The sequence below is a fragment of the Sphaerospermopsis sp. LEGE 00249 genome (genome assembly GCF_014299995.1).
GTDB lineage: Bacteria > Cyanobacteriota > Cyanobacteriia > Cyanobacteriales > Nostocaceae > Sphaerospermopsis > Sphaerospermopsis kisseleviana.
The window spans coordinates 1-57,671 of the sequence record NZ_JACJUZ010000015.1; the positions used below are offsets into that span (position 1 = coordinate 1).

Below are 57,671 nucleotides of genomic sequence, written 5' to 3' on the forward strand. Positions count from 1 at the left end.
CCCAATGCCCAGTCCCCATTCACCAGTCCCCAGTCCCCAGTCCCCAGTCCCTATAGCGTGCCAAAACCTTTTTTCTTTTTCTCTTTCTTTTTCTTTTTCGCTGCTGGTGCGCCGCCGGGATAACCGCGCCAACCGGGTGCAGGACGGTTTCCTGCGGCTAGGGGGTTGCCCATACCACCGCCAAACATTCCTGGCATTCCGGGGAAATTTCCTTGTCCCATTTGCTGCATGAGCGATCGCATTTTTTGGAAATCTGCTACCAACTTACTCACGTCTGATTCTTTATAACCTGAACCAGAAGCAATGCGTCGCCGCCGACTGGGAGAACTGGCCAATAGTTCTGGATCTTTTCTTTCCTGCTTAGTCATGGAATTAATCATGGCTTCACAGCGTTTTAGCTGGGTTTCCCCTTGCTTCAACTGGTCATCAGAAAGTTTACCCATACCGGGAATCAACTTCATGATGCCACCTAATGAACCCATATTTTTCATTAGGCGTAGCTGTTTTAAGAAGTCTGTAAAATCAAACTTCGCTGACAGCATTTTCTCCTGCATTTTCTCAGCGTCGGCGATGTCGATTTCTTCCTGGGCTTTTTCAACCAAGGTAAGAACATCACCCATGCCCAAAATACGGGAGGCCATGCGGTCTGGATAAAAAGGTTGCAGCGCCTCGACTTTTTCACCCACACCGACAAACTTAATCGGCGCACCGGAAATTTGCCGCACTGACAAAGCCGCACCACCACGGCTATCACCATCCATTTTGGTGAGAATAGCCCCAGTTATACCGATTTGTTGATGGAAAGTACGGGTCAGATTTGCTGCTTCTTGCCCTGTCATTGCATCCACGACTAACAGAGTTTCATCTGGTTCAATATTTGACTTGATGCGGGCTAATTCCGCCATCATGTCTTGGTCAATTTGTAAGCGTCCAGCGGTATCAACAATTACTGTGTTAATACCTTCTGATCTGGCACGTTCTACCCCTTGACGGGCTATTTCTACAGGATCGGCATCACTGCCCATCTCAAATACGGGTACGTTAATTTGCTTACCCAGTGTAATTAACTGATCAATAGCTGCGGGACGATATACGTCTGTGGCGACTAACAAACAACTACGATCTAATTTTCTTAAATGTAGAGCTAATTTAGCAGTAGCGGTGGTTTTACCAGTACCTTGTAAACCTGCCATCAAGACAACGGTAGTTTTATCCTTAACTTCTGCTAGGGGAACATTTTCCTCCCCCATCACCTGTACCAGTTCATCATAAACAATTTTGATAAACTGCTGGTCAGGACGTACACCAGCTATGACCTCAGATCCCTGGGCTTTGGTTTCGACTTCAGCTATAAAATCTTTAACTACCTGGAGGTTAACATCTGCTTCCAACAAAGCCCGACGCACTTCGCGCAATGCGTCTTGAATGTTGGATTGAGAGATTTTATCTTGTCCCCGCAGTTTTTTCCAGGCGGCTTCTAAACGGTCAGATAGTGCATCAAACATAATGTAATTACAATGTACGTGAGTCAGTGAGAAAGTTTAAACCAAGTTTAAACCGCTGGTTTTGCGCTCCAGTCCAGGCAGAATTTTAGGTAAAGTTTTAACCTGTTATAATACCAGCTTAGTAGGTTTTATCCCAAGTGTGGCAACTGGATTATTGAACGTGCCTCTTTCCTTTGTGTCCTTTGCGTACTTTGCGGTTCGTTCTTCCAGGATGAATGTGTTGGTTTGAATCATCAACAAAGTAAAATAGGCGTTAAAATCGATCCAGCCTTTGTATTTTCGTGGTTTTGTTGGAAATAAATCAGAGTGCGGTTCACTGCATAAATCCTCACTGTCAACGTCCTTATCCCCAACCTTGGGGCAACAAATTTTGTAACAGCTGTGGCAGTCCGTTAAAGTTAGTAGACCGCTATTACCCACTGAAACCTTTAGGTTCAGGGGGTTTTGCCCAAATTTATACGGTTTGGGATGTCAAAACTCAAACCGAAAAGGTACTGAAAGTCTTGGTGGAAAATTCTCCCAAGGCTTTGGAGTTATTTATCCTAGAAGCGGAAGTTTTAAGTAATTTCCGCAATTCTGGTGTGCCTCAAGTTGACGCTGATGGGTATTTTCAAATCAGTGTGACTCATCCTAAACCACAGCAGTTAGCTTGTCTGGTGATGGAAAAGATTGATGGTTATACTTTGGAGGAAGTGCGTAAAAATTTTCCTCAAGGATGTCCAGAGGATTTGGTGTTAAATTTGCTTTCCCAAGCTGTAAAAATTTTACAGGAATTACATCACCGGAAAATTATTCATCGGGATATTAAACCTTCTAATTTAATGTTGCGTAGTCCTGCACCTAATGCACTTTTACAAGCAGAACAATTGGTGTTAATTGATTTTGGTGGGGCTAAACAATTTAGTGGGGGAATATTGCGATCACCTTCTCCTTCTACTCGTTTATTTTCTTCTGGTTACAGTCCACCAGAACAAATTACAGGAGGTAATGTTGGTCCTGCGGCTGATTTTTATGCTTTGGGACGAACAATGATTGAATTACTTACAGGTAAATATCCACAAGAATTGGAAGATCCGATTACTGGGGAATTAAACTGGCGTAAGTGGTGTAATGTTAATATTCAACTAGCAGATTTATTAGATGAAATGATACAGGCGGATGTGCGATCGCGTCCAGCCCATGCAGCTATTATTCAAAAACGTTTATTAGCAATTAATTCTGTAAAATCCAAAAAATTACAAAAATCACAACTAGGCTTTTTTACCCAAATTAAAAATACTATCGTCCAAACTATCACAGAAATTACCCAAGCTGTAGGTAATACAACTTTATTTACAGTGCAAGCAATTTTCAACTTTTTGAAAGCTTGTTTAGCGACAATTTGGGCAATAATTTTAAGTTTTATTGGTGCGAGTGTGGGAACTATTGGTGGTTTTTTACTGGCTTATCAAACTAAATCAGGTGCTTTTGTGGCAGAATTTATATCACGCCAATCATCCCAATTCATCCCCAATTTTACACCTACTAATCCCAAGGAAATTATCATTTATGCTGTTGCTGGTTTAGGTACTGCTTGGGGAATTACTTTATCTGGAAGTTTTGGACAAAAACGACGTTTTTTAGTATCAGCCATGATGGCTTTAATAGGCTATAGTTCAGGTTGGATAACTTGGCAATTTATTAAACCACAGAATAACCCTGAAGGATTAATTGCCTGGATGTTAATCTCAATTTCTTTACTCACTTTGGGTTTAGGTCTGCGTACCCATTACCTAGCTTACGCTTTTATAGCTGCTTTTGGTAGTGCTAATATTGTCGCAGGTTTAATTCATTTAGGGATAAAAACTTCATTGGTTGATTTTTCCGATCCACCAAATTGGGTAGAGTTATTACAGCATATAGCTTTTTTTGGTTTTATTGGTGTTTTAATTAGTCTTTGTTTAGGTTTAAGTTATTACATTATTGTTCCTTGTTTGCGTTGGTTAGGATGGAGATAATTGATAATTGATAATTGGTGATTGGTGATTGGTGATTGGTGATTGGTGATTGGTGATTGGTGATTGGTGATTGGTGATTGGTAAAATGTTTTATAAATTAATTAGGACTTACGCATTGACAGGAACAACCAAATATGAGGTATGGCTTTCGGGCATTTTAACATGATTTTTTGATTATTTTTGAGCGATAGCGAAGCGCTGCTGCAAGCAGTTCGCCGATAGCGTAGCGTGGCGTTAGCCATAAACTTTTCAAACATCCTCTTAGTTAGGGCTTGCTGAATAAACCCAAAATACTCGTAAATCAAAGGTTTGAGGCTGATCAGGAGGAAAGAAAGTGCAAGATTTTTGAAGGGTATACCTTAAAAACTGTGCATTTTGGGTCTGATAAATTAGAAAATCTGGGGATAACAGATAGCTAAAACTATTCCCTATTCCCTATTCCCTATTCCCTGCCTCAACGAAGGGACTTTTTCAGCAAACCCTAGTTAGGTACAAATGGAAATCATAAAACCCTTGTGGAACAGGCATCTTGCCTGTTAGCTTTGTAGATCATAACTTAGGAAAGGGCTGTAACTATACGTTTTTATATATTTAAATGTGATTAAGTAATATAAATATTAACTCAAGCCCCTTAAAACAAGATCCCCCTAGCGGCTTTTTTGTCCAAACTAGGGGGATCACATATTGCGTAGACTATAAATCTTTCGGTATAGGCAATTAAGTCAAATATATCCAATATATTTCATTTTGCCTACCCCTAGAACGATGATTTAACAAAATTTTATATTATTTTTACAATTACCTAAGCCTTGAGAAGTAGTTGCTAATTTTGTATATGCTGATACAAAAGGCTGGGACTTTATCAGGCATATCAGCACAAAAAGGACAAGCGATCGCAGTCAAATATTCACATCTGTGGTACAAAAATATTATCAATTTTTGTCTGCATCTGTGATGCAAAATGTGAAAGTGTGTGATATACTAGTTGTGAGTTCAAAAAGCGTAGATCCTTGAAAAGCGGTGAAAGTCCTGATCTGAGAGTGCGGAGAGTTAGAATTAACCTAACCATAGTTCCTGTGTGCCAGGAAATCCTATAAATTAGACGAAATAAAACATTTTCAAGAGTAGCTAATCAAATCAGAACTGAAAAAAGGTAAAAGTAGTTCGGAACTCTATCTGATGATAGAAACCGAATATTGTGGCTTGTAGTTAGCCATCTAAGGTGTAGAACCTTAGCAAGCTAGAAATATTTGACTATATTTTTAGTAACTATGTTATACTTACAAAAGTATATGTAAGGGCGCGTGGCTCAGTGGATAGAGCAACAGATTCCGGTTCTGTGGGTCGGGGGTTCAAATCCCTCCGCGCTCGTTTTGTAGTTTACCAGATTATTTGTCCGCGTTGACAAATTGCTTGTCGCCCCCTCAAGTCATTGCCATACTATAAGTATGGCAAAACTTTTCTTGCGTTGCACACAGTATGGACAATGCACCGTATCAACCCACAATTCATCCCTCTATTATGCAACGCCATTGTTTCTAGCGGGAGCATCATAAAAACCCTTACTTTTAGGGTTTTCAGCTATTTAATTCAAATGCCAGGAACCAGACTTGAACTGGTGACACGAGGATTTTCAGTCCTCTGCTCTACCGACTGAGCTATCCCGGCGCGGGTTTTTTTATGTTCGCCACGATTACTAAATGTAGCAGAGGAAAAAGGATTAGTCAAGGGGTTTCTCAAAAAAAATTTTATTTATTTTTGATAGCAACCGCCAAGATGAGAAAACCGATATATAAAAAGACTTTCACCCCCATCACTTGTCAGCTGTTCCCTATTACCTGCTTCCCGAACTTCACCCCAGCAAAAACAAAGACGAACACCAGGAACTGCACTAGAACGATACTCGGACCAGAGGCCAGGTTAAACACTCCAGAAACCATCATTCCAGCGATGCTACTACAAGAACCAACTATCACCGATAGAATGAGAAAGCGGCTAAAATGGTGACTGATAAGTTTGGCTGTAGCAGCGGGAATGACTAAAAAAGCATTTACTAATAAAACCCCAACAGCTTTAATTGCCACCGCCACGGCTAAAGATAGTAAAATAACAAACCCATAGCGATATAATTGAACAGGAACGCCCTGGACTTGGGCAACATCAGGGTTAAGGGTTAACAAAATTTGCGATCGCAAAGTTGACAATAAAAAAATGCTGCTACCCAACAGCACCAGCAACGTCAAAATTAAATCCGTCCTATCAATAGCCAGAATATCGCCAAATAATACCGCCATCAAATTACCACGATATCCCTCAATCATGCTGCTGAGGATCACACCAATAGCTAATGACCCGGATAGGACTATACTCAGAACACTATCACTAGCTAAATCTGTTTTGTCAATTAAATAGAGGACAACTACACCAAAAATTAAAGTAAATGGCAACAACATCCAATGAGGATTTGTATTTAGTAACACTCCTAATGCTATCCCTACTAAGGCTGCATGACCAACAGCATGACTAAAAAAAGATAACTGGCGCAAAGTCACAAAGCTACCCAGTAAACCGCCCAGTATCCCCATTAATACAGCACCGATAATGGCACGTTGCATGAAGGGGAATTGTAATAAGTTTACCAATTGAGAAAAGTTATTAACACCAAACAAAAACCAGTTGCTTTGAACATAAATCAATAAATTCATATCTTTGATTTTACAATGATTTTAATCTATCCTAGAGATAAGGTGATTGGTGACTGGTGATTGGTGACTGGTGATTGGTGATTGGTGATTGGTGACTGGGGAAAATAAAGTTCAATGTTAAAACTTCTATTCCCAATTCCCAATTCCCAATTCCCAATTCCCAATTCCCAATTCCCTATTATTTAATGATGGTGTTGATAACGACTAAAACCAGGACCATAAGTTGCTAAGAGATTTTGTGGTGAAAGGGCAATTTCTGGATGTCCAGAACACACTAAAGTTTGATTGAGACAGATGACGCGATCGCAATGACGATTTACCATATCAATATCATGGGAAACCTGCAAAACTGTCCAATTTTCCTCCTGTTTTAACTCATTTAGCAAGGCATAAAAATCAGCCGCACCTCGCATATCTACCCCAGCAAAAGCTTCATCCAATACTAGGAATTTTCGCGGAATTACCAAACAATAAGCTAACAATACCCTTTTTAGTTGACCACCACTAAGAGTACCAATAGCTTGATTTTTTAAATGATAAGCATCTGTACGTTGTAAAGCTGCTTTGACTGCGGCTGATTTTTCTTGTTTGTTTTGCCAAAACTTGGATAAAAATAGATGTTTATTTTGACCTTTTACCTTTTCCCTGTCACCTATTCCCAGTTCTACTAACTCACTTACAGAAATAGGAAAACTGCGATCAAAAATAAAGTTTTGAGGCATATATGCCAATTCTTTACGCAAATTTCCTAACCGAGAAATGGGGCGACCAAAAATTTCAATTGTTCCAGAACTACGAGGAATTAAATCTAAAATAGCTTTAACCAAGGTACTTTTACCAGCGCCATTTGGTCCTACTATTGCTGTATCTGTTCCGGGAAATAATGCAAAGGAAACATCCCGTATAGCTAAATAGCTTCCTTGATAGACGGTTAAACCTTCTACTTTTAATATTGGCAATAATGTTTTTGATTCTTGTTCGTCAGTCATTCGATTTTAGATTTTGGATTTTGAATTATCAATTATCAATTATCAATTATCAATTATCAATTATTGACATCCTGCTGCTAAACTCTGCAAATTATTTCTCATTGCTTGGAAATAATATTGTGGGTTGGTTTCCCCAGTTTCTAAAGAACTAAGAGGATACAAAGTTAATTTCAAATCTTGAGAAAGGCTATTCAGTAATTTATTGTCTACTCCTGGTTCACTAAATAAAGCTTTTACTTGGTACTTTTTCACTGCATTGACGGCTTTTTTTACGTCTGCTGGTGAAAGTTGATCTTCGGGAATTTTCACCACTGCAACTTGCTTGAGGTTGTATCTTTGGGCTAGATAAGGAAAGGCATCATGAAAGGTGATAAAAGTACAGTTGGGTGTTTTGCTTAAAGTCTGCTGAAATTCATTATTTAATTTTTCTAATTCTTGAATATAAGTGGCAGCATTAGTTTGATAAACTTCTTTATTGGCTGGATCAGCTTTAATTAAACCATCTCTAATATTGATCACTTGCTGTTTGGCAAAAACTGGATCTAACCAAACATGAGGGTTTCCCTCTGCGTGTTCATGTTTGTGATCATGATCGTGATTGTGACCTTTTACTTCCTCTATTGGTGATATATCATCTACTACTTTAATACCTTTACTGGCATCAATTTCTATTAATTTGGAATTTTCTGCATTTTTGATGGTATTGCTAAGAAATTCTTCCATACCTAAGCCATTTTTTACTAAAATTCTGGCTGTGGCGATCGCCTTCACATCATCCGGTGTAGCCTGATATTCATGCACATCTGTACCTGGTGGAATTAAAATCTCTACATCTGCTACATCTCCAACTACAGCTTTTGTAAACAAATACACGGGTAAAAACGTAGTTACTACTTTAGTTTTTTCTGAGTTTTGTACCTTTTCTACTGGTGACGGTGATGACTGAACCGCATTTTGCGCTGTGTTGTTTTGTGTTTGCTGACAACCAGAGGCAATTAAACAGCAAAATAAAGTAAATATTAGCCCAATAGGCTTTTTATAGACTTTTATCTCTTGTTTTGTAAGATTAACTGTCATTTGCTTTTCCTCTCTTTAGCAGAATTTTTGATTTTAGGTCAATTTTTCATTGAAAATTATACTCATTATACATTAATATAAGAACCATTATCATTTTCACATAATACTGACAACAAAATTATGCACTATTTACAAGATGCTTTGATTTAAGTAATGTAGATTACATTTTTTTCTGGGAGACCGCTTTAAGATTAGTTTTTTTAAGTGCTGAGGGATTTTTGGCTACATGGTTGTAAAAATGACCTTAATTAGCTTTGTCAAAAAACGTAGCAAATAAACTTCTCGGTACAGTTGTGAAATAACAATGGGTGTGTGGAAAAATGGCTAAAAAGTGGAATCATCTTACCAGTCCAGCTATTTGCAGCATTATACTATGTGCAAATACATCTGTTTTCGCAAATGAACCAGCAGGGAAAACAGAAACTAATTATTCTCAGCAAGAGTTAATATCACAAGTTACTTCAGTATCTCAGTTGTCAGATGTACAACCGGGAGACTGGGCATTTCAATCGTTACAGTCTTTAGTAGAACGTTATGGTTGTATTGCTGGGTATCCTAATGGTACTTATCGGGGAAATCGCGCATTAACCAGGTATGAATTTGCAGCAGGTTTGAATGCTTGTTTGGATCGGGTGAATGAATTAATTGCTACTGCAACTGCTGATGGAGTCACAAAACAGGACTTAGCAACTATCCAAAAACTGCAAGAAGAATTTTCTGCCGAACTAGCAACCTTACGGGGGCGTGTGGATGCTTTGGAAGCAAAGACTTCTGAGTTAGAAGCAAATCAGTTTTCGACCACTACTAAACTGCAAGGTCAAGTTGTAGCCGTTGTTAGTGATGTTTTATCAGGTGATCAAGTTAACGGAACACCTATTGCAGATAAAAATACTACCCTTGGGGCGCGGACAAGAATTGAATTTGTCAGCAGTTTTACGGGTAAAGATACACTGTTTACCAGAATTGAGAGTAATAATATTGCCACTGCTAACTTGCTAACAGGGGAAGGAAAGTTGGCTTTTGCAGGTAGTGGTACTACCACTTCTGTACTGGGAACACTATCGTATAGATTCCCTCTAAGTGAGAAAACCCAAGCAATAGCGATCGCCTCCGGTGGTGCAATAGATGACATTACCAGTACAGTGAACATTTTTGACGGTGATGGTGCTTTTGGTGCTTTATCTACCTTTGGTACACGCAACCCAATTTATGGACAAATGGGGGGCGCTGGTTTGGGAGTAACACACCAGTTTAGTAATAGAGTGGGAGTCAGTTTAGGGTATTTAGCAGGTTCAGCTAATAACCCTGCCAGTAGAAGTGGCTTGTTTGATGGTCCTTATGGTGCTTTGGCACAGTTGACAGTTAAACCCAGCGATCGCATTACCCTTGGTTTAACTTACATCAATTCCTATAACACACCACTAGCTACAGGTAGCAATAACGCCACATCTAACTTTTTTACAGGCAATTCATTTTCCAGTAATTCCTACGGTGTGCAAGCATCCATAGGCATTAGTGATAAATTCGTGTTAGGTGGTTGGGGTGGATATACAAACAGTAATGTGTTAACAGGTGCAAGAGGAGATGTTGACATTTGGAACTATGCTGTCACCCTTGGTTTCCGAGACTTGGGTAAAAAAGGTAACTTAGCTGGTATTATCGTCGGCATGGAGCCAAAAGTTACCAGTACAAGTACCAACTTAGCAGCATTCAAAGACCAAAATACCTCATATCACATTGAGGCATTTTATCAATATAAACTCAACGACAATATCACTATTACCCCTGGCGTTATTTGGTTAACCGCACCAGACCATAACACTAATAATAATGATGTAGTCATTGGGGCGTTGAGAACTACCTTTAGTTTCTAGGAACAGGAAATAGCGAATAGCGAATAGCGAATAGCGAATAGGGGCAACCACGGGGGGGTTGCCCCTACTTTGTTAAATAGGGTTTGCTGAATAAACCTAAAACCTTGATATATCAAAGGTTAGAGGCTGATAAACACAGAAATTAGTGCAAGGGTTTTGAAGGGTATACCGGAAAAAGTGTGCATTTTTTGGGATTTCAAGAGATGGCAAAGAAATTTTCAAATCTCCTCCTGACTCCTATGCCCTCACGGAAAGACTTTCTCAGCAACCCCTAAATAAAAAACCAGCCTTCCCACGGGCTGGTCAAAAAAATTTTAAAACGTTGTTCGTGTTGTCTTCTCAGTAGAGTCAAAACCAAATTGCGCGTTCCCAAAATGTAACGGGCAACTTTTCTTAACAAGATTGTAACAGGCAGTACAGATTTTTCTATGAAATTCTCAAAAAATATCTTCCCTCAGTTAAGGAAGTCTTTATATTTACAGGCAGATGAGGAAGATCCGTCAAGGTCTAAAAGTCAGGAAGTTATGACAGGAGTTCAGGAGTCAAAAGGTAAATAGGGGTTGCTGAGAAAGTCTTTCCGTGAGGGCATAGGAGTCAGGAGTCAGGAGTCAGGAGTCAGGAGTCAGGAGTCAGGAGGAGATTGGAAAATTTCTTTGCCATCTCTTGAAATCCGAAAAAATGCACACTTTTTCTGGTATACCCTTCAAAACCCTTGCACTAATTTCTGTGTTTATCAGCCTCTAACCTTTGATATATCAAGGTTTTAGGTTTATTCAGCAAACCCTAAATATTTCTCCCCAGTCACCAGTCCCCAGTCACCAGTCACCAGTCCCCAGTCACCAGTCACCAGTCACCAGTCCCCAGTCACCAGTCACCAGTCCCCAGTCACCAGTCACCAGTCACCAGTCACCAGTCACCAGTCACCAGTCACCAGTCACCAGTCCCCAGTTACCAGTCACCAATCACCAATTACCTGTGGCAATATTGTAATGAAGTAATATTACACTCAACTTAGCAACCGAGATGATAGGAAACACACTTGTAGGAAGATACCAGATTATCCGCCATCTGGGAGGAGGGGGATTTGGAGAAACTTATGTTGCTTCTGATACTCACTTACCTGGTTCTCCTCAGTGTGTTGTCAAAAAACTCAAGCCTCAATCTAGTAACGCTGCAACTTTAGAAATAGCCAGACGTTTATTTGATACTGAAGCGCAGGTTTTGTACAAGTTAGGTACTCATGATCACATTCCCCAACTTTTAGCATACTTTGAGGAAAATGCCGAATTTTACCTTGTTCAAGAATTTATTCCTAGTCATGATCTCTCCCAAGAGTTATTACCAGGAAAAACCCTCACTCAAGATCAGGTAATTTCTCTATTACAAGAAATTTTGGAAATTTTAGACTTTGTACATCAACAAAAGGTAATTCACCGTGATGTTAATCCCCGCAATATCCTCAGACGTGATCAAGATAGTAAACTAATTTTAATTGATTTTGGGGCAGTTAAAGAAATTACCACCCAAGTCATTATACCTTCTGGTCAAACTCCCGCTACTGTTGCTATTGGCACACCTGGTTATATGCCTGGAGAACAAGCCCAAGGTACACCAAAATTCAGCAGTGATATCTATGCTTTGGGAATTATTGCTATTCAAGCAATGACTGGTTTATTACCTCAGCAATTAGAAAGAGATGCAGATACTAATGAAATTATTTGGCGGAATCATACCACTGTCACCCCAGAATTTGCCGAATTTATAGATAAAATGATTTGTTATGATTTTCGTCAACGTTATGCTTCAGCCACAGTAGCATTACAAGCACTGCAAGAATTAGTTAAACCTCTCTCTGGAACAATAGTTTTTAGTCCTCCTGCACCAGTTAATCATATCAAACCTCAACCATCTAAAAAATTTCTATTGTTCAAATTAGTATCAGGAATATTTTTATTAAGTTTAGGGGGAATTGCATCAATATATATCTTTAATAAAATCAATACTCATAACGCAGTTGATTTATATAACCAAGGGAATACACTTTTACAACTCCAAAGATATGAAGATGCACTGGCAAATTATGAAAAAGCAGTAAATATCAAACCTGATTATTTTCCAGGATGGTATGGTCAAGGTAAAGCATTATTTGAATTGAAAAAATATCAACAAGCAATCACAGCTTATGATAAAGCAATTCAAATTCAACCTGATTATTTAGAAGCTTGGATTGGTAGAGGTTTTGCCTTATCAAGTTTACAGCGATATACAGAAGCAATTTCTGCTTTTGATAAAGCCTTACAAATGAAAGATGATTATCCAGCAGTGTGGAATGCTAAAGGTGATGCTTTCAGAAATTTAAAACAATATGATAATGCTATTAAGTCTTATGATCAAGCAATTGAATTGCAATCCGATAATTATGAATCTTGGTATAAAAAAGGTTTGTCTTTACAAAATATCAAACAATATAATGATGCAATTACAGCTTATACACAAGCAGTAGAACTAAAACCAGACTATACAGCAGCTTTATATAATTTGGGTAATTCCCTAGTAAATTTAAACCGCTATGAAGATGCTTTAAAAGCCTATAGTCAAGTCGTCCAATATCAACCCAGTCATTACCAATCTTGGTTTTCTAGAGGTAATATTTTAGTGACATTAAGAAGATATGCTGAAGCAATTGACTCATTTAAGGAAGTGATTAAATATCATCCTAGTAATTATCAAGCTTGGTATACTTTGGGATGGTCACTACATCAAAGTCAACGTTATACAGAAGCGATCGATGCTTATAAAAAAGCAATTTCTTTGAAAGCAAATGATTATCAAGCATGGTATAATTTAGGAAATTCACAATATAAGTTACAGAGATATGAAGATGCTTTTGCATCCTATAATAAAGCAGTTACTTACAAAAAAAACCACTATGAAAGTTGGTACAGCATGGGCAATGCGTTATTCAATTTACAACGATATCAAGAAGCGATAAAATCCTATGATCAAGCTATTAAATATAAGCCCGATTACCAACAAGCAATAGAAGCCCGCAAACAGGCAGAAAATCAAATCCAACCCGACAAATCTCTCCCAATTGTTGTACCTATTTTGCCCATGTCTAATTAATGAAAACCCCTCGACACCTGAAAATTAAATAGTGTAGATTGATTAAACTAGTAAACTAATTCATGTCAGATATTCACTTCTCGCGGGTAATCTGGTAAATATAAAGATGTCGTTTTAATATCTGATTCAATCTGATTCCATCTATAGATTTGATTCATAAAAGAAACTTTTTTACTACTGACTACTTCTTGCAGTTTCTCTCTAATCTGTTGCTTTTCCTTATACTCCTGGATTTTGATTTGAGATTGAGGATATACATCAGTATCTTCAGGAATTTTTTCCAGGAATTTGATTGCACCAGCAAAGTCTTTCCTTAAAGCTTTATGATAAGCTGAATGTAAAAAATATTCGGCTCTAATTTGCCTTTTCTGATTGTATTCAGCTAATTTTTGTTGCACTATAGCACCAGCAGAACTTTCTGGAGGAATTTGGCGCAGATATTCTAAAGCAGCCGAAAAATCTCTCTTTTCTGCGCTGGCGTAAGCTTTATTTAATAAAGTTTGTGTTTTTGCTTCTAGGTTAGTTTCTGTTTTTTCAATTAGTTGTTCTCGTTTAGAACGCCAATAGGAAGTGTAGGGAATTTGCGTCACAGCGTCCATGGCATCTAACAAATTACCTTCATCTAATGCTTGTTCAGCTACTAAATAATTTTTAGTATCATTGTGCCATTGCTTTTGCCATTCTGCAATTGTCTCTTGAGCTTCTGGATAGACGTTGCTATAGGAGGGAATTGTTTTGGCTAAACTAATTGCTTTTTCTAAATTACCGGTTTGATATTCTGTAATTGCTTCAGATAAAGTTGCTGTTTCTGAATTAGCTTGAGAACTAGTAGCTAAAGCATAAACTCCCAAACCAACTACCAAAGAATTAATGGTGATTCCCCATTTCATTCCTGCTAATAATGGATCTAATTTTTTATTTTTATCTGCAACAGCTTTTTTGGTAGTAATGGGAAACTTTGAAGTCGCAATTGCAGATGCCCGATGCTTCCATGTTATGTGTTTAAATACCCATAGTGCTTCGCTGGCAGATTGAAATCTTTCCTGATAATTATAGCGAATCATTTGGCTGATAAAAACAGCCAGATATTCGTCAATGATCGTATCTTCACAAGTCCAAGGAATTTCATTATTAGCAGGATCAATTTTTAATTGCAGTGGTGTTAATCCTGTTAAACCTTGGAGTACAATCATTCCCAAAGCATAAATGTCACTATTGGGTTGTGTTTGTCCTAAAAATTGTTCTGGTGGGATGTAACCCAATGAAGTCACGGGAATCTGGGAAATAGGTAATTCGGCATCCGTGCTAAAATCAATGGGTTGAATTGAACCAAAATCTATTAGCACTAATTTATCATCACTAGAACGTCTGATTAAATTTTCTGGTTTGATATCACAGTGAATAAAACCTTGAGAATGGACAAATTCGAGGATATTTAATGCATCTTCGAGAAATGTCATCGCTTGGGTGGTACTCCACTTCTGTCCCTTGTTTTTATTTATCTTTAATTCTACGGATAAGGGTTGTCCGTAAATATATTCCTGTACTAAATAAAACTGTTCATTTTCTTCAAAGCAGGTGATCAGTTTAGGAATTTGGTCATGTTCTCCTAAATGCTTCAGGGTTTCGGTTTCGGTGAGAAAACTTAGTCTGAGGTAGTCAAAGTAGGAATTAGATTGATAGTGGTTGACTTTTAGCTGTTTAACAACGTATCTGGGTCTTTCTGGGTAATCAACATCTTTGGTATCTTCGGCAATATAAGTTTGCCCAAATACACCTGCACTAAGGCTTTGAATAATTTGGTAGCGACCTTGCAATAATTTTCTGGTGATTTGTTCAGTCATAAGTTCCTTACTGAGAAATCTATTAGATCAGTTGTTACTCACCTCTTCTCAAATTTCTTCCTCTCTCCGGAATAGGGAGAAATGATTTTTTGTAGCTTTCAATAAGGGGGACTTTCAATAAAGACTGCTCTTGAATCTCTATAAATGCCGATATATAGCCAAAAATAACCCAATATCAACTTTTTACAGGGTTTTTCTATCTCACGATTCATCAAAATATCTGTCAAATAAAATACATACAAATCCCGATGTTTTATTAACACCTGGAATAAGTCATATTACTTGCATATATGTCTATTTATTTACTTCTTTGACATTTTTAAGCAGTCTGATGGGTTTTAGGTCTTAGGATCAGGATGGGAGAAATTGAAATCGGTTTGGTGCAGAAATCAAAAAGTGGTAATTTACTTGAGCGATCGCTATTGATATGTGGACGCAGGACTTTTTCAGCATCCCCTAATTAGATACATCACCATTTCCATCAATTTTGCAATTGAGTCTTGATTTATGAGTCTTGATTTCTTAGCTATTAGTTGCCGATTATTTTCTCCCTTACTTCTCCATCTTGCCATCTGCCCCAGGTTCTAGCTTTTATTCACCATCTGTCAAAGGTTTTACGACTTTAGCGATCGCCTCTTGGATAAATACTTTTATAAATTCGTCTCGGCGATTCATCTGAAATTGCTGCTGTACTACTTCCGTCATTCCCCCATCACCCCAATCTTGATCATGGCGAAAATACTCAATAAAGCTTTTCCCGGCAATGCGCGTTAAATAAGCTGCTGTTACTCCTTGAATAGCGCGACCAATGATAAAAGTAGCAACATGAAGTTGCAAAGCCGTTGATAGTAATTCAATAGCTCCTTTAACAATACCTAAACCAGCAATGGTTTTTCCTAAAGATAAGGCTAATTCTCGCCCCCGTTCCATATTCAAATCACAACCGTAAACCCTGCCAATTTCTACCACCATTTGGGCGTTAACTGCGGCGGTAGCTAGTAAGTCTACCACTGGTAAAGGAGTTACAGAAACCACACCAGCGCCGATCCATTGATAGCGGTCTACAATTTTATCAGCTTGACGGCGACGTTGAGAATCAATTAATTTTCGCGCTTCTTCTCCTAAGCGGAGAGATTGTAAGAGAATATTATCTGCAACTAAATCTTCACCTTCAGCCCGTAGTACAGAAGCCATACGTCGCAATAAGGAGACTATATCTGGTTCTGGTTGGAAAATTTCTCCGGTTTCTAATTGTGCGGGTTGGGGGTTAGCAGCGATCGCCACCACATCATTACTAGCAATATAATCTTTTACCCGTTGACGCAACTTAGTTAAAATGGCTTCTTGATCTTCATCTGTATATAAATCAGTTTTATTGAGAACCAAGAGCGATCGCTTACCAATTTCTGCTAAACCCTTCAACGGCTCATATTCAGAACGCCGTAAATCATTATCTACCACAAATAATAATAAATCTGCTTCCGTCGCCAAAGCCCTGGCCAGTTGTTCTCGTTCTGTGCCGGCAACTCCCGCTTCTAAAATTCCTGGGGTATCGGTAATTAAAATTTTTCGTTCTAATCCCTTTAAGCGTAAACAATAGGTTTCACCCACCTGGGTTGTACCCATTGGCGCATTTACCTGCCCGACTATCCGCCCCATAATCGCATTTACTAAGGAAGTTTTGCCAGCACTCCCTGTTCCAAACACCACTACTTGAATTTCCCCCCGTGCTAAATTCGCTTCTATTTCCTTAGTGCGACTCAGTAAAGCTTGACGGGTAACTTCATCTTGAATTTGTGCCACCTGTTGACGTACAGCTTGCAGAGTGCTAGAAGCCGCATCAGACTTAGCCGCAGGAATTTGGCTAGGAGTAACACGTCTGCGATTACGTCGTGATTTTTCCTCACCAGACCGCAAAACCAAAACATAATATATAAAGGCTGCAACCAACCCTGCCAAAAGAACAATCAGCAGCAACAGCAGTAGATTACCTAATAGGGGAGAATAGGATAGTTGCCAATAAAGCCGAGTCAGGGAATCAATCAGCCACAGGGCTAACCCCAAAATGATAATCAAACCAACAATGAGCGTCACTAGGCGAGACAGAGGCATGAATCACAAAAATGAGAGGATATTAAGTAGGCAGATGCTTCTGATCTTAATCGTCGTCATCAACTACGTACAGTACAAAAAGACAAATTTTGCTAAACTCAGATGCAGTGCATATCCAATGTTCCCTTAAATTCAGTCAACAGCGAATAGTGCAGAAGATTGGTAATATAATGTTAAGAATCCGCGTTTAGTTGGTTCGCGGAAGTGGGGAGTTAGAGGATTTGAAAAGCATCTAATTTTTTATTTAGAAAGGGATGAGTATATTTAAATTGTTCGATTAATTCATGCTGCACGGGATATTTCACAGATTTTAGCTGAAGAAGAATAGTTATGATTAAGGTAAAAATATACGATCAAATGGTTGCTTGCGATAACGCCGATAAATATTAAAGTCTTTGTCTAGAGTTGCAATAGCAGAGATATTTAATCTTTCCGAAATAGCAATCAGCGATAAATCGGTAAAATCTCCTGGTAGATCCTGATAACTTGTGTTAAGTTCCTGGATTCTTTCATAGTCCGATGGCAGTAAATGTTCACATAAAAATACTTCCAGTGATAAAGCAGATAAAAATTCGTTCTGCACTTTTGTATTTGGGGCAAGTAACCACATCACTTCTGTAACACAGGCAATTGTTGTGATGAGTTGACTGGTACAGGTACTAAAAAAATTAATAACTTTTTGGTGATACTTGTCTTTACGGTCATAGAAGGCAACAAGAATCCCAGTATCAATTAATATTAGGGGATAATTATTATTCATGAGTTCTTGTTTGATGTCTTGCTTGAATTATGTCAGAAATTGCTTTTTTGCGTACATCTCTATCTGACAAATCTCCTGATCCTTCTAGTAAAAATTTGGGATAACCGCCCATTCTTTCTAATACTGTTTTAGGTCGAGCTTGATAGTTGTTAACAGATGTTTCTAAAGATGAGATAAATTTTAAAACAAGTGAAATTTGTTGATCATCAAGGTTAGCAATCGCTTCTAATAGTTTTTGGTGTGGACTGGTGGAGTACATAGAAATTTATTACTGTTGTGATAATTTACAGTTTAGCAAATAAGAAAAGCGATCGCATCTTTTCACATTTTTCAAATAGCGATACCTTCGGTAAGCTATCTCTACGAGACGCTACGCGAACGCTAACGCACTCCCCACATCCCCAAAAAGCGATCAATCTCTCATTCTCACTGTAGCAGAATAGCAGTTTTAGGTATTGGGTTTGAATAACAAAAGTATAGTCATATATCCATATTTTGTTATCTCAACCCAAGCTATTGCTAAACCCGTACAAATTCAACGGATAAACCCCCTCTAAGTATTAACACAAATAAATAAGTCTAAACTCAACAATTCTTAAATATTAACGCCTATACACAATTATAAAATGCTTCCCAAAAATTCAAGAAGATTCTTAATATTTGCAACAATAATGAAGATAACAGCTTGGAGTCATTACCCGTGAACCCTCCTACCACCACCCCAACACAAACCCAAAATCGCAAAGCGGATCATATCCGCATCTGTCTTGAGGAAGATGTCCAATGTCAGCAAGTCACTACTGGACTAGAAAAATATCGTTTTATTCATTGTTGTTTACCGGAATGCGATCGCACTGACATTGATATCAGCACGACTTTTTTAGGAAAACAGCTTCACGCACCAATCTTAATATCTTCCATGACTGGAGGAACAGAACGCGCAGGAATGATTAACCGTCGTTTGGCAGAAGTCGCCCAGCAATATAAACTAGCGATGGGTGTAGGTTCTCAGCGTGTAGTTTTGGAAAAACCCCAAGTTGCTGATACTTTCGCTATTCGTAAATACGCCCCAGATGTGCTTTTATTTGCTAATTTAGGTGCTGTACAACTTAATTATCAATGTGGGATTGATGAATGTTTGCGAATTATTGAGCTTTTAGAAGCTGATGCTTTGATTTTACACATTAACCCGCTACAAGAGTTCATTCAACCCAGAGGTGATACTAATTTCCGGGGATTGTTTGACAAAATTGCCGATTTATGCAGTAAATTACCAGTTCCTGTCATTGCCAAAGAAGTCGGTAATGGTATTTCTGGGAAGATGGCTGAAAAACTTATATCCGTAGGAATACAGGCTATTGATGTCGCAGGGGCTGGTGGTACATCTTGGGCTTTGGTAGAAAGCGAAAGAGCGGAAACATCATTGCAGCGTAGATTAGGTAAGACTTTTGCCGATTGGGGGATACCGACAGCAGAATGTATTACCAGTATTCGCGCACAGTTACCGGAAATACCTTTAATAGCGTCTGGGGGGTTACGTCATGGGTTAGATGTAGCCAAAGCGATCGCTCTTGGTGCAGATATCGCTGGTTTAGCAATGCCTTTCCTGCAAGCAGCAGATGTATCATCAACTGCACTACAAGAATTGACAGAAGTCTTAATTGCCGAAATCACCACCGTGTTATTTTGTACTGGTAACAGAAGTTTGTATCAGTTAAAGCAATCTGACAGCTTGCAGCGTATACAATAAAAAGAGGCAGGAGTCAGGAGGCAGGAGTTATTTTTTTAATTGTTCTGTTCCCTGTTCCCTATTCCCTATTCCCTTTCCTACCAGATATGATGGGTATTCAAAAGGACATATTATAACCAATGAATAACTTTTTTAAACAAACTTGTGCTAGTTTAATTGGTAGCGTACTAGGACTGATTATTTTCTCCGGTGTTGGTAGTCTAGGCTTATTATTTCTGATTATCGCTGCTACTGCTAAAGATACAAGTCCACAAGTTAAAGATAAATCTATGTTGGTGTTTGACTTGTCAATGAAAATCACTGACAGTCAACCGAGTGCTAATGACTTGCTGCAAAAAACCTTAACAGGAGTAGATGAAGAACAAATCACACTCCGCAAAGTGATTGAAACTGTGGAAAAAGCGCAACGTGATCCGCGCATTGTGGGTATTTATATAGATGCTACTAAGTCAGGTACAGCGAGTAGTTTGGGTTATGCTTCCCTCAAAGAAATTCGTCAAGCGTTAGATAAATTCCGTGCATCTGGGAAAAAGATTATCGCATATAGTACAGATTGGAATGAACGGGAATATTATCTGAGTTCAGTAGCTGATAAGATTGTACTCAATCCTGTAGGCATGATGGAAATCAACGGTTTGAGTTCACAACCGATATTCTTAACAGGAGCATTGGAGAAATACGGGATTGGTGTTCAAGTAGTACGGGTAGGGAAATTTAAAGGAGCAGTAGAACCTTTTCTCCTGGATAAACTCAGTCCAGAAAATAGACAACAAACCCAAAAATTATTAGATGATGTGTGGGGAGAGTGGCGAACTTCTGTAGGTAAAAGTCGGAAAATTCAACCAGAAAAATTACAGGCGATCGCCAATAACCAAGCTATTTTAGAATCTACCGCCGCAAAAGCTAACGGTTTAGTCGATCAAATAGCTTACCAAGATGAAGTATTTGCTGATTTGAAAAATTTAACTGCTAGTGATGAAGATGATAAAAACTTCCGACAAATTAACATGACTGATTATGTCGAAGTTCCTGGTAAATCAATGGGAGTAGAACGCAACTCAGAAAATAAAATTGCAGTTGTTTATGCAGAAGGAGAAATAGTCGATGGTAAAGGAGAAGATGGACAAATAGGAGGCGATCGCTTTGCCCAAATCTTCAGAAAAATTCGCCAAGATGAAGATGTAAAATCTGTAGTTTTAAGAATTAACAGTCCTGGTGGTAGCGCCACAGCTTCAGAAATCATACAGCGAGAAATAAAATTAACTCGAGAAGTTAAACCAGTGATTATTTCCATGGGTGATGTAGCTGCTTCTGGTGGTTATTGGATTGCCAGTGATTCTAATCGCATTTTTGCTGAAAAGAATACTATTACAGGTTCTATTGGTGTCTTTGGAATATTGTTCAACGGTGAAAAATTAGCCAATAATAATGGCATCACCTGGGATACAGTAAAAACAGCCCAATTTGCAGATACTCAAACAGCTGCTCGTCCCAAATCACCCCAAGAATTAGCACTGTATCAACGCAGTGTTAACCGTATTTATAATATGTTTATTAATAAAGTTGCCGAAGGTCGAAAACTACCCCAACAAAAGGTAGCAGAAATCGCCCAAGGTCGAGTTTGGTCAGGTGTAGCAGCAAAACAAATCGGTTTAGTTGATGACATTGGTGGTTTAAATGTTGCTATTGAATATGCAGCCAAAGCCGCAAAATTAGGTAACGATTGGGAAGTAGAAGAATATCCAAGAGTGACAACTTTAGAAGAACGTTTTTTTGGCAGAACACTACAAGAAGCCCAAGCAAAATTAGGAATTGAAAAAAATCTGATTCAGCCAAATAACCCACTTTTAGCAGAATTTGAGAAATTTAAACAAGAAGTTGCCATTTTACAGAAAATGAACGACCCCCAAGGCATTTATGCCCGTTTACCTTTTAATTTGAAAATAGATTAATAAGCCTGGGGACTGGGGACTGGGGACACTTCGACAAGCTCAGTGCATCGCTGGGGACTGGGGACTGGGGACTGGGGACTGGGTAATCAATTTTATGTTTCCCAATCAACTATCAACTGTCAACTATCACCAATCATCAATCACTAAAATATAGTGTAGAGTAGTAGGAATTTTACCTCACTACTCTACTTTACACATCCATCTATGGATATAAAAACGAAACGCTTGTTACTGCTTGTTGTTTCCTGTAGTTTATCTGGTGTTATTTTAGGCGGAACTGCTAGTTGGGCAGAAAGTAAAATGTGTATGCGTGCTGATACAATTACCAGTGAATGTATTACCCAAAACCCAGTCGAAAAAACAATTCAAGGTATGAGTACGGGATTATTAGCTGGTGCGGGTGCTGCTTTTGGTGCAGCTTGGAATTTACGTCATCAAGACTAAACCCAGATCCCCGACTTCTTGGAGAAGTCGGGGATCTATAGCGATAACTGTTAAAAGGTCAAAAGCGATAATTGCGATCGCCTATCCACATACTCGTTGGTACAGCATTACCTTGAGGATCTACTTTCACCCTGACAATGATCGGTGTTCTACTTCCATTTCGGTTTTGCTGTGCTTGCAACAAATCATTATTAATTTGTTGTCTTTGTTCTTCGGAAAGATAATAATTTTCCAAACCGTAATTAATCAACCCATCTTGATAATTACCCTTTAAAGCTACCTGATTATTAGCTAAATAAATCGGGCGATCGCTACTCACACGCACTGGTTTCCAAGCTGCGGGAACATTACGATTAAAATCACGGTTAAAATCACGATTAAAATCACGATTAAAATCACGATTAAAATCACGATTAAAAGATTGTTGTTCCTGCAAAATCAAATATAATGTACTGCCTTGATTGATTCTGCCATTTCTCAGAGAATTTTCTCTTACCCAATCTCTCCAACCCGGTAATCTTCGCAAATTTTCGGTACGAGAGATATTATAATCAAAGGACAAAGCAGAACCCTGTAACACATTATTAGAATATGCAGGTAAAGTTTGCAAAATCACACTTTTACCTGTCATTTCTGTATACATTGCTTGGGTGGGAACTGCTAAAATTAACCCTACTTGCAGCATTAGAGGTGCTACTAACCGCCAAATTGGTAACGGTTGATTGGCCTTTTGTTCAGTAGCAATTAAGTAATCACGAAAAGTTAACTTTTCGGAAAATTCCTTTTCTGGAGTTAAGGTTTTATTTTGTTCTGGTGAGTTATTTGTCATAATTGGTGATTGGTGATTGGTGATTGGTGATTGGTGATTGGTGATTGGTGATTGGTGATTGGTGATTGGTGATTGGTAATTGGTAATTGGTGATTGGGAAAATACAAATAATTTACCCTTATTCCCTATTCCCTATTCCCTATTACCCATGACTAATAGGATTTATAACGCAGAGATTTAATATATTTTTTAATTCTAATTTCCGCAATTGTAGCCGTAGAGAAAGCGGTTAGGACATTAATCTAAACTAAAACCTTGACACTCAAAGGCGTTTAGCACTGTCAACTGTCACCTGTCACCTGTCACCTGCTATTGTTTTTTAACAGTAACACGTTCCTGTAAACGACGTTCAAACCATAAACCGGCAGAAATCAGACCAGAACCGCACAATACAAACACCAATGATCTAAATAATAAATCAGTGTCGTACTCTAGAACCCGGCTGATAATTTGCAGGATAAATAATAGCATACCACACCAAAAAGAAGTTCTGTTACTCAACTTTAAACCTTGTTGCATCAGTCCCCAAGCTAAGGTGATCAACAGAACATTGAAAACAAAAATGCCTAGTTCAGTAATCCGACTTATAGCTTGATGCCAAAAAGGTACAATGACAATAAAACCCAGAAAAATGCTAATGACGGTGATAGTAAAAAATACTTCCCTGCGGGTTGGGTTATGACGATGACGAAACAGAAATAACCATTGCAACACTGCTAAACCGCTAAGAATGCCTAAATCAATGATAGGCAAAGATTGAAAAACATTGGAGAAATTATTTGGCGAATTACCAAAACTGAAAGATTGCCATTGCCAACGGAAAGACAATAAATAAAACACCATAGCAAAACACCCCAAAGCTAAATTACGGGCTATATTTTGAAATAACCGATAATTAACAGTTGGGAACAACAAATCATCATAACTCCAAAATAAAGCAGGTGGTAATGCTAAAGCAAAAGAAGCAACCCAAGGAATAACATCAGAAAAAGTTAATAATGGTAAAGGATTGAGATTGTATTGTAGAGAAAGAGTAAAAGCGATCGCTGCTAAGATAAAAATCACCCGTGAACGACAAATATACGCCAAAGGTACAAACAACAACCAAGAAATTAACGGCGTATGTCGCACAGCTAAACGCGCCCAATTAAAATCACTACCAGCAGACCAAAATTCTCTCAGTCCTAACCAATAACCAATTTGTAACAGGATAATAGCCACAACACCCAAAGAATTGAGTGATAGACTATAAGCCATGACTAAAACACCAAACCCCCAAGCTAAAAATAACTGGGTGGCTGAACCGCTAATATTAAATATTTGCGCCATCAGCATTAAAGTTGCACCCAAAATTAAGGCGCTGAGAATGAGTAAAGCTTCTCCTAATAGACGTTTGTTGCGTTGTGGTTTTTTACCTTCTCCCTTAGCAAGAGTAGGTTCTCTCCAAGTCAAAAAACCCGTGATAGCAGTAGACAAAAACAAACTCATCAACAAGATAAATTTAACTTCTCTTGACCATGTTTGCCAATTTGCTGCTACAAAGATAATGATACCTAAAATTAAAAGTAAACCACCGACAGCAATGGCTATTAAACCAGAACTTTCTTTTGCAGCCGCTTCTATTTTGTTAAATTGATAACGGTCGGCAATTTGCTGGTATTGGGAAGAACTGATAAGTCCTTCATCTCGCCAAAGTTGTGCTTCTTGGCGCAGTTTTTGCGGAAAATTATCTAAGATCATGACCTCTCCGGTGCAAATGGGTTAAAGGAGGCAGGAGTTGAAAGGCAGGAGGCAGGAGGGAGGTAGGAGGGAGGTAGGAGAAAGCTTACAGGGGGATTCAAACCCACCTTTAATCGAAGACAGCTAAATCTGAGATTGTGGCTCTTGACTTAAACCCATACAGGCGAGGCAAAAAGACTTTATTGTTTATTGACAATTTTCCCTTCTGCCTCCTGCCCTCTGCCTTCAGCCTCGCCCGAAGGGCAGTTAATTTAACAACTGTCAAAAAACGGTTAGCTTCTAGCCAAAGGCCAGAAGCCGCGCCGGACGCGCTTTAAAAACGCAATCTCAATGGTGGTCATTATCTTTTCAGTATGCAGCCAAATGCCTTAATTACATTGTTCTGATGTAACAGTTTCAATATTGTGCTAAATAGCTAAAATTACCCAATTTTTGGATATGGAAAAACCTTCAAATTTATTACTTAAAGTTGCCCGTCGTTTATTTGATGATGCAGATGAACAAGCAAAGTTTATTGCAGCTTTAGTTAATCCCAAACCTTTTTCACCTTGTATTCTTTGGTGTCAAGATAAGCCTGAAGTTTCACCTTTTGCAGTAGAAACACCAACATTTTGGCAACCAGAATTTGTAGACCGTTTACAAATTGGCGAAAAACCAGGTCAACATTCTTTACATCAACAAGGATATTTTTATTGTTTAGATTTTTCTTCTGTATTTGCGGCTTCTGTGTTGTTAACAATTAATCAACCAGTACCTTTAGTATTTGATATGTGCGCTGCACCAGGAGGCAAGAGTGTATTTGCTTGGAAAGCTTTAAAACCTGATTTATTAATTAGTAATGAAGTCATTGGTAAACGTTTAGGGATGTTAATTTCTAATTTGAAACGTTGCCAAATTCAACCTAGTTGTGTGGTAAATCGAGATTCTAGTATTTTTGTAGAGATGTTTGCAGAATCTAGTAATTTAGTCTTAGTTGATGCACCTTGTACGGGTCAATCTTTACTAGCTAAAGGTGAAAAAGCACCGGGTTGTTTTCATCATACCGCAATTAATAAAAGTGCTAATCGTCAAAAAAGAATTATTGCTAATTCAGCCCAAATTGTTGCACCTCACGGTTATTTAGTTTATATGACTTGCACCTATTCCCCAGAAGAAAATGAGCAGGTTTGTGAATGGTTGTTAGCAAGATTTCCCCAATTTCAAGCTGTGGAAGTTAGTCATTTATCCAAATATCAATCACGTTTAACAAACATTCCTTGTTATCGGATGTTTCCGCAGGATGGTTTGGGTGCTGGTGCGTTTACGGTGTTGTTTAAAAATATGAATGAAGGAGATACTAAACAAATCAATTTAAATAATCTAGCAATTATACATCAAATGTAAATAAGTAAATAATCAAAATAATTCTCGTTCCCATACTCTGTATTATCAATTGATAATTGATAATTGATAATTGATAATTGTTTCATTAATTTTCAATTGTCAATTGTTCATTCTTAATTGATAATATACACCAAAGTCTTAATATGATTGAACCGCAAAGGACGCAAAGGACACAAAGGTAAGAGAGTTGAGCGAGAGTTTTTGGTCTGGCTGTTTTTATTTTTTTCCCAATGGGTATGCTCCCCCAGTCAGAGACTGGGAACGAGCAGTAATTAATTTTTTAGTGGTTGTTTATGTTAATTTTTCAGTCACTTTTTGTACTTCCTCAATTGATAATGCTAAAGCTTGGGCAATTTGTTCAACAGTTAAACCCATTTGCAATAATTTGGGTATAGCTTCTTTTCTCGCTTGTTCTGCTTGTTCTGCCCGTTGACGTTCATTTTCTGCCCGTTGACGTTCAGCTTCTTCTGGTAACAGAACTAAGTTTCCTTGTTGATCATAAAATCTTAACCAAGTGGCGGTTTCTCTTGTTAGTATTCCTTGCCAATTTCCTAACCAAAATCCTAATGTTTCACACCATAACCAGCCTTTTTCATTAGCTGTTAAAGGTTGATAAACAAAATGATTATCTAAATGCCAACCTTTTAAGGAGTGAGGATCAAAAGGATCATAAACAAAATAATCTCTAGTTCTAAATATGTTTTGATAAAGTTCTTTTTTGAGAACTAAATCTACATTTTTAGTTGAGGGAGACATTAATTCAATAATTACATCTGGGTAGCGTCCTTGTTCTTCCCAAACTACCCAACCTTGACGAGTTTCTTTATTGGGGACATTCAAAACAACAAAAAAATCAGGACCACGAAAATCTTTATTTCGCAGTTGTTCACTACTATAATAGATGAACATATTCCCGCCAACAAAATAATCTGGACGGTCTGACCATGTTTGTTGTAAAGAATAAATTAAAACATTCATGGCGATGCGGTGGCGGTTACTTTCCAAGGGAACTCCATCATCAAATATTAAATCGGTTGGTGGTAGGGGGGGTTCGTAGTCTGGGATAACCTCAACTGGTGGAGTCTGATTTTCTGTAATATTCGTTAACATGACATCACCTGAGACTATTGACATATTTATCTATGATCTTAGCTGTCAATTGATAAGTATTCAGCCATCAGCTATCAGCTTTCAATGCTAAAATACAAAGAACAATCACAAATGCACAGAGTGTAAGTTTACTCAATTAATGCTGCTAAATCTTTGTTTCTGCCATTATAAGCTGATTACTGATTACTGATAGCTGAATGCTGACAACTTCTCAAGTTATGGTAGGTAAGTGTTGACGATTTTTCCACTATGCCACAAGTAATTATTGCCTCTGGTTCTGAAATATCTGCGGATGCTGGTGCTGCTGTTGCTAACCAAGGAGGTAATGCGGTTGATGCGGCGATCGCTGCTACTGTTGTTTCTATGTGTACTGATTTGGGGGTGATGGCTGCCGGTGGTAGTGGTTTTATCACTATCTGGCCAGCTAATGCTGATCCTATTGTCATTGATGGTTATGCAGAGATGCCAGGACGAGGTTTGGAAAATGAGCGTTTTGGCCAGGGTATTCGGGAAGTTTTCTTTGATTATGGTGGTGAAATTAGTACGGTGCTTGGTTATGGTAGTATTGCCACTCCGGGGATGTTTGCGGCTTTGGGCAAGGCTTGGGAACAGTACGGAAATATACCTTGGTCCAATGTGGTAGCACCTGCACGAAAATGGGCTAAACAAGGTTTTCCCCTTTCTGGGGGTGCGGCGGAATATTTACATTACACCCATGCAGCTATTTTTGGGTGGCATCCTGACAGCTATAAGACGCTACACCATGAGGATGGTACTCCCCTACAACAAGGGGAAATTGTTCATGTTCCTGGACTAGCTGAGAGTCTAGAATTGATTGCCCAGGAGGGGGTAGGGGCTTTTTATACTGGGGAATTAGGAAAGCGGATTGTTGCGGAAATTCAGGAAAATGCAGGTTTGTTAACGGCGGCGGATCTGGCTGCTTATGAGGCGGTAGAGCGATCGCCTATTTGCATTAATTTTGATCATTGGCAAATTGCAACTAACCCTCCTCCTGCTGTGGGTGGTGCTTGTTTAGCGGCAATGTTGTTACTTTTAGATGATAATTCTGTGCAAGAATGGAATTTAACGACTGTTAAACAAATGGTAGAGGTGCAACACGCAGTTTTAAACTACCGCAACCATCATCTTGATTTTAGCAGCGATCGCACTGGGGAAACTGCAAAACTCCTAGAATTAGCCCGTGTGGGAAAACCGCAAACTCTGTTATCTTCACCTTCAACTATTCACATTTCCACCGTTGATAGTAACGGTTTAGCTTGTTCTATTACCGCTTCTGCTGGTTATGGTTCGGGAGTGATGGTTGGTGGTACTGGGTTTTGGTTGAATAATTCTTTGGGAGAAATAGAATTACATCCCCAAGGATGTCACCATTTAAACCCAGGAGTGCGTTTAACTTCTAATATGTCCCCAACTATTGCTAGATGTGCTGATGGTAGGGTTTTAGCTATTGGTTCTCCTGGTGCTTCTCGTATTACCACAGCCATAGCTCAAGTATTGCTGAATTTTGTGCATTTGGGAATGTCTTTAGAAGAGGCGATCGCCCATCCTCGTCTGCACGTGGAAACTAGGGATGGTAAACCTACTGTAGTCATGGAAGCTGGTATTCCCAAGGATGAAATAGGGGGTTTTATTACCCATTGTTTCCCTAAACTCTCTATGTATTTTGGCGGAGTGCAGGCCACTTTATGGCATCCGCAATATGGTTTATCTGCTGCTGCTGATCCCCGTCGTACTGGTGGGGTTGCTAGGGGTGGTAATTGACAATTGATAATTGATAATTGTTTAATTAAAGGTTTAAAACCTACCCTTGAAAGGGGAAAAAGCCAAAAATTCTGCTTTTGAAATCCTCTGAATTTCAGGGATAGGTAATTGTCAATTTTTAATTGTCAATTATGGGAGCATCCTAAATGTGTAAGTTTATTTTTATCTCACAACAGCAAATTACCCCAGGCTTTATTTGATTGAACCGCAAGGGACACAAAGTACACAAAGGTAAGAGAGTTGGAGAGAGTTTTTGGTGTTGCTCCATTTATTTTTTCTTATTTTTTCAAAATTTGGATGCTCCCTCAATTCTCAATTCTCAATTCTCAATTATCAATTGATCACCAACTCTTGCAACACCTGCTGTAAATCACTTGTTAACTCAGATACCGCTTGTCTTGCACCTACTCGACTACCTTTATAGGTGGGATAACGTTCAGATACAGATATTGGTTTACCTACGGAAATTTTGGCTTTTTGTTTACCTAATTCTGGACGGTTTAAAGGATTATTACCTTTAATTTTATTCACCATATCCCATAATAGTAAAGTCGTTTCGGCAAATCTTTCTACTGTGGGTTTTTCTCGGATATAAGTCCCAGAAACTGCTACAAAACTTTCTACTAATCTCATGTGCCACATCCGAAAATAAGCTTCTTCGGCGATTCTATCCCCTAAATTTTTCTCAATGGTTGATAATGATTTCATATCTTTAAAATCTTCCCTAAATATATAATTCCATCCGGCTTGTTCTACCCTTCTACATCGATCATTCCAATTACCTCTTGATGGTAAATCAAAATATTGTTCAGCAATGAATAACGCTATATTCATTACAGATTGTAATCGGTAAGCTAAGGCTTCATTTCTATCTTTAATTTCCCCATTAGTAATCTTTTCATCTGGCAAGGTTTGATGATAAAATTTGCTGTAAAAATTCTCCATGATAGCTAATAATTGTTCTGCCAAAGTCAATAATCGGGGATAAAGTAACTCAAAGGAACTACTATTATTAGCTGATTGAAAATTTAAACCACTCGCAATTTCTAACTGAGTTAATAAATTGGCGATCGCTTCCCAAGGTTCATCAACATAACTATATTTTAACCCAATTGGGACAATTAAAACTTCTTCATTTCTCCCTGCTTTTTGTAAATCTTCTACACACCAAAAACCCATTTGAGCAATACCCGGTTCTAAAGGGCTAATAATTTCTGATAAACCATTAGTAGCACCTTCGGGAGCAGCGGCCATGGGGAACTTACCATTAATATATAAATCTCTGGCAGAACGCAACCCCATCCAGTCAGCTTTCCCTCTTTGAATAGGAGTACCACCTAAATTAGCAGCTAACCAACCTATATATTTACCAGCCCATAAAGGAATACCCCGATCATAAATAAAATGGGCATGAATGGGATATTGTAAATTTATATTTTGCTGTTTTGCTACCTTGGGTAAAAGCTGAGAAAATAAATAAGTTAAACAAAAAGGATCTTCTGTTTTTGGATGACGAAACGCTAACATAAACCGAATTTTCCCAGCTTGAAACTGATCATAAAGCTCCGCTAAAACTTCTACATTTTCTGCTTCAATTTGGTTAATGGGAGTTTTCCAGCTGATCCAGTAGGGTAATAACAAATGTACGCATTTTAACAACAAGGGGTTAAAGGCTGGGGGGATAAATTCTAAGGGTGGTTGCGCTTGATACATAAAAAATAGGAGATCCAGGAGTCAGGAGATCAAAGAGTCAGGAAATCAAAGAGTCAGGAGATCAAGGAGTCAGAATGAGTCAGAAGGATTACTTGTTTAAAATAGCTTTAGCATAACTATCTAATAACCTACTCACTTCCTTTAATTTCAACATTAATTCTGATGTATCACCATATTGTAAATCATTTGCCAGAATCAGATAATATCTACATTCTTCCACAGAAGCTTGTGCAATATTCATAAATCTTGCTTTATCTGCATCTCCTTTTTTCTTAAACCCTTCTGCAATATTTGCAGGAATAGAAACAGATGCACGTCTAAACTGAGAAGTTAGCCCATATATTTCTGATTTAGGAAAATTAGCCGTTAATTGATATACTCCTAATACAAATTGATGTGCTTTTTGCCAAACTATTAAATCTTCAAATGTTCTTGCAGGTTGCATAATTATGAAATAGGAGATCAAGGAGTCAGGAGTCAGGAGATCCAGGAGTTCAAGGAGTCAGGAGTCAGGAGTCAGAAATCATAGAAAGTTCTTCTTCACTGTCACCAGTCCCCAGTCACCAGTCCCCTATGATGGCGATCGCAAATGACAGAATTGCGAGAAACTAAAAACAGGTATAAAAAACGAAAAAAACGGAGAACACAATGGCCTGGACAAAAATTCTCGAAGTTAACGCCCTATCCCCTGGGGCGCGAGAAGTGGTAAAAGTAGGAAACAGAAATATTTTAGTGTTAAACCACGAAAATCAGCTTTATGCCGTGGAAAATAGCTGTCCTCACCTCAAATTACCCATGAAATCCGGTAAAATTCAGGACGGAGCTATTGTTTGTTCTTTCCATCGTAGTGCCTTTGACCTAAATACTGGAGAAGTAAAAACTTGGTGTCCTTGGCCACCCGGAGTTGGTAAATTACTATCAATGGTATCCGCAGCCAAAACCCTGCCAGTATTTCCTCTCCGTGTGGAAGATGGCAATATTTTGATTGACTTACCAGAATAAAATCGTAGGGGCGAAGCATTCGGGCAACTAATTATCAATTTTTATCACAGGTTATTTTCCGAATGCTTCGCCCCTACTTCGCCCGTACAGGAGTCAGGAGTCAGAATTAATTTTTCTCCCTATCTCCCCAGTTGTAGGGGCGAAGCATTTGGGCGATAATTTGACTGAAAAATCAGACATCTAGATATCCCAAATGCTTCGACCAGCCCCCATAAATAAGTTCCATAATTTCTTTTCTGGACAAGTCTAATATGAATTACTACGTGATTTATGATGGCAATTGCAATCTCTGTGTTACTTTAGTGCAATTGTTAGAAAATCTAGACCAGGGAAAGCTATTTCGCTACATCCCCATGCAAGATCAACAACTATTATCCCAATGGGGAATTAGCGCCCAAGATTGTGAACAGGGTATGATTTTAATAGATGCTCAAACTCCTTCAAGACGCTGGCAAGGTAGCAATGCAGCAGAAGAAATTGGGCGACTATTACCGCTAGGTAGTGTATTTGTGGAAGCTTATCGCGCCTTACCGGGTATGAAATGGGCAGGAGATAGATTTTATGAACAAATTAGGGATAATCGCTATACCGTGTTTGGTAAACGTGCGAATACTTATCAATCAGCGTATTGCATAGATGATGATTGCAAAATAGGTAATGGGTAATTAGACCTAGCAGTGAAAATTATCGTAGGGACAATTCATGAATTGTCCCTACATTAAACAACTACCTCCTGGGGCAACCACGGGGGGTTTGCCCCTACCCCTTAGCCCTGAGATTTTGATAACTGGCAACTTAGATTATTATAAGATGGACGGATTGTTACCAAAATGGGGCTATTATGGCTCGCTATACCTGTTCTTTTCTCGTTTCTGTTGCCAGCGACTATCTACAACCTTTACTGTTCGAGCTACTACAGTATTGTGATTTGGAAATTCAATACTACACACCAGATTACATTATGGCTCGTGAAATTCCCGGAAATGTATCATTTTCCAGGTTGGTGACAGTGGAAGTATTGATTGATAAATCCACTGCTACGGACGAGGAAACCCGCATGAATATTGTGATCAAAAATGAGGAACTACCACTTAAATTGGACAATCATTGCCGACAAGTCTTTGATTTTGTCCGACAGCAGATTGAACATAGTCGCAATTGGCACTTAATAGAAAGTATATCTGGTTAACCGTCTCCCGACTGTAAAAACACGCAATAGCGAAATTTTTATTAAAAGTCGGGAGATATTTATATTGTAAATATGCCATAATTTTATAATTTTATGAATTAATTAGGCTTTCCTGAAAAAGTTATCTGTGAAAGCTAGGTGACAGGTGACAGTTTCAAGATAGGAATTAAGTGCAATAGACCTCTCCAAAATAGAATAAGCTGTTGTGCATTTAATTTGTATAAGTGGAACAGGCATCTTGCCTGTTCCACAAGAGTTCAGAATATTAAGATTATACAATTTAGCTGTGTAACAGCTTAGACATCTCCAGAAAAGAAATTATGGAACTTATTTATGGGGGCTGGGCGAAGCATTTGGTATATCTAGATGTCTGATTTTTTCGTTAAGTTATCGCCCAAATGCTTCGCCCCTACAACTTATGACAAATTAATACATTAGACATCTCCAGAAAAGAAATTATGGAACTTATTTATGGGGGCTGGGCGAAGCATTTCGGATATCTAGATGTCTGATTTTTTCGTTAAGTTATCGCCCAAATGCTTCGCCCCTACAACTTATGACAAATTAATACATTAGACATCTCCAGAAAAGAAATTATGGAACTTATTTATGGGGGTAGGGCGAAGCATTTCGGATATCTAGATGTCTGATTTTTTCGCTAAGTTATCGCCCAAATGCTTCGCCCCTACAACTTATGACAAATTAATACATTAGACATCTCCGAAAATTATCGGATCACTATAAATATGCGTAAACTGAAACACATTCGTAGGGACAATTCATGAATTGTCCCTACATCTTTTTCACCAGAGGTATCTTATGAATTAGATATCTCCGGTAATTGCCTTAATTCAAAACTGCTCTCAACCGTTTGAGAACTTTATTAATTGCCATGAAAGTTTCATTTTTGGAGAGTTTTTGGAGAGTAGGTAGATCACTTTGTTTGATAATACGATTGCAGGTTTCAATAGCTTTATTTAAGTTATTGATGTTTACTCGGGGTGTTCCAGTAGCCTGAGCAATGGCAGAATCCCCTTTGAGATTTTTAGTAGTTGCTACTAGCTCTTCTGAGCTTACTTGAGCTATAGGAGTCTCAACAATTCCACCTAAGGCACCGATTAATGCTTGTGCATCCTGCGCGGGAACACCATCAACCGTTAAATTATCAGTGACTTGATCGGCAGCTGCGCCGGTATTATCATTTCCTGCCAATACGCTGGCAACAGCGGCAGTACCACTTGCGTTACCACCACCAGCGTTACCACCACCACCAGCGTTACCACCACCACCAGCGTTACCACCACCACCAGCGTTACCACCACCACCAGCGTTATCAGCACCAGCTGCGTTATCAGCACCAGCTGCGTTATCAGCACCAGCTGCGTTATCAGCACCACCAGTGTTACCACCACCTGGGGCATCGTTAAGTGCCGATATTACTTCAGCGACAGTAGTGTTCAACTCTATCTGAATTTCCTGTGCAACAATCTCAAGACCCACATCACTACCAGCAGCGGGAGTAGTAACAATACCTGGTGATAGTATTTGTACTTGTGGTGTTTCAAACAGTGATTGAACTCTCGCAGTATCCCCAATCAGAGCTTCTATATTAGTTCCTTGAGCTGATGCCTGCCCAGCCAATGCTGGTTTGGAGGAAGCAGCCAAAGCACCTAATAATATAGAGATTAAACCCAAGGTGAGGGTGAATTTTTGTTTAATCATGGTTTTGCCCTTTTTAGCTGAAATTGCTGTGGTGGAAAAAACAAATTTTAGAACTGGAGACTATAACCTGCACTTAAACTAAATCCAGAACTATTAAGGTTGTCAGTGACATCGGTAAAGATAGCATTGATCACCATAGGACTTTGTTTGAAGGGAACAAAAGAAGCACCTAAGTTAAGACCACTTCCAGTCCAACTACTAACGAGGGATGCTTGTGGTGTGACTCTATAACCTATGCTGGCAAATAAGTTAGGATCATTCTCACGGGCATTTCTAGCACCTTTGGATCTGAAACTGCCACTACCAACACCCACAGAAACAGAAAGTGCGTCAAATCTCTGGCTAACTACACCATAAATAGTCTCTTGGGGAATATCTGCTTCTCCCCATTTAATGGCATTTGACCAACCAACGGCTACGGCTGTATCCCTGGACAGGATTCTGTGTAGTTTTAAGCCTACGGTGCCACTATCAGCAAAGTCTCCAAAGAAGTTATCTTGACCACCGAGACTGATAATATTGAAGGCGACTTCTAGACCTGCTGATTTGACTGCGTTTCCTAAACCAAAACCGACAGACATAGAACCATCTACTTTCCCATCAAAAGGAAAGAATAGTCCACCACCAACAAAGGCTTGTCCCCAACCTGCACCATAGGCAGTGGGTGTACCGGCACTGGAACCAGGGGCACCTTTGAGGGGTTCAGCGATTTGGATAATGGGATCAATCAGTAGTTCCTGGCGTAGTCTATTTGCTTCTGCAAAGGTATCACCTACAGTTGTACCAGCAGAGGGATCTACTTGAGCGATGGTTTGAGGTGGTTTGGGCTGAAGAGAAGACTTTTTAACAGAAGAGTTTTGATTTGCTGGTTGAAAGGTATCACCGAAGCTGGTAGAGAAATCTAGCTGTGAGATAGTTTCGGGTGCTGGGGAAAACTTCAGCGGTTGATTGTTTTCAATAACTGTATCTTGAGATTTTATATCTTGAGATTCTTGGCTGAAATTTTGCCTAAAATTTTGCCTAAAATTTTGGCTGGAATTTTGGCTGGATACTTTTTCTAGCTGGGTTTCTAGTTCGTTGCTGACAGTAGCAGGAACTGAGTTATCAACCGCAGACGCGGGTTTTATGCCGACAGATGTAGATAGTAAAAGGCATCCTAATACATTGATGCTTAAAAACTGCATCCATTTGGCTGAGATGATGTTGGCGAATTTGCGTGTAGTCAAAGTTGTACTCCTCACACTTTTATACATTTGTTGCGTGTCACTGTTATAGCATTTTTTTGCTAAAAACCAAACTTTTACCAGTGCTGATATTTTTAAATTTACTCAGGCTGAGTGAGGATCAATATTTTTAACAAGTTAATTACTATTTTGTTTATAGTGCTATTTTGGTAAGATAATAGTCAGGATTTACGAGATATCTTTTTTATCAAAGATTTATTGGGATAAAATACATATTTTTTGCTTAAAAATATGCTATTTTGTTATATTTACTTTGTTTATCAGTTTTTTTTTAGGTTTTCTGTCAACTGCCTGAAGATTAAAAACTCTTAACTTTTGAACAGAAAAATGTAATTAAAAGTTATAATATTAACAATTATTAATAAATATTAATAAATATTAATACGTTGTTAGGAAATTTGTTAATTTATCATTAGATAAGCTGTTACACAGCTAAATTGTCAGGACTTACGCAAAAGGAAACGAAAGTAGGGGTAATTCATGAATTACCCCTACGCAAGAATAAGGTTTTTAGTCACATCTTGCGTAAGTCCTAATTGTATAATTCTAATATTCTGAACTCTTGTTTAACAGGCAAGATGCCTGTTCCACTTATACAAATTAAATGCACAACAGCTTATCTCTCATATCTCCGAAAATTAAATAAGCATAACCTGAAACCTTTGGTAGGGACAATTCATGAATTGTCCCTACATTCATTACCACCAGATGCCTATTAGACATCTCCAGAAAAGAAATTATGGAACTTATTTATGGGGGCAGGTCGAAGCTTATGGGATATCTAGATGTCTGATTTTTCCGTTAAATTATCGCCCATAAGCTTCGCCCCTACAACTTATGACAAATTATGACAAATTAATACATTCTATTTTGGAGAGGTCTATTAAGTTAAATGATTTTCTAGCAAAGATGCGATCGCCTCTGGATGGATTTTATTATATTGTTTTTTACCCAACATTAAAACACAATTAGGGGCGCTACTACAACGTTTTTGACAGTCGGTGTGTTCAATTTTGACTTTATGGAGTAAACCGCGATCGCACAAAGTTTTTTCTAATTCTGATAATAAACCTTTACCACCTCGTTTCACACAGCCTGATTTTTGACAAACCATAATTTTAGCTGTATTTTCTGGTAGTTGGTAATGAATAGGACAAAAACCAACTTGTTGAACTCGATAAGCAATAAGTTTAAGTTTACTGGTAAGTGGATTTAATTTACTAATAGCATGAATGATAACTTGTTCACCAGGTACTAAATTAGCAAGCAAGGAACAAAGTAAATCTTGGGTAATTTTAATTTTTAAAGTTCCCCCAGGAATAGCTAAACGCAAATGTTTATATTTTTCGGGTTTGTTACCAACAAAACCTAAAAACTGTCCTTCCAGATTCACTTCAGATAATGTGAGATATTTTTCACCCATATTGATAACCATGACGAGAGAAAATGAGAGAAAATAATATTAGCTATCAACATTCAGCGAAGAACAGCAATAGGGAAAATTCAGAAGTATGAATTTTGAGAAAATTACATATTCTTCTTCATTAATTCTGATTCTTTGTATTTCAGCTTTTAAGTATTAGCTGATAACTGAATGCTGATAGCTAAATTCTGAGATAAAATCCTGAGATAAAATCCTGAGATAAAATCCTGAGATAATCTTAGGACAGACGTTTAGCTTCTAAAGTTTGAGGTAAACTTTCTTGAGTAGGAATTTCACTAAATTCTAATTCCCAACCATTAGCTAAAGTGAGAACTTTACCTGCTTCACTGTCTGTTTGTTTAACAACTTCTTCTTCTAAGTCTTTCTTAGCGACATAGACAACCAAAGTTCCAGCATCATTCGTCCGTAGCATGACTTTCATTTGATGTTTCCTCAGCAGATTCTAGTTCTCTTTTGCGACAACCGATGATGTACCCTGTATCTAAAAAATGTACGGCATAGATATAGTAAGCTTGTAAAAAAGTTCCTATACTTGCCACATAACCAACGTCTCCAATTTTGGCTAAAACTTCCCCAATTTCTCGCCCTGGAAAAGTACCATCATTTTTGATGAGTTTCTTAACTCGGACTTTTTCACCAATTTCAAACACTGGTGGATCATTTAGTTCTATCTCATCTCGCTGCATGAAAATACCTCTGTTCTTGTACTAAATTCAACAATTCTTCTGGAGAAAGATTGCGTTTTTTGATGGTTGATTCATGGCGGACTGCATTTAAAACAGCTTGGGTTTCTTCGTCATTCAAAAATATCCCATGCTGTGCTAATAAGTTAGATAATAAATGCCTTCCAGAATGTTTACCGATGACTAAACGACGTTCCCAACCTACTGCTTCTGGTGCAAATGGTTCATAGGTTTCTGGGTTTTTGATGACACCATCAGCATGAATTCCTGATTCATGAGCAAAGGTATTTTCACCGACAATTGCTTTCCAAGGTGGCACGTTTGCACCGGCAGCATTAGCAACTAATTGAGATAGTTTTAAGAAATTTTTTGTATCAATTCCCAAGTCAACATTGTAGATATGTTTTAAAGCCATAACAACTTCTTCTAAAGCTGCATTTCCTGCTCTTTCTCCTAAACCATTCACGGTGGTATTGACAGAAAGTGCGCCGGCTCTAATTCCCGCAATAGCATTAGCAGTTGCTAAACCAAAATCATTATGGGTGTGAATTTCTACGGGAATTGATAAAGTAGATACTAATCGTTTAACTTTGAGGTGAGTTTTAAAAGGTTCAAGGATTCCCACTGTATCACAAAAACGAAATCTAGATGCACCCCATTCTTGAGCATATAAAGCTACATCTTGGAGAAAATTTTCATCTGCTCTGGAAGAATCTTCTCCTCCTACTGCTACCCATAAATCATGATCTAGAGCAAAGTTAATACAGTCTTTTAGTCTTTGTAAACTAACTCGCCATTGACCATGAAATTTGGCGGCAATTTGAATACCAGAAACGGGAATAGCAATATGTATTCTTTTGATTCCACAGGCAATAGAGGCTTTTATATCTGAGATAACTGCACGATTCCAAGCTAGTAATTTAGTATCTAAATTTAACTCAGAAATTGCTTTGATAGCACGAATTTCTTCCTCTCCCATTGCGGGTATACCTACTTCTAATTCTGGTACACCAATGGCATCGAGAAATTTGGCGATCGCTACTTTTTCTTCTAAGTTAAAAGCAACTCCTGCCGCTTGTTCCCCGTCACGTAACGTAGTATCATTAATACTAATTTGACTCATCTCAAACATTCCTCTAGCCAAGTTTTTACTGTAAACGTTCAGCTATTAGTGGTCAGATTTTTGACGTTTACGCCATAAAAAACTATTTGATCATCTAAGTATTGATCAAATATTCTGACTCCTGAATCCTGAATTCTTAGTTTTTACTAATGTCCTTTAATGCTACAATGGCCATTCCACATAGATATAAAGCAAATATTAATTTTTGTAGATAACTGCTAAAAATAACAGGAGTTATTGAAAACAGTTGATAATATTTAATTATTGCTCAATAACTCACACCACATCTGTATGTTAGGAAACTAAATTTCGGTATCATTTAGGAAGATTTATTTTGCTCATGTTTGGGATGTTCTACAAATAGCCAGTAGCTAATATAGCTATTAGTAAGTCCTGTCAGTAACAAAATACCCAGTCCAGCAATTAAACTCGTAATCATAATATTTACCTCATAATTAAGAAGTCAGGAGTCAGGAGTCAGAATATATATTTCTGGAAGATCCTGATATTGTTTAATTGTCAATTGTCAATTGTCAATTTTCAATTGATTAAGCGTGTTCTGCTAACCAATCAAAAATCTTTTCTAACTGTTGTAAATCTATCAAACCATATTGCCAAAGCAGCATGGGAATGGGACCTTGATCAAATTCACGATGTCGCAAAGCAACAGCAATATCAGCTTTTGAAAGTGACAGTTCGCTATGTAGAAATTGCAATAATTTCTTATCGCTGTTACCGTTTACCATAAGTTGACGTTCAAAATATCAAAATAGACACAGATTTACCTGCTAATTTCACTCCATTACAGAAGAAAATATGTCAGAAAAATTGGAGATTTAGCAGATGGGAAAAAATAAGTGAAACCTAAGCTTAGGTTAATTGTCTTGATTATGCAAGCGAAATTGTGAGTGAACAATAACTTTGACTATGACAGAAGATAAATTAGAGTTGCATCTTGAATTTACTTCTGATATTGTGGTGATTAAACCTAAGATAAGTCGTGAATTGTATCACTCACATCGGTTTTGAGAATTAGCCATTATAACCGCAGTACCAACAACTTTCTAACCATTCCACTAATTCCTCACGAGAAGCTAAAAATTGCATAATGGTATTTTGCACAATCACTGCTTCTTTGAAGCTATTAATTTGCACTCTTAAAGAACCATCTGGTTCACAAGCACACGCAATCATTAACTCTTGCAAGCGGTGAAAAATTTCCGAGCGATCGCTCAAAGGAACTTCCAAAAATTGTTCACCTAAAGCCAAAAAGTTACCATTCAAGGACATAAATTACTGCTCGTTGATAGGCAAAGTTTACAGTTTACTTATATAGCAGGAGTCAGGAGTCGTAGGGGCGAAGCATTCGGAAAATAGCCTTTTCATAAAATTGATAATTGGTCGCCCGAATGCTTCGCCCGTACAGGAGTCAGGAGGAAAACCCTTTTTTCGAGAAAACTCCATCATCAATTTGTGAACTACCGATATTTCCATTGCTATACATCATCTTGTTGATGATTTTTGAGAGTTTTTACTTGTTGTTCAAGTTGTTCAATGCGGGAAAGTAAAGAACGAATTATATCTGCTTCCACATCGGGTAATTTTCCATGTTCTAAAGGAGAAATGCGTTTTTTCTGTTTTTGGGAAATAATGCGCCCAGGAATACCAACGACGGTAGAATCAGGAGGAACATCACGTAAAACGATAGAACCTGCACCGATCCGCACGCGATCGCTAATTTGAATATTTCCCAAAACCTTCGCACCCGCACCCACAACCACGTTATTACCTAAAGTGGGATGACGTTTACCGCTTTCTTTCCCAGTTCCACCGAGAGTTACACCTTGATAAATGAGTGTATAATCGCCAACTATGGCAGTTTCACCAATTACCACACCCATACCATGATCGATAAATACACCTTTACCAATTTTTGCCCCTGGATGAATTTCAATACCTGTAAAAAATCGTCCCCAATGAGAAATTAAACGGGGAATAAAACCCACTTTACGAATCTGTAACCAATGAGCGAGACGATGTAAACAAAGAGCATGAAAACCAGGATAACAAAAGATCACCTCTAACCAATTTCGTGCGGCTGGATCACGCTCAAAAATGATGCGAAAATCACTCATTAATGGCTCTAAAAAATCGCCAGAGAGTAGATTTTTCCGCGAGTCTGTATTTGCAGTTTGGGTTTTGAGACTGTCTAGAGACTGTTGCATCGGTACTGTCTGGTTAAGAGAGCCATGTTGTGTTTTTCTGCTTATATCAGGTGACTTGAAAGCAGAGAAAATCCCAGCTACCGATTAGATTTATTGAATTTATTAAGATTGTACTCAATAGGTTTAAACCCCTATTTAACAGATATTTAACACAAATTTACATTCTTTCTTGGGGTAGGGGTACTAGCCTTTTATTACAGGGGTACGGGTATTTATGGGATAGGGTTTGAGGTTTTTTGTACTCAATTAAATCTATTTGCCTGTGAGAGTTACAGCGATTTAGGCAAGATATTTTGAGATATATTAAGTTGTACTCAGTTGATGTGAAAAGTTGTGTTAATGACAGGAAATTAAGGTTTTATGTATTTGCTGTTACTATTATTAGTGTAGAGTTTTGGTAGTCAAAAGACCGATTTCTTTATTTTGTTTTAGGATTTTATTTTCTGTAGGGGGGAATACAAAATAGCAATAGGTAGGAAGAAAAATTTAGCGATTATAGAATTTTACCTAGCTTGGGTTTTTATATTGTGTTATAATCAAGACTTACGAATTCGCCTAATTTTTATGTAAATAGTAGTTATTAGCCCTATGACATTAGCAACACCGCAAACCAAACAATATATTGAACAAAGAAATGAATGACATTACCAAAAATGTGAACAATAAATAACAGCAACTATGAAATTTTCAACCCTCACCAATTCATTAGACAATTTTCTTCAACAACCCAATATTGAAGCTTCTCCTGCTTGGGAGTTTATCCAGGGAAAAGCCCAGCAAAAACCCATGCCAACGCTGTTTCATTCTCGCCTCCAACGCAACCTTGTTAACGTTATCAATAGCCAAACTACAGCTTACGAAGCTATTCAAGAATTGCGGTGTATTGTACCTCCCATGTCTTTTGTACCTGATATTGCGGTTGTAAAAAGTGAACGTTTTACAGATGAAGATGGATCCCTACAAGGTTCACCAGACTGGTTAATTGAAATTCGTTCTCCTGATCAAAGTACATTAGATATACAACAAAAAATCCTGCATTGCTTGAGTAACGGGACACAGCTTGCTTGGTTAATTGATATTCAAAGAAAGCAAATTTGGGTATGGGAAAATCAAGAATTACCGCTTATTTATGCCGATCATGATATAATCCCTAGCCTAGATAACATTTTAGAATTAACTGTTGCAAATGTGATAGCAATGACTCAGCAAAGATGATATAATGTTATGTTAGAATAATGAATATGTTTATTAGGAAGTTGTTATGACTCAAGTAAATGCCTCTCAAGTTCAAGAACATTTGACTGATTTCCTAGATAGTCTGACTCAGGGGGAAAAATCAATTGTTATTGAACAAGCAGGAAAAGCAATAGCGACTCTCATTAGTTATGAAGAATGGAAACGCTTAAAACAAATAGAAAGTTATTTAATTTCCCAGGACGATGAAGAATCTTTTAGTCCTGAAGAAGTCATCACAGCATATAATCTTTAGCTAAATCTGCATCAATGCTTTCATTGTCAATATTTGTACTATTATGAACATTAAGTGTGCCAAAATGACGCTCAAATTTTGCCCGTGCTAATTCTTTTTGTGCATCTGTAGGTACTACCAAAACTCGACTAAAATATTGTTCTAGCAATGTTGTTGCTAAACTTTCTGGAGAAATACCAATATTATTAGCTTGTTGCTGAATAGCGATCGCTATTTGATCACTCAGTTCCAGAGTTAGAATTTGGCTCATAATAGGATACTCAAGAATTGGTGTAATTATAACATTGATTGCGTACAGATGAAAGATACCAAGGAAAAATCACCGTAAAAATTAAAAGCTTGATTATTCCGAGTCTACCTGCTTTACAACCTCTAAAGGTAAATCTAGCACTTCTGCAATTTGTTCATCATTTAAACCAAAATACCTTAACTTGTCAATTTTTTCTGACTGAGTTTTATTATTTTTACGATGTTTAAATTTAGGATGAATAAAATTATTTTTATCTGATTTATTTTTAGGATTTTTAGAACCGAATTTTATACAATTAATTACATTACTATTAATACTATTATCACCTAAAGAAATATTTACATTTCCCTGTCGTTCCAGAACAGATTTAAGATTTTTTTTATCCACTGGTTCATCAAAAATATCAGATAACAATTGTAAAAGTTCATAACCTACATCCTTTGCATGACCCGCGCTACAACCACAGTTTTCAGCAATATCAGCATACTTGTGATGATTGAGCGAACCTTCAATAACTGCGCGTTGTATGTCGTTCAGATGCTCACCTGTGTTGAGATAAACAGCGTCATCCACTAATTGTAGTAGTTCGTGAATCTGCATATTTAGAAATGTAACACGACATAGGTAATTTTAGCATACTTTATCCGTATTTATCAGTCTTTTTCCGTCCTTTTTTGTAAATTTTTTTATAATCCGCTTTTTTCCGCTTTTCAGGTTTGGGTAGGTGGTGTAGCGTGGGTAAAAAGTAGAACTTACGCAAGTTTCACATTAAATATTTATTGTAGGGTGCATCAAATATCACAAATCTGTTGATTGAAATTATTTATGCGCTTTTACGTAAAATAGCTATGACTAAATTGGGTAAGTTCTCAAAATAAAGGAGATGTAATCATGACTGACAATGAACGCAAATTTATCACCAGTGAAGCTATATCCAATGACAAACATGATACTCATGAGAAAATTTGGAAAACCACTAAAGACAGTTTTTCTAGTCGAGATTGTATAGGATATTGGCGTTATCCCTTATTCTCTAAAGTAGGAGAAGTCAGAAAAGAACCAGACATTCTGATTGTTGATCGAGAATTGGGATTAATTACTATAGAAATAGAAAATATTAGCATTGATCAAGTTGTAGCTGTTAATGGTGATCAATGGGAATTTACACATGATAGTACAGTGCTTTCCAATCCTGCACAACGTTCTAATCGTTCATTACAAACATTATTAGGATATTGTGATCGAGAAGATACTATTTTTCGCAAAATTACAGGACGTGCTTTAGTTGCTTTACCAAAAATTACCATAGAAGAGTGGCAACAAAAAGGTTTTGATCAATTACCTAATTGTCCTCCTATTATATTTAAAAATAATTTGGGTAAAACAGCTTTTTTTGAAAGAATTTACCAATCACAACCAATGGTTACAGGAGATCACATCAATGATGAACAATGGAAAGTATTGCGTGCTGTTATTAGTGGGACTCCTGTACTTCGTAAACCTTCTATAGCTACTTTTTCTCATACTAAAAATAGATCAGCTATTCTTTCAATTCTTGGTGAGTGGCTTTATGAAACTGACTTACAACAAGAACATACTGGTAAAGAAATTCCTCCAGGAGCGCAAAGAATACGGGGAATTGCAGGTTCAGGTAAGACTGTTTTATTGTGCCAAAAAGCTGCTAATATGTATTTAAAACATCCTGATTGGGATATTGCTTTAGTGTTTTTTACCCGTTCTTTATATGAGCAGATTGAAAGTTTACTAGATCGTTGGTTAAAAAGATTTAGTAATGGCGATGTTTCCTATGATGAAAAAGTTAGGAGAAAACTAAAAGTTCTTCATGCTTGGGGTGGTAGCTATAGAGCAGGTTTATATTCAACTATTTGTGAGAGACACGGCGTTTCACCTTTGAGAGCTATTCAGGGTTTAAGCCCAAGTGAAGGATTAGCTGAATGTACTAAGAGATTGTTAGATGGGAAAGAAATCCAACCTCTTTTTGATGCTATTCTTATTGATGAAGGTCAAGACCTTGTAAGTGAAGATGAAAGAAAATTTGAAGAAAATAATGAATCTAAACAAGCTATTTATTGGATGGCTTATCAAGCTTTACGTCCTGTTGACAATGAATATTCTGAACAACGTTGTTTAATATGGGCTTATGATGAAGCTCAAAGTTTAGATAGTCTAAAAATACCAATGGCTAAAGAATTATTTGGTAAAAGTTTGACAAATTTAGTATCTGGACAACATAAAGGTGGAATTAAAAAAAGTGAAATAATGCACCGTTGTTATAGAACTCCTGGAGAAATTCTAACAACTGCTCACGCAATTGGAATGGGATTATTGCGCTCCGATGGAATGCTACAAGGATTAACAGACAAGAAGAGTTGGGAATCAATTGGTTATCAAGTTAAAGAAGGAGAATTTCGTTCTGGGCAAAAAATTGTTTTACATCGTCCTCCAGAAAATTCGCCGAATCCTATTCCTAAACTATGGGAAAAGCCAGTTCTTGAATTTGAAACCTATGAATCTCGAACTCAGGAATTAGAAGCTTTAGCCGCAAGAATTAAATATAATCTTGAGCAAGATGGATTAAAATCTAGTAGAGATATTTTAATAGTCGTTTTAGGTTCAGTGAGAGATGCAGGTCAGTTAGAAACAGAAGTAGGAAAGTTCTTGATGAAAGAAGGAATTAATATTTACATTGCGGCTGCTAAAACACTGAATCAGTTAAATCCAAATTTTCAAGCTGGAACATTAAATCAAGATAAATTTTGGTGTGAAGGAGGTGTAACAATTTCTCGTATTCATCGAGCAAAAGGAAATGAGGCTAATATGGTTTATGTTGTTGGAATTGATAAAATTGCAGAAAATGAAAATGATCCTAATTTACGAAATCAGCTATTTGTTGCATTAACAAGATCGAGAGGTTGGGCTTGTATGAGTGGAATTGGTGACTATCCTTTTTATAGTGAAATTAACCAAGTGATTAAAAGTGGAGATACTTTTACTTTCACCTATAAGAAACCGCCAAAAGTCAATACAGGAGAAGAAACAGAATAATCGTAGGGTGGGTTAAGCACCTGAGCTAATCAAGTAGTAAAATACAATAGACATCTCCACAATAGAATGTATTAATTTGTCATAAATTGTAGGGGCGAAGCATTTGGGCGATAATTTAACGGAAAAATCAGACATCTAGATATCCCAAATGCTTCGCCCAGCCCCCATAAATAAGTTCCATAATTTCTTTTCTGGAGATGTCTAATAATATTGACGCACAGTAACCCACCATTTACCATCAATGATCCTATGTTATCAGATTTTCTCGATGATTTAAAAAGTGCTGACTTAGTTGGTATTTCCTTAAATCCTCAAACCCTGGGATTACGTCTTGACTTTACCTTCGGTCCTGAAGCTGATGATGTCGCAATTGAACTTTACCACATTATTCACCTGGTTTTTTCCCAACCTCTAAATACAGAAGATGAGGATATTTGTTTTTGGGTAGGAGAAGTCGAACTCAAAAAAATTGAAGATGATCTTCAGAAATATTTATCTAAATACTATCCATTTATCAATCAAAATCAAGTAGATAACACCAATTTAAAATCACTAATTTATTTTCATTTGCAAGGCGATATTTGTTTAGAGGTTGTTTGTAAAAATTATAAAACTTTTCAACAAGTAAGAAATTAAATAATTTTCTAAATCACATTCATTTAAATTGCTGAAATGATACAAATGGACAGGTAGGGGTTTAGCAATGCTAAACCCCTACGATAAATATAATAGACATCTCCACTAAAATAGTGATATAATCGGCTTACATAATTCTCTAAATCATAGATATGTCCCTTAACATAATCAAAGAACATATAGAAATCACTCCCGGTATTTGTGGAGGAAAACCCCGGATAGCTGGACATCGGATTCGAGTTCAAGATATTGTGATTTGGCATGAACAAATGGGAATGTCACCTGATGAAATTCTCTACCACTATCCTAGTATTACTTTATCCGATGTCTATGCAGCGTTAGCATATTATCATGATCATCCAGAAGAAATTAGGCAACAAATATCAGAATCAGAAGCTTTCATCCAAGAAATCCAAGCACAAACTGCTTCGATTTTGCAACAAAAACTGAAACAGCGCAATGACAGAAAAAATTAAGTTCCATTTAGATGAAAGTGTTAGTAATGCCATTGCGTTAGGTTTACTTCGCCGAGGAATCAATGTGACTACAACTTCAGAAGCAGGATTAATTGGTGTGTCAGATAGAGAACAAATTGCTTTTGCTTTATCTGAAAACCGGATCTTGATAACTCATGATGATGATTTTGTCATGCTTCATCGTAGTGGTATAAATCATGCAGGAATTACATATTGTGATCAAAAACGTCGTTCAATTGGTGAAATATTAAATACTTTAATTCTAATTTGGGAAACACTTGAACCAGAAGATATGAAGAATCGACTTGAGTTTTTATGAAAATTAACTCGCTTTTGATTCCAATTCTTCAATTTCCGAGATATCTAATATATTAATAGGTGGATGGTTAGGAAATTCAACAACAAGACGCAACTCACCACCCATCTCAGTAATATACTTTCGCAAAATTGCAAGCATTAAATCAGTACGATTTTCCATTTGAGAAACAGTTACTTCTGACATTTGTTCCTGAGTGAGTTTAAGTGCTAATCTCAATTGTTGTCGTGCCATTTCTTCAGCAATTAGCAACTTAGATTCTTCTTCAATTTTTTGTCGTCTTTCTGGTGATAACTGTTCTAATTTTTCCTTTAAAGTTTTCCCCATTGTTTTATCCTTTCTTTTCTTCTGATTGTTTTTTTAGTTGAGCTAAATGTGCATCAAATCTAGCATCAGCAGTTTTGATCAGTTGCTTATAAAAACGACTTTCACTTCCACCTGATTTATCACCTGCGCTCATGCCTTCCTTTTTTGAATAATCTAGTTACTAGCTTTTACTTCAGGTTCAAGATATAACTCTATAGCTTCATTAATATTTGCTAACGCCTCATCTATATTTTCCCCCTCACTGATACAGCCAGGTAAAGAGGGAACATAAACGGTATATCCACCTTCATCACTTGGTTCTAGAATCACTCTTAGTTTCAGATTTTTAAAATTATTAAGACCATACAAATTACTATTTTAGCAAAACTATTCACCCAAAACTAACACTACGATAAATTTCTTTAATCGGTAATTCTACACCTACAGACTCTAAAAAAATAGATTTCTCTAAATCATTAAAATCACCCAATAACCAACCTTGATCTTGCTTACTATATTTTTCTATAAAAACTTCATCCTGTTCAACTAATAAATATTCACAAAAACTAGGAATTGAACGATACATTCTAAACTTACTTTGACGATCATAGTCTGCTGTAGAAGGAGATAATACTTCCACAATTAAAATAGGATTTAAAACCTCATCTTTGCGATTATCATTTAGTTGTGGTTCACCATCAAAAACCATAACATCAGGATATACTCCCTGGTTATGTTGAGGAATATATAGCCGTAAATCGCTGTTAATAGCTTCAAATTGAGTATCACGCAGCAGATAGGTAGGATATGTCAAAATATTTCGACCTATACGGCTATGACTTAATGATCCTCCTGGCATGGGTACAATTTCTCCATCATGATATTCATTACGTCCTTCCGCTTTTTCTTCAATAGCTCGATATTCATCTAAACTATAACGACGCTCAACGGTGGTAATCATAATTTGTTAACTCAATAATGTTACTAGATATAATTTTCTAACTTTTTTCTAACTTTCTTAATTTTTATTCGCAGCCCAAAGAATAGCAGTATCTTGATATTCTTTAAACATTGGATCAGCCGTAATAATTGTCGTGTCCTCCATTTGTGCCTGAGCTATTAACATTCGATCAAAAGGATCTCGATGATGTAAGGGTAAAATAGCTGTTCTAAGTGCATGAGAAGCTGTAATTTCCAGATATTTTGCACCTAACCGCACCATGCGACTAGAAATATAACCATCCAGTGGTTCTGGTAATGGTAACTTACCGATCGCCACTTTTATCCCCATTTCCCACACACTAGCAACAGAAAGCCATAGTTCGTTGTTTTCATCAGCTATCTGTGCGATCGCCTCTTCATTTAAACGCTCTGGTTGGGCAAACCACCATAACCAACATTGAGTATCCAATAAAAATTTCACTCTTCACTACCCTCAAATGCTGCCAAAATATCATCTGGTAAGGGTGCATTAAAGTCTTCTGGTACTACAAAAAGTCCTTTATCTTGCCCTAAACTGTCACGTCTATTAGATGAGACACTAAAAGGAACTAACTTGGCCACAGGAACACCCCGGTTAGAGATGATAATTTCCTCACCCAGTTCCACACGAGATAACAGACGTGAAAGATTTGTTTTAGCTTGATGGATATTTACAGTTTCCACGGTTTTTTAGCTAAGTTTATAAACTAAGTTTAGTACGATTTTCAGATTACTGCAAACTATTTAAGCCGTAACAGCAATGGCAATTTTCCCCACAGTCCTTTCACCCTCACTATAGCGATGAGCTTCTGTTAATTCTTGTAACGGATATGTGCGATCAATCACTGTCCGTAACTTCCCAGCCTCAATTAATTCCTTCAAATAACCCAAATCCTGACTATTCGGCTTTTCCAAAACAATTTTCGCCTTTTGACCAGGAAGAAACGCTGTGAAAATACTCTGTAAAATTACCTCCGGTATAGGCAAAGTTGATACATAAACCCCATTGGGCGTTAACACCTTTCTGCAATTAGAAAATGAACTTTTAGCAACCGCATCAAAAATAATATCGTACTGCACATTACCTTTTGTAAAGTCTTGTTGCGTATAGTCAATAACTAAATCTGCGTTCAAAGACCTCACCAAATCCAAATTTTTAGCACTGCAAACACCAGTCACCTCAGCACCCAACGCCTTAGCAATTTGCACCGCAAACACCCCTACACCGCCCGAAGCACCATTAATCAATACCTTTTGACCTGATTTCATATTTCCCAAATCTCGCAGGGATTGGAGAGCCGTTAACGCTGCTAATGGGACGGTGGCTGCTTGTTCATAACTCATGTTGGTGGGTTTGGCAACTGCTAAATTTTCCGGGATGGCAGCGAACTCTGCATAAGCACCCCCTGGAAAGCTGGTACTGCCATAAATAGCATCTCCTACTTTAAAGCGCGTCACCTGTGAACCAACTGCCACCACTTCCCCAGCGACATCAAAACCAAGAATCAGGGGAAATTTGTTTCCAGTCAAAATGCTTATCATCCCTTTGCGGGTTTTCCAGTCAATGGGGTTAACACTACTAGCGTGAACCTTCACCAATAGCTGATCAGGTTTGATTTTTGGTTGTTCTACCTCTTCATATTGCAAGACTTCAGGAGAACCATAACGACGTATCACCATAGCTTTCATAAAAATTCCCATCCTTATATATATATTTGTTTGCCATAATTATAGTTTAGTCATTGCCAAAAGTTCAGCAAGACTTATTTATTTTTTACCATTGCCTGTCAACTGTCACCTAACTTGAGATTATTTTTCATTCCCTATTCCCTATTCATCAGCATTCAGCCATCAGCAAAAATCATAAAAAACACAAATATTAGTCTGTAAATTTCCCTGTTAAAAAGCTGTGAAACCTGAGAAATTATGAAAAACTTTCAAAAAGTATAATTTCATCAACCTGTATATTTACATCTGAAAGTTGATTACTGATTACTGATAAATGATTGCTTATTTCTATTCCCTCCCTTAAACAAAATAAGATTACTTGCAAATTATCTGCATTAAGACTATAGTATTATTAAACGATGACAGCCTTTAGCTAAAATCGGGAGCATCCCAAATGTGTAAGTTTATTTTGATCTCACGGAAAAAATGATCTAAGGGACTGATATGATTGAACCGCAAAGGACGCAAAGGACACAAAGGTAAGAGAGTTTAAGAGATTTTTTGGTGTTGCTATGGTTATTTTTTCAAAATTGGGATGCTCTCGCTAAAATCTAACGACTCGCTGAAAGCTGATTACTGATAGCTGAATACTTACCGAAAAATTAAAAAAATATAAACTGCATTTTTATCTGAAAAAAAATGCTATTCTAGATACAGAATATAATAGGCATCTTTCGGACTTAGTAAGACTTTAGGAAAAGAGTTATAAATGTAGCTAAAATCCTGAAATTCCTTATATATTAAGACTTTCAGAAGAAAGAAATCAGGATTTGAGTACATTGTAAATGTAAGCAAAAATTAACTAATATCTTATCCCAACCCTGACAGGTATTGGGTTTTGAATGAGTACAAAGAAATCCTGAACCCCACTTCATAAATGCTCGTACCCCAACTAAAAAATACTAGCACCCATACCCGAAAAAATATTATTTAATTATTGTAATCCTTGCAGAGATGAGGATTTATATTTTTGAGTACAAAGATAATAAATCCAATAAATCCTATCCTAGAGATAGCAAAAAGCCTTATGAAAAGTGCTGCTATAAATCATTTATCGCCAATTACTTAACGCTCCTTAACAAATCAGCAGCGAAAAGTAAGTGGAGGGATGAGATAGCACCATGCCTGAAGTGAAAGGAAGTCGCGGCTGTACCCGTCTACCCAAAACCCAAAGTTAACACACACCAGCCAAACTTCAAGGATTAATTGCCTGATCAATTTTGGATTTTAGATTTTAGATTTTAGATTTGGGATTTTGAATTAAATGTCACCAAAATTTAGAATCTATCATAAATTACCAAAATTGATATTATTGCCAAATTAACCCTTGGGGCAAATAGAGTATAAACGCGACTTCAGTTCATAGGCATTGGAAGGAGCAACGGCATCTCCCACAGTGGCCATCTAGTCCACCGACGTTTGCGAAATTCAATGACACTACCGGCTACAGGACTCCTCACCTCCTCCGAACAGGAACCCAATCTCAAAGCCAAATCTGGTGGTTGCGGTTGCGATAGTAACACAGCGCCAGAAATGGACGAAAAACTCAAAGCACGCATCGCCAACCATCCCTGTTACAGCGAAGAAGCGCATCACCATTATGCACGGATGCACGTTGCTGTTGCTCCTGCTTGCAATATTCAATGTAACTATTGTAACCGCAAGTATGACTGCGCTAACGAAAGCCGTCCGGGAGTAGTTAGCGAACTACTAACACCAGAAGAAGCTGCACATAAAGTATTAGTTGTAGCGAGTAAAATTCCCCAAATGACAGTTCTGGGAATTGCTGGACCTGGTGATCCTTTAGCAAACCCCGAAAAAACATTTCGTACCTTTGAGTTGATTGCAGATAAAGCACCAGATATTAAGCTTTGTTTATCAACCAACGGTTTGATGCTACCAGAATACATCGATCGCATCAAACAATTAAATATAGATCACGTTACCATCACCCTTAACACCATTGACCCAGAAATAGGCGCACAAATTTATTCTTGGGTTCACTATAAACGCAAACGTTATAGAGGTGTAGAAGGTGCGAAAATTCTGCTAGAAAAGCAGATGGAAGGATTGCAAGCTTTAAAAGAAGCTGACATTTTGTGTAAAGTTAATTCTGTGATGATTCCCGGAATTAATGATCAACACTTGGTAGAAGTTAACAAAATGATTCGTGAGAATGGTGCATTCCTGCACAATATCATGCCGCTAATTTCTGCCCCAGAACATGGTACACATTTTGGTTTAACTGGTCAACGTGGACCAACAAACAAAGAACTGAAAGAAGTACAGGATCAATGTTCTGGTAATATGAAAATGATGCGTCACTGTCGCCAGTGTCGTGCCGATGCGGTAGGATTATTAGGAGAAGACCGCAGCCAGGAATTTACTAAAGAGAAATTCTTGGAAATGTCCCCAGAATATGACTTAGAAAAACGTCAAGAAGTACAGGAAGGAATTGAGAAATTTAGAGCAGAAATTAAACTAGCGAAAGAGAAAGTTAAGGCTGAAAAACAAACAGCTACTAAGGAAAAAATTCTCGTTGCAGTTGCCACTAAAGGCGGTGGTTTAGTTAACCAACACTTCGGACACGCGAAGGAATTTCAAGTTTACGAAGTTGATGGAAATGAAGTTCGTTATGCAGGACATCGGCGAATTGATCAATATTGTCAAGGTGGATACGGTGAAGAAGCAACCGCAGACCATATAATGAAAGCAATTGCTGATTGCAAAGCGGTTTTAGTTTCCAAAATTGGCAACTGTCCTAAAGAGAAACTGCACGCAGCCGGCATACAGACTGTTGAAGCTTACGATGTAATCGAAAAAGTTGCTTTAGAGTTTTACGAGCAGTATGTAAAGGCGAAATAGTAATGAATATTTAGGAAGTCAAAAGGAGCCAGTGCGTTGGGCGGCTCTGCCGACTTGAAGCAACTGGCGTTCAAAAGTTTGAAGAATACTGTTCTTTTTACTTCTCACTTTTGCCTTCTCTATTTACCCATTACTACAGCCCAAAACCTCAAAGGAGAATAATCATGGCTTACACAATTACTAGCCAGTGTATTTCCTGTAATCTTTGTGTGTCTGTATGTCCTAATGGTGCAATTCAAGAAGTTGAAGGTAAGCACGTAATTGATTCTGAAAAGTGTACAAACTGCGCCAATACTATTTACACAGTTCCTCAATGTAAAGCAGTTTGTCCTACAGCTAGTGGTTGTGTAGAAGAATCAACAGATTATTGGGAAATGTGGTTTGCTACTTATAACCGCGTGATTGCAAAATTAACCAATAAACAAGATTATTGGGAACGCTGGTATAACACTTATTCCCAAAAGTTAGCGGAACAATTGAAAAAACAACAAGCAGCGATTTAGGTGACAGGTGACAGGTGACAGGTGACAGTAAAGAAGTTTTTAGCAATTACCAATTACCAATTACCTATCACCAATTACCCAAATCCAATAAGTAATAAATCATAACTAAGTAAATAGTGAGTGAAATGTTAAAGAATTGCATCTATCTCGATAATAATGCAACCACAAAAGTAGATCCTCAAGTTGTCGAGGCGATGCTACCTTACTTGACGGACTACTATGCCAACCCTTCTAGTATGCACACTTTTGGCGGTCAATTAGCTAAAGATGTGAAAGTAGCTAGAGAAAATGTTGCAGCTTTATTGGGAGCAGAAGATTCATCGGAAATTGTCTTTACAAGTTGTGGTACTGAAGGTGATAATGCAGCTATTAGAGCAGCGTTATTAGCTCAACCAGATAAACGCCACATCATCACTTCCCAGGTAGAACATCCGGCTGTTTTAAATGTCTGCAAACAGTTAGAAACTCAAGGTTATCAAGTTACTTATTTGTCTGTTAATAATAAGGGACAAATAGATTTGAATGAGTTGGAAGCTTCTCTCACTGGCAACACTGCTTTAGTAACAGTAATGTATGCCAATAATGAAACCGGCACAATTTTTCCAATTGAAGAAATTGGTGCTAGAGTTAAAGAATATGGAGCTATCTTTCACGTTGATGCAGTACAAGCGGTAGGTAAAGTACCCTTGAATATGAAGACCAGTACAATTGATATGTTAACCATATCTGGTCATAAAATTCACGCTCCCAAGGGTATTGGTGCTTTGTATGTAAAACGTGGTGTGAGATTCCGTCCTTTCTTAATCGGTGGACATCAAGAAAGAGGACGTAGAGCAGGTACAGAAAATGTTCCCGGAATTATCGCTTTAGGCAAAGCTGCGGAACTGGAACTGTTACACTTAGAAGAGGCGACAAAGAGAGAAAGAAAATTGCGCGATCGCCTCGAACAAAGTTTACTTGCTAAGATTCCTGATTGTCAAGTAAACGGTGATGTAAATAATAGATTGCCTAACACTTCTAATATCGGTTTCAAGTATATTGAAGGTGAAGCAATTCTGTTACTTTTGAATAAGCATGGTATTTGTGCTTCCTCTGGTTCTGCTTGTACTTCGGGTTCTCTTGAACCATCTCACGTTTTACGAGCAATGTGTTTACCCTACACTACTTTACATGGTTCAATTCGTTTCAGTCTTTGTCGCTACACCACTGAGGAAGAAATTGATCAAGTAATTGCAGTCATGCCAGAAATTGTTGAAAAACTACGTGCATTATCTCCCTTCAAAAATGATGATGCAAGTTGGTTACAACAACATGAGCAAACTTTAGTAAATAGGTAATGGGTAATAGGTAATGGGTAATGGGTAATAGCAAATATATTGTTTCAATTACCAATTACCAATTACCAATTACCAATCACCAATTACCAATCATCAATCCAAAATCTAAAATCCAAAATCCAAAATCCAAAATTAACTATGTGGGACTACACTGATAAGGTATTAGAATTATTTTACGAACCCAAAAACCAAGGCGCAATTGAAGATAATCATGAACCTGGTGTAAAGGTTTCTGTGGGTGATGTAGGAAGTATTGCTTGTGGTGATGCTTTAAGATTACATTTGAAAATTGAAGAAGCAACCGATAAAATTCTTGATGCTCGTTTTCAAACCTTTGGTTGTACCAGTGCGATCGCTTCTTCTAGTGCTTTAACTGAAATGGTTAAAGGTCTAACTTTAGATGCAGCTTTGCAGGTAACAAATAAGGAAATCGCTGCATATTTGGGCGGTTTACCTGAAGCGAAAATGCACTGTTCTGTTATGGGTCAGGAAGCTTTAGAAGCTGCGATTTATAACTATCGTGGTATTCCTTTAGCGGCACATGATGACGATGATGAAGGTGTCCTAATCTGTAGTTGTTTTGGAATAACTGATGCTAAGATCAAGAAAGCAGTAAGACAGAATAACCTCTTCAGTGCAGAACAGGTAACAAATTATGTAAAAGCTGGTGGCGGATGCGGTTCTTGTTTAGCGAAGATTGATGATATAATAAAAGAAGTTAAGCAAGAGTATGAGAAAGAAATCGCCAGTAAAAATAGCGCAACAGCTAACAAAGAAATTTCCACAGTAGGGCAACAAAAACCATTAACTAATGTGCAAAAAATCGCCCTAATTCAAAAAGTATTAGATGAAGAAGTCCGACCTGTTTTAATCGCCGATGGGGGAGATGTTGAACTTTACGATATTGAAGGCGATAAGGTAAAAGTAATTCTGAAAGGTGCTTGTGGTTCATGTCCAAGTAGCACTGCAACTTTGAAGATTGCGATTGAATCGAGATTGCGCGATCGCGTTAACAAAAACATCATTGTTGAAGAAGTTTAGTCACAATTGACAATTGAGAATTGACAATTGACAACTAACAAAACAGTAATTCTTACAACCCAATAAACACTATGAACACAACACAAAATCTATGTTTGGTAGAGCGATCGCCTCCATAAGCTGCGACGTTCTATTACACGCTCACTGCCGTAGATACAAGGCGTGAGAAACCAACAAACAAAAGACCAGTAAACCACTAATACTAGGAACTAGGAACAATGAGCGACGAAAAAATTAGACAGATAGCATTCTACGGCAAGGGCGGTATCGGTAAATCTACCACCTCTCAAAACACCCTCGCAGCTATGGCTGAAATGGGTCAACGCATTCTCATCGTAGGTTGTGACCCTAAAGCTGACTCTACCCGTTTGATGCTTCACTCTAAGGCTCAAACCACAGTATTACACTTGGCTGCTGAAAGAGGTGCTGTAGAAGACCTCGAACTCCATGAAGTAATGTTGACCGGTTTCCGTGGTGTTAAGTGCGTTGAATCTGGTGGTCCAGAACCCGGTGTAGGTTGTGCAGGTCGTGGTATTATCACCGCTATTAACTTCTTGGAAGAAAACGGTGCTTACACAGACTTAGACTTCGTTTCCTACGACGTATTAGGTGACGTTGTATGTGGTGGTTTCGCTATGCCTATCCGTGAAGGTAAAGGGGGGTTGTTTAGGGTTTTTGTTGGTGCAATTGTTTGAGGACTTTTGTTTTTTTGTTCCCTATTTTTGCCCTGGGATTTTTTGGGGAAATGGGGTTTTTGTTTGGGTTTTATGGTTTTGTTTACCCTATTTTTTACCTTGTGTCAAGGGGGATACATGATTTTTGCTAAATTGGTTACTGGTTACTCATTGGTTATTTTACAGTGATATTTGATTGTGAATAAACCATCAGAAATACAGCAAAATAAAACAAAAATAAAACATTTATTACATTTTGTTAAAAATGCCGATTCTCCCAGTTATCCTTTACATACATATATAATTATAGTGTATAATATATTCTTGTAAATTTTTATTATATTTTGACAGTCAAATGGAAGATACACGCAATAAAATTATCAGTTTTGTTGAATATGCTCGCCAGTTGAAGGGTGATGAAAAAGGAGAAGCACAGGTATTTTGCGATCGCCTATTTCAAGCATTCAACCATCAAGGTTATAAAGAAGCAGGAGCAGAATTAGAATATCGCGTAAAAGTTAAAGGCAAATCTACCAAATTTGCTGATTTACTTTGGCGACCTCGGTTACTAATGGAAATGAAAAAACGGGGTGAAAAACTAGAAAGACACTATCAACAAGCCTTTGAATATTGGCTGGAATTAGTTCCCCATCGTCCACAATATGTAATTCTTTGTAAC

The 57,671-nt window shown here is 37.7% G+C and carries 56 protein-coding genes, 2 tRNA genes and 1 pseudogene (1 of these 59 running past the window's edge); 25 read left to right on the forward strand and 34 right to left on the reverse strand.

Going from position 1 to position 57,671, the window contains the following annotated elements:
• Nucleotides 1–50 precede the first annotated feature (50 nt).
• On the reverse strand, nucleotides 51–1,505 hold the full coding sequence (gene ffh / locus H5968_RS07455) for a signal recognition particle protein (RefSeq protein ID WP_187039426.1): 1,455 nt from the start codon (nucleotides 1,503–1,505) through the stop codon (nucleotides 51–53).
• A 281-nt stretch (nucleotides 1,506–1,786) separates the two neighbouring features.
• On the opposite strand from ffh, the gene H5968_RS07460 reads away from it, so the two are divergent.
• On the forward strand, nucleotides 1,787–3,502 hold the full coding sequence (locus H5968_RS07460; protein WP_187039427.1) for a serine/threonine-protein kinase: 1,716 nt from the start codon (nucleotides 1,787–1,789) through the stop codon (nucleotides 3,500–3,502).
• Nucleotides 3,503–4,800: 1,298 nt separating this feature from the next.
• Nucleotides 4,801–4,873, forward strand: a tRNA-Arg gene (locus tag H5968_RS07470).
• 224 nt (nucleotides 4,874–5,097) lie between these two features.
• Here the strand turns inward: H5968_RS07470 and H5968_RS07475 are convergent.
• The 5 genes from H5968_RS07475 to H5968_RS07490 all read right to left on the reverse strand — a co-directional run bounded on the left by H5968_RS07475 (nucleotide 5,098) and on the right by H5968_RS07490 (nucleotide 8,273).
• Nucleotides 5,098–5,170: transfer RNA gene (locus H5968_RS07475), tRNA-Phe, on the reverse strand.
• Nucleotides 5,171–5,322: 152 nt separating this feature from the next.
• Complete coding sequence (locus H5968_RS07480; protein WP_370569755.1) at nucleotides 5,323–6,207, reverse strand: metal ABC transporter permease; 885 nt, start codon at nucleotides 6,205–6,207, stop codon at nucleotides 5,323–5,325.
• A gap of 26 nt (nucleotides 6,208–6,233) precedes the next feature.
• Complete coding sequence (locus H5968_RS25085) at nucleotides 6,234–6,371, reverse strand: hypothetical protein (protein ID WP_222620601.1); 138 nt, start codon at nucleotides 6,369–6,371, stop codon at nucleotides 6,234–6,236.
• Between the two features lie 18 nt (nucleotides 6,372–6,389).
• On the reverse strand, nucleotides 6,390–7,196 hold the full coding sequence (locus H5968_RS07485) for a metal ABC transporter ATP-binding protein (protein WP_187039428.1): 807 nt from the start codon (nucleotides 7,194–7,196) through the stop codon (nucleotides 6,390–6,392).
• Nucleotides 7,197–7,256: 60 nt separating this feature from the next.
• Nucleotides 7,257–8,273, reverse strand: coding sequence for a metal ABC transporter substrate-binding protein (locus tag H5968_RS07490; protein ID WP_187039429.1), 1,017 nt, complete (start codon nucleotides 8,271–8,273; stop codon nucleotides 7,257–7,259).
• Nucleotides 8,274–8,593: 320 nt separating this feature from the next.
• On the opposite strand from H5968_RS07490, the gene H5968_RS07495 reads away from it, so the two are divergent.
• The 3 genes from H5968_RS07495 to H5968_RS07505 all read left to right on the forward strand — a co-directional run bounded on the left by H5968_RS07495 (nucleotide 8,594) and on the right by H5968_RS07505 (nucleotide 13,273).
• Nucleotides 8,594–10,147 (forward strand): iron uptake porin, encoded by a 1,554-nt coding sequence (locus H5968_RS07495; RefSeq protein ID WP_187039430.1) that lies wholly within the window; start codon nucleotides 8,594–8,596, stop codon nucleotides 10,145–10,147.
• Between the two features lie 747 nt (nucleotides 10,148–10,894).
• A complete protein-coding gene (locus H5968_RS07500) occupies nucleotides 10,895–11,137 on the forward strand; it encodes a hypothetical protein (protein ID WP_187039431.1) in 243 nt (80 codons plus the stop codon).
• Nucleotides 11,138–11,170: 33 nt separating this feature from the next.
• The gene (locus H5968_RS07505; protein ID WP_187039432.1) at nucleotides 11,171–13,273 is read left to right on the forward strand and encodes a serine/threonine-protein kinase; all 2,103 of its coding nucleotides are present in this window, start codon (nucleotides 11,171–11,173) and stop codon (nucleotides 13,271–13,273) included.
• 65 nt (nucleotides 13,274–13,338) lie between these two features.
• Here H5968_RS07505 and H5968_RS07510 read toward each other — a convergent pair whose 3' ends face one another.
• From H5968_RS07510 to H5968_RS07525, 4 genes are all read right to left on the reverse strand, one after another.
• Complete coding sequence (locus H5968_RS07510) at nucleotides 13,339–15,117, reverse strand: serine/threonine-protein kinase (RefSeq protein WP_187039433.1); 1,779 nt, start codon at nucleotides 15,115–15,117, stop codon at nucleotides 13,339–13,341.
• Nucleotides 15,118–15,708: 591 nt separating this feature from the next.
• On the reverse strand, nucleotides 15,709–17,229 hold the full coding sequence (locus H5968_RS07515; protein WP_137668620.1) for a YcjF family protein: 1,521 nt from the start codon (nucleotides 17,227–17,229) through the stop codon (nucleotides 15,709–15,711).
• 334 nt (nucleotides 17,230–17,563) lie between these two features.
• Complete coding sequence (locus H5968_RS07520; RefSeq protein ID WP_096568684.1) at nucleotides 17,564–17,989, reverse strand: type II toxin-antitoxin system VapC family toxin; 426 nt, start codon at nucleotides 17,987–17,989, stop codon at nucleotides 17,564–17,566.
• Nucleotides 17,982–18,248, reverse strand: a complete 267-nt coding sequence (locus tag H5968_RS07525; protein WP_222620602.1) for a hypothetical protein — start codon at nucleotides 18,246–18,248, stop codon at nucleotides 17,982–17,984. The genes H5968_RS07520 and H5968_RS07525 overlap by 8 nt, the downstream gene beginning before the upstream one ends.
• Before the next feature lie 441 nt (nucleotides 18,249–18,689).
• Here H5968_RS07525 and fni point away from each other — a divergent pair, with 441 nt between their 5' ends.
• Both fni and sppA read left to right on the forward strand, forming a co-directional pair.
• Nucleotides 18,690–19,739 carry a type 2 isopentenyl-diphosphate Delta-isomerase gene (gene fni / locus H5968_RS07530; RefSeq protein ID WP_187039434.1) on the forward strand — a complete coding sequence of 350 codons (1,050 nt, stop codon included), beginning with the start codon at nucleotides 18,690–18,692 and terminating at the stop codon, nucleotides 19,737–19,739.
• Between the two features lie 119 nt (nucleotides 19,740–19,858).
• Nucleotides 19,859–21,691 (forward strand): signal peptide peptidase SppA, encoded by a 1,833-nt coding sequence (gene sppA, locus H5968_RS07535; RefSeq protein WP_187039435.1) that lies wholly within the window; start codon nucleotides 19,859–19,861, stop codon nucleotides 21,689–21,691.
• Here the strand turns inward: sppA and H5968_RS25550 are convergent.
• Nucleotides 21,672–21,800, reverse strand: a complete 129-nt coding sequence (locus tag H5968_RS25550) for a hypothetical protein (protein WP_255427069.1) — start codon at nucleotides 21,798–21,800, stop codon at nucleotides 21,672–21,674. The genes sppA and H5968_RS25550 overlap by 20 nt on opposite strands.
• 95 nt (nucleotides 21,801–21,895) lie before the next feature.
• Here H5968_RS25550 and H5968_RS07540 point away from each other — a divergent pair, with 95 nt between their 5' ends.
• Complete coding sequence (locus H5968_RS07540) at nucleotides 21,896–22,135, forward strand: hypothetical protein (protein ID WP_187039436.1); 240 nt, start codon at nucleotides 21,896–21,898, stop codon at nucleotides 22,133–22,135.
• 58 nt (nucleotides 22,136–22,193) lie between these two features.
• Here H5968_RS07540 and H5968_RS07545 read toward each other — a convergent pair whose 3' ends face one another.
• Nucleotides 22,194–22,964, reverse strand: a complete 771-nt coding sequence (locus H5968_RS07545; protein WP_187039437.1) for a GDYXXLXY domain-containing protein — start codon at nucleotides 22,962–22,964, stop codon at nucleotides 22,194–22,196.
• Between the two features lie 309 nt (nucleotides 22,965–23,273).
• Entirely contained in the window at nucleotides 23,274–24,704 is a 1,431-nt protein-coding gene (locus H5968_RS07550) for a DUF2157 domain-containing protein (protein WP_187039438.1), read from the reverse strand.
• A gap of 438 nt (nucleotides 24,705–25,142) precedes the next feature.
• On the opposite strand from H5968_RS07550, the gene H5968_RS07555 reads away from it, so the two are divergent.
• Nucleotides 25,143–26,087, forward strand: coding sequence for an RsmB/NOP family class I SAM-dependent RNA methyltransferase (locus H5968_RS07555; protein WP_187039439.1), 945 nt, complete (start codon nucleotides 25,143–25,145; stop codon nucleotides 26,085–26,087).
• A gap of 291 nt (nucleotides 26,088–26,378) precedes the next feature.
• Here the strand turns inward: H5968_RS07555 and H5968_RS07560 are convergent, their stop codons facing one another.
• Nucleotides 26,379–27,197 (reverse strand): Uma2 family endonuclease, encoded by an 819-nt coding sequence (locus H5968_RS07560; protein WP_187039486.1) that lies wholly within the window; start codon nucleotides 27,195–27,197, stop codon nucleotides 26,379–26,381.
• A gap of 249 nt (nucleotides 27,198–27,446) precedes the next feature.
• Here H5968_RS07560 and H5968_RS07565 point away from each other — a divergent pair, with 249 nt between their 5' ends.
• On the forward strand, nucleotides 27,447–28,979 hold the full coding sequence (locus H5968_RS07565) for a gamma-glutamyltransferase family protein (RefSeq protein WP_187039440.1): 1,533 nt from the start codon (nucleotides 27,447–27,449) through the stop codon (nucleotides 28,977–28,979).
• A 333-nt stretch (nucleotides 28,980–29,312) separates the two neighbouring features.
• Here H5968_RS07565 and H5968_RS07570 read toward each other — a convergent pair whose 3' ends face one another.
• Together H5968_RS07570 and H5968_RS07575 are read right to left on the reverse strand one after the other, a co-directional pair.
• Nucleotides 29,313–30,692 carry a 1-acyl-sn-glycerol-3-phosphate acyltransferase gene (locus tag H5968_RS07570; RefSeq protein WP_187039441.1) on the reverse strand — a complete coding sequence of 460 codons (1,380 nt, stop codon included), beginning with the start codon at nucleotides 30,690–30,692 and terminating at the stop codon, nucleotides 29,313–29,315.
• 88 nt (nucleotides 30,693–30,780) lie between these two features.
• On the reverse strand, nucleotides 30,781–31,137 hold the full coding sequence (locus tag H5968_RS07575; RefSeq protein ID WP_187039442.1) for a four helix bundle protein: 357 nt from the start codon (nucleotides 31,135–31,137) through the stop codon (nucleotides 30,781–30,783).
• 203 nt (nucleotides 31,138–31,340) lie between these two features.
• On the opposite strand from H5968_RS07575, the gene H5968_RS07580 reads away from it, so the two are divergent.
• From H5968_RS07580 to H5968_RS07590, 3 genes are all read left to right on the forward strand, one after another.
• Entirely contained in the window at nucleotides 31,341–31,694 is a 354-nt protein-coding gene (locus tag H5968_RS07580) for a Rieske (2Fe-2S) protein (RefSeq protein WP_096572705.1), read from the forward strand.
• Between the two features lie 251 nt (nucleotides 31,695–31,945).
• Nucleotides 31,946–32,359, forward strand: coding sequence for a thiol-disulfide oxidoreductase DCC family protein (locus H5968_RS07585; protein WP_187039443.1), 414 nt, complete (start codon nucleotides 31,946–31,948; stop codon nucleotides 32,357–32,359).
• Between the two features lie 176 nt (nucleotides 32,360–32,535).
• The gene (locus tag H5968_RS07590; protein WP_187039444.1) at nucleotides 32,536–32,883 is read left to right on the forward strand and encodes a hypothetical protein; all 348 of its coding nucleotides are present in this window, start codon (nucleotides 32,536–32,538) and stop codon (nucleotides 32,881–32,883) included.
• Between the two features lie 846 nt (nucleotides 32,884–33,729).
• Here the strand turns inward: H5968_RS07590 and H5968_RS07595 are convergent.
• From H5968_RS07595 to cysE, 9 genes are all read right to left on the reverse strand, one after another.
• Nucleotides 33,730–34,605 carry a hypothetical protein gene (locus H5968_RS07595; protein WP_187039445.1) on the reverse strand — a complete coding sequence of 292 codons (876 nt, stop codon included), beginning with the start codon at nucleotides 34,603–34,605 and terminating at the stop codon, nucleotides 33,730–33,732.
• 47 nt (nucleotides 34,606–34,652) lie between these two features.
• The gene (locus H5968_RS07600) at nucleotides 34,653–35,831 is read right to left on the reverse strand and encodes a hypothetical protein (protein WP_187039446.1); all 1,179 of its coding nucleotides are present in this window, start codon (nucleotides 35,829–35,831) and stop codon (nucleotides 34,653–34,655) included.
• 901 nt (nucleotides 35,832–36,732) lie between these two features.
• On the reverse strand, nucleotides 36,733–37,272 hold the full coding sequence (locus H5968_RS07605; RefSeq protein WP_187039487.1) for a (2Fe-2S) ferredoxin domain-containing protein: 540 nt from the start codon (nucleotides 37,270–37,272) through the stop codon (nucleotides 36,733–36,735).
• A gap of 238 nt (nucleotides 37,273–37,510) precedes the next feature.
• Nucleotides 37,511–37,714, reverse strand: coding sequence for a putative nitrogen fixation protein NifT (nifT, locus tag H5968_RS07610; protein ID WP_187039447.1), 204 nt, complete (start codon nucleotides 37,712–37,714; stop codon nucleotides 37,511–37,513).
• A complete protein-coding gene (locus H5968_RS07615) occupies nucleotides 37,689–37,979 on the reverse strand; it encodes a nitrogen fixation protein NifZ (RefSeq protein WP_137667195.1) in 291 nt (96 codons plus the stop codon). Before H5968_RS07615 ends, nifT begins: the two co-directional genes overlap by 26 nt.
• Nucleotides 37,966–39,099 (reverse strand): homocitrate synthase, encoded by a 1,134-nt coding sequence (nifV, locus tag H5968_RS07620; RefSeq protein WP_187039448.1) that lies wholly within the window; start codon nucleotides 39,097–39,099, stop codon nucleotides 37,966–37,968. The genes H5968_RS07615 and nifV overlap by 14 nt, the downstream gene beginning before the upstream one ends.
• 548 nt (nucleotides 39,100–39,647) lie before the next feature.
• On the reverse strand, nucleotides 39,648–39,845 hold the full coding sequence (locus H5968_RS07625) for a DUF2949 domain-containing protein (protein WP_187039449.1): 198 nt from the start codon (nucleotides 39,843–39,845) through the stop codon (nucleotides 39,648–39,650).
• 286 nt (nucleotides 39,846–40,131) lie between these two features.
• Nucleotides 40,132–40,389 carry an Asr1405/Asl0597 family protein gene (locus H5968_RS07630; RefSeq protein ID WP_187039450.1) on the reverse strand — a complete coding sequence of 86 codons (258 nt, stop codon included), beginning with the start codon at nucleotides 40,387–40,389 and terminating at the stop codon, nucleotides 40,132–40,134.
• A gap of 206 nt (nucleotides 40,390–40,595) precedes the next feature.
• Complete coding sequence (cysE, locus tag H5968_RS07635) at nucleotides 40,596–41,324, reverse strand: serine O-acetyltransferase (RefSeq protein ID WP_187039451.1); 729 nt, start codon at nucleotides 41,322–41,324, stop codon at nucleotides 40,596–40,598.
• A 678-nt stretch (nucleotides 41,325–42,002) separates the two neighbouring features.
• On the opposite strand from cysE, the gene H5968_RS07640 reads away from it, so the two are divergent.
• Complete coding sequence (locus H5968_RS07640; RefSeq protein WP_187039452.1) at nucleotides 42,003–42,539, forward strand: Uma2 family endonuclease; 537 nt, start codon at nucleotides 42,003–42,005, stop codon at nucleotides 42,537–42,539.
• A 46-nt stretch (nucleotides 42,540–42,585) separates the two neighbouring features.
• A complete protein-coding gene (locus H5968_RS07645) occupies nucleotides 42,586–42,813 on the forward strand; it encodes a type II toxin-antitoxin system Phd/YefM family antitoxin (RefSeq protein WP_187039453.1) in 228 nt (75 codons plus the stop codon).
• On the opposite strand, the gene H5968_RS07650 is transcribed toward H5968_RS07645, so the two are convergent.
• Nucleotides 42,794–43,063, reverse strand: coding sequence for a hypothetical protein (locus H5968_RS07650; protein ID WP_137667202.1), 270 nt, complete (start codon nucleotides 43,061–43,063; stop codon nucleotides 42,794–42,796). The two genes, H5968_RS07645 and H5968_RS07650, sit on opposite strands and share 20 nt — an antisense overlap.
• A gap of 93 nt (nucleotides 43,064–43,156) precedes the next feature.
• Nucleotides 43,157–43,663, reverse strand: coding sequence for a hypothetical protein (locus tag H5968_RS07655; protein WP_187039454.1), 507 nt, complete (start codon nucleotides 43,661–43,663; stop codon nucleotides 43,157–43,159).
• A 291-nt stretch (nucleotides 43,664–43,954) separates the two neighbouring features.
• On the opposite strand from H5968_RS07655, the gene H5968_RS07660 reads away from it, so the two are divergent.
• From H5968_RS07660 to H5968_RS07675, 4 genes are all read left to right on the forward strand, one after another.
• Complete coding sequence (locus H5968_RS07660; RefSeq protein WP_187039455.1) at nucleotides 43,955–46,129, forward strand: DEAD/DEAH box helicase; 2,175 nt, start codon at nucleotides 43,955–43,957, stop codon at nucleotides 46,127–46,129.
• Between the two features lie 210 nt (nucleotides 46,130–46,339).
• Complete coding sequence (locus tag H5968_RS07665) at nucleotides 46,340–46,765, forward strand: hypothetical protein (RefSeq protein ID WP_187039456.1); 426 nt, start codon at nucleotides 46,340–46,342, stop codon at nucleotides 46,763–46,765.
• A gap of 152 nt (nucleotides 46,766–46,917) precedes the next feature.
• Nucleotides 46,918–47,241, forward strand: a complete 324-nt coding sequence (locus H5968_RS07670) for a DUF433 domain-containing protein (RefSeq protein WP_187039457.1) — start codon at nucleotides 46,918–46,920, stop codon at nucleotides 47,239–47,241.
• Nucleotides 47,225–47,560, forward strand: coding sequence for a DUF5615 family PIN-like protein (locus H5968_RS07675; RefSeq protein ID WP_187039458.1), 336 nt, complete (start codon nucleotides 47,225–47,227; stop codon nucleotides 47,558–47,560). Before H5968_RS07670 ends, H5968_RS07675 begins: the two co-directional genes overlap by 17 nt.
• Nucleotides 47,561–47,563: 3 nt before the next feature.
• Here the strand turns inward: H5968_RS07675 and H5968_RS07680 are convergent, their stop codons facing one another.
• The 7 genes from H5968_RS07680 to H5968_RS07705 form a co-directional block, all read right to left on the reverse strand.
• Entirely contained in the window at nucleotides 47,564–47,884 is a 321-nt protein-coding gene (locus H5968_RS07680; protein WP_137667205.1) for a transcriptional regulator, read from the reverse strand.
• Nucleotides 47,885–47,888: 4 nt separating this feature from the next.
• Nucleotides 47,889–48,017 carry a hypothetical protein gene (locus tag H5968_RS25555; protein ID WP_370569756.1) on the reverse strand — a complete coding sequence of 43 codons (129 nt, stop codon included), beginning with the start codon at nucleotides 48,015–48,017 and terminating at the stop codon, nucleotides 47,889–47,891.
• Between the two features lie 20 nt (nucleotides 48,018–48,037).
• On the reverse strand, nucleotides 48,038–48,193 hold the full coding sequence (locus H5968_RS07685) for a type II toxin-antitoxin system HicB family antitoxin (RefSeq protein ID WP_370569757.1): 156 nt from the start codon (nucleotides 48,191–48,193) through the stop codon (nucleotides 48,038–48,040).
• Between the two features lie 61 nt (nucleotides 48,194–48,254).
• The gene (locus H5968_RS07690) at nucleotides 48,255–48,824 is read right to left on the reverse strand and encodes a Uma2 family endonuclease (RefSeq protein WP_187039459.1); all 570 of its coding nucleotides are present in this window, start codon (nucleotides 48,822–48,824) and stop codon (nucleotides 48,255–48,257) included.
• A 57-nt stretch (nucleotides 48,825–48,881) separates the two neighbouring features.
• On the reverse strand, nucleotides 48,882–49,286 hold the full coding sequence (locus tag H5968_RS07695; RefSeq protein ID WP_187039460.1) for a type II toxin-antitoxin system VapC family toxin: 405 nt from the start codon (nucleotides 49,284–49,286) through the stop codon (nucleotides 48,882–48,884).
• Nucleotides 49,283–49,528 (reverse strand): type II toxin-antitoxin system Phd/YefM family antitoxin, encoded by a 246-nt coding sequence (locus tag H5968_RS07700; protein ID WP_096568597.1) that lies wholly within the window; start codon nucleotides 49,526–49,528, stop codon nucleotides 49,283–49,285. The genes H5968_RS07695 and H5968_RS07700 overlap by 4 nt, the downstream gene beginning before the upstream one ends.
• 60 nt (nucleotides 49,529–49,588) lie before the next feature.
• Entirely contained in the window at nucleotides 49,589–50,533 is a 945-nt protein-coding gene (locus tag H5968_RS07705) for an NAD(P)-dependent alcohol dehydrogenase (protein WP_187039461.1), read from the reverse strand.
• 1,470 nt (nucleotides 50,534–52,003) lie between these two features.
• Here H5968_RS07705 and nifB point away from each other — a divergent pair.
• The 6 genes and pseudogenes from nifB to H5968_RS07735 all read left to right on the forward strand — a co-directional run.
• Nucleotides 52,004–53,437, forward strand: a complete 1,434-nt coding sequence (nifB, locus tag H5968_RS07710) for a nitrogenase cofactor biosynthesis protein NifB (RefSeq protein ID WP_187039462.1) — start codon at nucleotides 52,004–52,006, stop codon at nucleotides 53,435–53,437.
• Nucleotides 53,438–53,601: 164 nt separating this feature from the next.
• Complete coding sequence (locus H5968_RS07715; protein ID WP_187039463.1) at nucleotides 53,602–53,940, forward strand: 4Fe-4S binding protein; 339 nt, start codon at nucleotides 53,602–53,604, stop codon at nucleotides 53,938–53,940.
• A gap of 125 nt (nucleotides 53,941–54,065) precedes the next feature.
• Nucleotides 54,066–55,277 carry a cysteine desulfurase NifS gene (gene nifS / locus H5968_RS07720; RefSeq protein ID WP_187039464.1) on the forward strand — a complete coding sequence of 404 codons (1,212 nt, stop codon included), beginning with the start codon at nucleotides 54,066–54,068 and terminating at the stop codon, nucleotides 55,275–55,277.
• A 138-nt stretch (nucleotides 55,278–55,415) separates the two neighbouring features.
• Complete coding sequence (gene nifU / locus H5968_RS07725) at nucleotides 55,416–56,318, forward strand: Fe-S cluster assembly protein NifU (protein ID WP_096572699.1); 903 nt, start codon at nucleotides 55,416–55,418, stop codon at nucleotides 56,316–56,318.
• Between the two features lie 218 nt (nucleotides 56,319–56,536).
• Nucleotides 56,537–56,974: pseudogene (locus H5968_RS07730) on the forward strand (AAA family ATPase); the annotation flags it as partial.
• Nucleotides 56,975–57,347: 373 nt separating this feature from the next.
• A protein-coding gene (locus tag H5968_RS07735) for a DNA methyltransferase (protein WP_187039465.1) crosses the window boundary here: on the forward strand, nucleotides 57,348–57,671 show its beginning. 2,538 nt of this gene lie beyond the right edge of the window; only the first 324 of its 2,862 coding nucleotides appear in the window; it begins with the start codon at nucleotides 57,348–57,350; its stop codon lies beyond the right edge, outside the window.

Coding starts and splice junctions, on each gene's coding strand:
- H5968_RS07525 (WP_222620602.1), bottom strand. CDS start 18,248: ATGTACTCCACCAGTCCACACCAAAAACTATTAGAAGCGATTGCTAAC.
- H5968_RS07660 (WP_187039455.1), top strand. CDS start 43,955: ATGACTGACAATGAACGCAAATTTATCACCAGTGAAGCTATATCCAAT.
- nifB (WP_187039462.1), top strand. CDS start 52,004: ATGACACTACCGGCTACAGGACTCCTCACCTCCTCCGAACAGGAACCC.
- H5968_RS07480 (WP_370569755.1), bottom strand. CDS start 6,207: ATGAATTTATTGATTTATGTTCAAAGCAACTGGTTTTTGTTTGGTGTT.
- H5968_RS07570 (WP_187039441.1), bottom strand. CDS start 30,692: ATGTATCAAGCGCAACCACCCTTAGAATTTATCCCCCCAGCCTTTAAC.
- H5968_RS07670 (WP_187039457.1), top strand. CDS start 46,918: ATGTCCCTTAACATAATCAAAGAACATATAGAAATCACTCCCGGTATT.
- H5968_RS07520 (WP_096568684.1), bottom strand. CDS start 17,989: ATGAATAATAATTATCCCCTAATATTAATTGATACTGGGATTCTTGTT.
- H5968_RS07555 (WP_187039439.1), top strand. CDS start 25,143: ATGGAAAAACCTTCAAATTTATTACTTAAAGTTGCCCGTCGTTTATTT.
- ffh (WP_187039426.1), bottom strand. CDS start 1,505: ATGTTTGATGCACTATCTGACCGTTTAGAAGCCGCCTGGAAAAAACTG.
- H5968_RS07715 (WP_187039463.1), top strand. CDS start 53,602: ATGGCTTACACAATTACTAGCCAGTGTATTTCCTGTAATCTTTGTGTG.
- nifU (WP_096572699.1), top strand. CDS start 55,416: ATGTGGGACTACACTGATAAGGTATTAGAATTATTTTACGAACCCAAA.
- H5968_RS07675 (WP_187039458.1), top strand. CDS start 47,225: ATGACAGAAAAAATTAAGTTCCATTTAGATGAAAGTGTTAGTAATGCC.
- H5968_RS07615 (WP_137667195.1), bottom strand. CDS start 37,979: ATGCAGCGAGATGAGATAGAACTAAATGATCCACCAGTGTTTGAAATT.
- nifS (WP_187039464.1), top strand. CDS start 54,066: ATGTTAAAGAATTGCATCTATCTCGATAATAATGCAACCACAAAAGTA.
- H5968_RS07705 (WP_187039461.1), bottom strand. CDS start 50,533: ATGAAAGCTATGGTGATACGTCGTTATGGTTCTCCTGAAGTCTTGCAA.
- H5968_RS07540 (WP_187039436.1), top strand. CDS start 21,896: ATGGATATAAAAACGAAACGCTTGTTACTGCTTGTTGTTTCCTGTAGT.
- sppA (WP_187039435.1), top strand. CDS start 19,859: ATGAATAACTTTTTTAAACAAACTTGTGCTAGTTTAATTGGTAGCGTA.
- H5968_RS07490 (WP_187039429.1), bottom strand. CDS start 8,273: ATGACAGTTAATCTTACAAAACAAGAGATAAAAGTCTATAAAAAGCCT.
- H5968_RS07585 (WP_187039443.1), top strand. CDS start 31,946: ATGAATTACTACGTGATTTATGATGGCAATTGCAATCTCTGTGTTACT.
- H5968_RS07655 (WP_187039454.1), bottom strand. CDS start 43,663: ATGCAGATTCACGAACTACTACAATTAGTGGATGACGCTGTTTATCTC.
- H5968_RS07575 (WP_187039442.1), bottom strand. CDS start 31,137: ATGCAACCTGCAAGAACATTTGAAGATTTAATAGTTTGGCAAAAAGCA.
- H5968_RS07545 (WP_187039437.1), bottom strand. CDS start 22,964: ATGACAAATAACTCACCAGAACAAAATAAAACCTTAACTCCAGAAAAG.
- H5968_RS07650 (WP_137667202.1), bottom strand. CDS start 43,063: ATGAGCCAAATTCTAACTCTGGAACTGAGTGATCAAATAGCGATCGCT.
- H5968_RS07565 (WP_187039440.1), top strand. CDS start 27,447: ATGCCACAAGTAATTATTGCCTCTGGTTCTGAAATATCTGCGGATGCT.
- nifT (WP_187039447.1), bottom strand. CDS start 37,714: ATGAAAGTCATGCTACGGACGAATGATGCTGGAACTTTGGTTGTCTAT.
- H5968_RS07505 (WP_187039432.1), top strand. CDS start 11,171: ATGATAGGAAACACACTTGTAGGAAGATACCAGATTATCCGCCATCTG.
- H5968_RS07595 (WP_187039445.1), bottom strand. CDS start 34,605: ATGATTAAACAAAAATTCACCCTCACCTTGGGTTTAATCTCTATATTA.
- H5968_RS07515 (WP_137668620.1), bottom strand. CDS start 17,229: ATGCCTCTGTCTCGCCTAGTGACGCTCATTGTTGGTTTGATTATCATT.
- H5968_RS07550 (WP_187039438.1), bottom strand. CDS start 24,704: ATGATCTTAGATAATTTTCCGCAAAAACTGCGCCAAGAAGCACAACTT.
- H5968_RS07625 (WP_187039449.1), bottom strand. CDS start 39,845: ATGGTAAACGGTAACAGCGATAAGAAATTATTGCAATTTCTACATAGC.
- nifV (WP_187039448.1), bottom strand. CDS start 39,099: ATGAGTCAAATTAGTATTAATGATACTACGTTACGTGACGGGGAACAA.
- H5968_RS07495 (WP_187039430.1), top strand. CDS start 8,594: ATGGCTAAAAAGTGGAATCATCTTACCAGTCCAGCTATTTGCAGCATT.
- H5968_RS07605 (WP_187039487.1), bottom strand. CDS start 37,272: ATGGGTGAAAAATATCTCACATTATCTGAAGTGAATCTGGAAGGACAG.
- H5968_RS07645 (WP_187039453.1), top strand. CDS start 42,586: ATGACTCAAGTAAATGCCTCTCAAGTTCAAGAACATTTGACTGATTTC.
- H5968_RS07630 (WP_187039450.1), bottom strand. CDS start 40,389: ATGTCCTTGAATGGTAACTTTTTGGCTTTAGGTGAACAATTTTTGGAA.
- H5968_RS07580 (WP_096572705.1), top strand. CDS start 31,341: ATGGCCTGGACAAAAATTCTCGAAGTTAACGCCCTATCCCCTGGGGCG.
- H5968_RS07590 (WP_187039444.1), top strand. CDS start 32,536: ATGGCTCGCTATACCTGTTCTTTTCTCGTTTCTGTTGCCAGCGACTAT.
- H5968_RS07510 (WP_187039433.1), bottom strand. CDS start 15,117: ATGACTGAACAAATCACCAGAAAATTATTGCAAGGTCGCTACCAAATT.
- H5968_RS07560 (WP_187039486.1), bottom strand. CDS start 27,197: ATGTTAACGAATATTACAGAAAATCAGACTCCACCAGTTGAGGTTATC.
- H5968_RS07680 (WP_137667205.1), bottom strand. CDS start 47,884: ATGGGGAAAACTTTAAAGGAAAAATTAGAACAGTTATCACCAGAAAGA.
- cysE (WP_187039451.1), bottom strand. CDS start 41,324: ATGCAACAGTCTCTAGACAGTCTCAAAACCCAAACTGCAAATACAGAC.
- H5968_RS07690 (WP_187039459.1), bottom strand. CDS start 48,824: ATGATTACCACCGTTGAGCGTCGTTATAGTTTAGATGAATATCGAGCT.
- H5968_RS07640 (WP_187039452.1), top strand. CDS start 42,003: ATGAAATTTTCAACCCTCACCAATTCATTAGACAATTTTCTTCAACAA.
- H5968_RS07485 (WP_187039428.1), bottom strand. CDS start 7,196: ATGACTGACGAACAAGAATCAAAAACATTATTGCCAATATTAAAAGTA.
- H5968_RS25555 (WP_370569756.1), bottom strand. CDS start 48,017: ATGAGCGCAGGTGATAAATCAGGTGGAAGTGAAAGTCGTTTTTATAAG.